We start from the raw sequence: 55,946 nt of genomic DNA on the forward strand, positions 1-55,946 counted from the left end.
CGGCGCCGAGGGCTACGAGCTGCGGTCGGGCGAGACCCTCGCGGTGACCGGCGCCACCGAGACCGGCGCCTTCCACGGCACCCGTACGGTCCTCCAACTCCTCGCGCAGGGCGACCGGTTGCCGGGCGGGCGGACCGTCGACACGCCCCGCTACCCGCAGCGCGGGGTCGGCGTCTGCGCCTGCTACATCCACGTCTCGATGCCCTGGCTGGAGAACCTCGTCCGGGAGATGAGCTACCACAAGCTCAACCAACTCCTCCTGGAACTCAAGGTGAAGAGCGACGCCCACCCCGAGGCCAACACCTGGGGCTACTACTCCAAGGACGAGATCCGCCGCCTGGTCGCCCTCGGTGAGCGCTACCACGTCGAGATCGTTCCGGAGATCAACTCCCCGGGCCACATGGACCCCTGGATCGAGAACCGCCCCGACCTCCAGCTCACCGACTCCGGCGGCGTCAAGCAGCCCAGCCGCCTCGACGTCACCCAGCAGGCGGCGTTCACCTACTACACGAGCCTGATCGACGAGTACGCCGAGGTCTTCCCCGCCCGCGCCTGGCACATGGGCGCCGACGAGTACATGCTCGGCTCCGACTTCGCCAAGTACCCGCAGATCCTCGCCTACGCCCGCCAGAAGTACGGCGCGAACGCCACGCCCCAGGACGCCTTCGTCGACTTCGTGAACCGCGTCCAGGCGTACGCGGCCACCAAGGGAAAGAAGCTCCGCATCTGGAACGACGGCCTCACCGGCGCGAACACCGTCCCCGTCGCCCCCGGCACGACGGTCGAGCACTGGCTGAACGTCGCCGTGAAACCGAGCCGACTCATCGCCCAGGGCTACCCGTTGCTGAACGCCGCCTACGCCCTCTACCTGATCCGGGGCGGCTTCCACTCCGACACCGCCGGTCTGTACGACCAGAGTTGGGACCCGCGCAGCTTCGAGGGCGAGAAGCTCACCTCCAGCACCGGCATCGTCGGCGCGAAGATCAGCCTGTGGCCCGACAACGGACGCGGCGAGACCGAGAACGAGGTCGCCACCGCCCTCTGGCCCGCCCTGCGCCACATCGCGCAGACCACCTGGGGCGACCCCCGCCCCGACACCACGTACGCCCGATTCACCGCACGCGGCACAACAGTTGGGCACGCGCCGGGGTGGCGTGACCTCACGCGCGTACCGGTCGCCAACGGCCGCTACACGCTGAGCGCGGCCGGACGCTCGTACGGGACGTACGATCTCGCGCGCACCGCCGACGGGTACGTCACCCTCCGCGCCTCCGACGGCTGCCTCGACATCCGGGGCGGCAGGCTCACCCTCAACACCCCGCTCCAGCCCGGCGTGGTGGCCACCCGCGCGGCCTGCGATCCCACAAGTACCGTGCAGCGCTGGGAAGTCCAGCCCGTGCCCGGCGGCTGGCTGCTGGTCAACGCGATCACCCGGATGGCGATGGGCGCGACGCCCGACGGGAGGCTCGCGCAGTATCCGCCGGACCAACGCCCGCCCACCGTATGGCAGTTGAGCTGAGGAGAGCCGATGCCTGTCTCACGCCGAGTGTTCGTCGCGTCGGCCGTCGCGGCCGTGGCGGCGGGGGTGCCGTCGGGGGCGAACGCACTGCCGGGAAGCGCACCCCCTGTCCGCGCCGACCTCTCCCGCATCCCCGTCCTCCCCACCGACACCGAGGCCGACCTCGTCCGCAAGGCGTCCCGACTCCGGCCCACCGCACGGCAGTTGGCCTGGCAGAGCCTGGAGCGGACCGCGTTCCTGCACTTCGGGGTGAACACGTTCACCGGCCTGGAGTGGGGGACGGGGGACGAGGACCCGGACGTCTTCCAGCCCACCCGCCTCGACACCGACCAGTGGGCGAGAGCCCTGCGGGACGGCGGCTTCAAGCTCGCCATCCTCACCGTCAAGCACCACGACGGCTTCGTGCTCTACCCCACCCGGTACACCAACCACTCGGTGGCGTCCAGCAGTTGGCAGAGCGGCCGGGGCGACGTCCTGCGCTCCTTCACCGACTCCATGCGGCGGTACGGCCTCAAGACCGGCGTCTACCTCTCGCCCGCCGACGAGAACCAGTACCTCCACGGCGTCTACGCCAACGGCAGCGCCCGCACCGCGCGCACGATCCCGACCCTCACGGCCGCAGACGACCGCACCCCCGCCCGTTTCTGGACGCTCGACGCCACCGACTACGGCGCCCACATGCTCAACACCCTCTACGAAGTGCTCACCGAGTACGGCCCCGTCGACGAGGTCTGGTTCGACGGCGCGCAGGGCCGCATCCCGCCCGACAAGGTGGAGAGCTACGACTGGGACAGCTGGTACGCCCTGGTCCGCGAGCTGGCCCCGGACGCGACGATCGCGGTCACCGGCCCCGACGTCCGCTGGGTCGGCAACGAGGCGGGGCTCGCCCGCGAGAACGAGTGGAACACGATCCCCGTCAAGGAGAACCAGTACGGCCGCACCGACTGGGCCCTGTCCTACGACACCGCCGACCAGGGCAGCAGGGGAGCGCTGGTGCGGGCCCGCCCGAACACCGACTTCCTCCAGTGGTGGCCCGCCGAGTGCGACGTGTCCATCCGCGACGGCTGGTTCTACCACGCGGACCAACAGCCCAAGTCCGTCGCCCAGTTGGCGGAGATCTGGTTCGGCTCGGTGGGCCGGGGCGCGGTCCTGCTCCTCAACGTCCCGCCGGACACGGAGGGGCTGCTCCACGCGTCCGACGTCACCCGGCTGCGGGAGTTCCGCGAGCGCGTCGACCGTGAACTCCCCTACGACCTGGCCCTGGACGGCCGTACGACGTCCGGGCCGAACCAGGTCACCGTGGAACTCCCCGCCGACACCGACGTCGACCGGGTCCGCCTCGCCGAGGACATCCGCGAGGGGCAGCAGGTCGAGGCGTTCGTCGTGGAGGCGCTGCGCGGGGGCGTGTGGACGCAGGTCGCGCGGGCCGGGACGATGGGGGCGAGCCGCGTCCTGCGGCTGTCCGCGCCCGTGCGGGCCCGGCAGTGGCGGGTCCGCGTGACGGGGGCGCGGGTCGCGGCGGTCCGCGTCGCGGAGTTCCGGCTGTACAGGTCGGCGGTCTGAGCTGGGAGGCTCTGTGGGTGAGGTGCGGGTGTCGGCGCGGGACTCCGTCGTACGGGTGCGGGCCGGTGACGTGGTCGTCGTCGAACTGCCCGAGAACCCGTCGACCGGCTACCGCTGGGAGATCACCGGCATCGACGGCCTCGACGTGACCGGCGACGACCACACCCCGGCCCCGACCGGGCCGGCCGGGGCCGAGCTGGTCGGGGCCGGGGGGACCCGCGTCCTCAGGCTGCGCGCCGAGCAGGCGGGGGAGGGCCGGCTGGAGCTGGTGTACCGGCGCTCGTGGGAGGCGGAGGGGGAGAACGAGGGGGAGTACGCGCTCCGGGTCACCGTGGAGTGAAGGGCACCGCGTACCGCACGGCCCCCGCCCTCACCGGCCGCCCCCTCGCCGCCCCCTCCCTCTCGCTCTGTGCCGCTACCAGAGGTAGATCTCGTGGACCATCCCGTCCGACTCCTCGCGGAACGAGATCGCGTGGTTGGTCTGGCGGGCCTGGGACGCCAGGGTCGTCAGGGCCGTGAACGCCCAGTCCGTGGCGTTGTAGATCTTCTTCCAGCCGCCGCCCTTGACGTGGAAGTAGGCGTTGCGGGTCTGGTTGATGGACCACAGGGCGTCCACCATGACGTTCTGCGTCCAGGTGCCCGTGATCGTCGTCGCCGCCTGGACCGCCGCGGCCGCCCTGAGGTCGCCATGGAGTTCGGGCGTGATCGTCGGCCGTGCCTCACCGGCTGCAGTCTGCTCGAACCGCTGGACCATGACGTCGGTGAGAGGCTTGGCGGACCCGGCGAACGCTCCGCCGGCCTGGCCGACGTCGACGCCGGGCGGGAACAGGGCGGGCCGGCCGGCCTCGTCCTGGGCGGCGGAGGAGCGGACCTCCTGGGTCACGGGCTGCTGCGGCGTCGCCTGCGTGTCCTGTCCTTGCGGGCTCATCGTCGTTCCCTCCGTTTCCTGTCGCGCCCGGCTCACCAGGCGTAGATCTGCTGGACGGTGCCGCTGTTCTCGTAGAGGCCGACCTTCGCGCCGTTCGCCTTGGACGCGGCGAGTTCCGCGAGCATCGACGCGTCGGTGGCGCCGACCGAGCCGTTCAGGCTGAGCCAGCCGCGCAGTTCGCCGTACGCCCACACGTTCGCGTCGGCCTCGTTGCTCCACAGCGCGAGAATGCGCTGGTCGGGCAGCCAGTTGCGGATGACGGTGCCGAGAACGCCCACGTTGTGCCAGGACTCGATGCCGCACTCGCCGTATCCGATGCGGAAGAAGCCCTGCTCGCCCCAGCCGGGACCCCAGCTGTTCTTGGCGATCCAGCACTGCTGGGCGTCGTCGTAGCCGACGAGCGTGACGCAGTGGCCGCCGGCCAGTCCGCCGGTCTTGTGGCGGTAGACGCCGCCCGCGTAGGAGAAGAAGTCCTGGTAGACGAAGAAGCAGGCGACGACGGAGCCGTAGGTGGAGATGTGCTCCTTCATCGCCGCCGGGTTGTTGTCCTGCTGCCAGGCGCGGATCTTCACGAGCCGGTTGGGCCAGTCCGCGTTGAGCTTCGAGCAGTCCTGGTCGCCCGCGGTGTACGGGAAGTACTCCTCGATGGTCAGCCCCGAGTCGCGCGCCTTGTCGGCGAGTGGTTCCGGCAGCCATCCGGTGTTGCAGGTGGCGCCGGCCGCGCGGCCGTAGCAGTAGAACGCCTGCGCCTCGGAGAGATTCACGGGGAGGTACGGGGTGCGGTTGGAGTACCGCGTGACGTGCTCGACGGTCGCGACGGTGCCGAAGGCGACGCACGAGCCGCACGAGCCCTGGTCCTTGACCGGCGTCGTGTAGTTGATGCCGCCGATGTTGCGCAGGTCGAACGCGGACGGGGCGCCGACCGAGTCGCCGGTCGCGGAGATGGCGGCGGCGCGGTCGCTCTGGCGGGCGCCCTCGATGGCGGCGATCTCGTGCTCCTCGACGGGGACGCCGAGGCGGATCACACGCTCATCCTCGGTGAGAGAGGTCATGCTGGTGACGGCCATGCGCCACGGGTTGCCCGCCTCGTCGAGCACCGACCGGAGGTGGCCGAGGTCGAGCGGGTCGTTGACAGGCATGGTGGAGCCTCCTTGCTGCTGCGGGTACCGGTCCCGCCCCGGGTCGGGCCGACGGCACACGCGGCGTCGGGGCCGGGGGCGGGCGAAGCGGCGTACGAGGCCGCATCGGTGACGGTTCGTCAGGATGTCGTGCCGGGGGGGGCAGGCGGGCACGTGCGCCTCAACAGCTACGCCAGGGGGCGGTGGGTCCGGTCCCAGGCGGTCCGCGGGTCGAGTCCGCGTCAGTGTCTGTCAGTTCTCGTGCTGGCTTGCACAGCCGAACCCCCGGATGTGATGACAACCCCCCGAATTCCGTACGGCGTCCCTCGGGCCGCCGACTGTCGAGATGCAGCTAAGCAGAGAACCGGGAGTGCGGGAATACGACGGATGGCGGAGGTCGAAAAAAGGGGTACACCGGGACGTGTGTAGCGGAACGCCCTCTCCCGGCCACCGTGACCGCTTTCGGAAACCGGCCTGCCAAATCCCGTTCCCCCGAGGTCGTTTCCTCAGGCGCTCAACTGGGCCCGCAGCCACTCCTCGACCTCGCCGACGTGCGCGGCGGCAGCCGCCCGCGCCGCCTCCGGGTCCCGCGCCGTGAGCGCCCGGTGGATCGCGGCGTGTTCGCGCCGGGTCCGGTCGAAGGCGCCCTCCTCCTCGTAGCCGCGCCACACGCGGGCGCGGAACGTGCGCGAGGACAGGCCCTCCAGGATCGCGGCCATCGTCTCGTTCCCGGCGGCGACCGCGATGGCCCGGTGGAAGGCGAGGTCGTGCGCGAGGATCACTTCCGGGTCGTCGGTCGCGTTCATCGCCGCCAAGTGCTCCGCGACCTCGGCGAGTTGGACGTCGGTGATGCGCGCCGCCGCCAGCGCCGTGGCCGTCGACTCCAGCACCCGCCGCACTTCGAGGAGTTCCACGAGCCGCGCCCCCCGCGAGAGGTCGGCGACGACACCGAACGTCTCCAGCAGGTCCCCGGCGTCCAGCGCGGTGACGTAGATCCCGGACCCGTGCCGCGCCTCCAGGACCCCGAGGACGGTGAGCGCCCGGATGGCCTCCCGCATCGAGCTGCGGGACATGCCGAGCTGGGCGGCGAGGTCCCGCTCGGTCGGCAGCCGCTGGCCCGGCTCCAGGAGCCCTTCCGCGATCATCGCCTTGATCCGCTCGATGGCGCGCTGCGTCACCGTGCCCTGTCGCGGGGCGGTCCCCGTGCTGTCGTCCACCGTCGTCCTCCTGAAGCCGTGCGGGGAGTCTAGCGACCGAAGTGGTCGGACCACTCTGTGAGAAAATCCGGACCGAACCGCTTCAAGGGGTGTTGGAGAGGGAAATTGGTCTGATAAATATGCAGGGCTGATCCGACCGAGAGGGGTCCCGTGAGCCTACGCATCACCGCCGTCGACACCCACGACATCCGCTTCCCCACCTCGCGGGAGCTGGACGGCTCCGACGCGATGAACCCGGACCCGGACTACTCCGCCGCCTACGTCGTCCTGCGCACGGACGCCGCCGACGGCCACGAGGGGCACGGCTTCACGTTCACCATCGGCCGGGGCAACGAGGTCCAGGTCGCCGCGATCGACGCCCTGCGCGCGCACGTCGTCGGCCGCGACGTCGCCGAGATCTGCGCGGACCCCGGAAGCGTCAGCCGCGCCCTGATCGGCGACAGCCAGCTGCGCTGGCTGGGACCCGAGAAGGGCGTGATGCACATGGCGATCGGCGCCGTCGTCAACGCCGTCTGGGACCTCGCCGCCAAACGCGCCGCCAAACCCCTGTGGCAGCTCCTCGCCGACGCCGACCCCGAGTGGCTCGTCACCCAGATCGACTTCCGCTACCTCACCGACGCCCTCACCCCCGCCGAGGCCCTCGACCTCCTGCGCCGGGGCAAGGAGGGCGCCGAGGAGCGGCGTACGACCCTCCTGGAGCGCGGCTATCCCGCGTACACGACGTCCGCCGGGTGGCTCGGGTACGGCGACGAGAAGCTCGCGCGGCTCGCCGCCGAGGCCGTCGCGGACGGGTTCACACAGATCAAGCTGAAGGTCGGCGCCGACCTCGACGACGACGTACGCCGCTGCCGGGTCGCCCGCGACGTGGTCGGCCCCGGCATCCGCATCGCCGTCGACGCCAACCAGCGCTGGGACGTCGAGGAGGCGATCCGCTGGACCAACGCGCTCGCCCCCTTCGACCCGTACTGGATCGAGGAGCCCACCAGCCCCGACGACATCCTCGGCCACGCTGCCGTACGGCGCGGTGTCGCGCCCGTGAAGGTCGCCACCGGCGAGCACGTCCAGAACCGGATCGTCTTCAAGCAGCTCCTCCAGGCCGGCTCCCTCGACATCCTCCAGCTCGACGCGGCCCGCGTCGGCGGGGTCAACGAGAACCTCGCCATCCTGCTGCTCGCCGCCAAGTTCGGCGTGCCCGTCTGCCCGCACGCGGGCGGCGTCGGCCTGTGCGAACTCGTCCAGCACCTCTCGATGTTCGACTTTGTGGCCCTCACGGGGACGACCGAGGACAGAGTCATCGAGTATGTGGATCATCTGCACGCCCACTTCCTTGATCCGGTGGTCATCAGGGAAGGTCACTACATGGCACCGACCACGCCGGGCTTCTCCGCCGCCATGCGGCCGGAGTCCCTCGCGCGCTACCGGTTCCCGGACGGTGCCTTCTGGCTCGCGGACCTGAAGGAGAACGAGGCGGCATGAACGACTTCGAGGGGCTCACGGCACTGGTCACGGGCGGCGCCTCCGGCATCGGCCGGGCCACCGCCGACCTGCTGGCGGAGCGCGGCGCACGCGTCGCCGTGCTCGACCTCGACCCGTCCGGCGTCGACAAACCGCTGCTCGGCCACCGCGCCGACGTCAGCGACGACGCCTCCGTACGCACCGCCGTCGAGGCCGCCGTCACCGGCCTCGGCGGCCTCGACATCCTGATCAACAACGCGGGCATCGGCGCCCAGGGCACCGTCGAGGACAACGACGACACCGAATGGCACCGCGTCTTCGACGTCAACGTCGTCGGCATGGTCCGCACCACCCGCGCCGCCCTCCCGCACCTGCGCGCCTCCGGCCACGCCGCGATCGTCAACACCTGCTCGATCGCCGCGACCGCCGGACTGCCCCAACGGGCCCTGTACGGCGCCACGAAGGGCGCGGTGCTCTCCCTGACCCTCGCGATGGCCGCCGACCACCTCCGCGAGGGCATCCGCGTCAACTGCGTCAACCCCGGTACGGCGGACACCCCGTGGGTCGGCCGCCTCCTCGACGCCGCCGACGACCCGGCCGCCGAACGCGCCGCCCTCGAAGCCCGCCAGCCGTCCGGGCGCCTGGTCAGCGCGGCCGAAGTCGCCGCCGCCATCGCCTACTTGGCGAGCCCGCTCGCGGGCGCGACGACCGGCACGTCCCTCGCGGTCGACGGCGGCATGCAGGGGCTGCGGCTGCGGCCGGTGAAGCAGTGAGCGGGGGAGTCCCCCGGCCGCCGGGCGCCGCCCGGCCCGGGACGAACCGCCTCGGCCGCACCGGCATCGAGGTCACCGCGCTCGGCTTCGGCGCCGCCGGCATCGGCAACCTCTTCACCCCGCTCACCGACGAGCAGGCCACCCAGGCGACAACCGCCGCCTGGGACAAGGGAATCCGCTACTTCGACACGGCCCCCCACTACGGACTCGGCCTCTCGGAGCGGCGGTTGGGCGCGGCTCTGCGGGACCGCCCGCGCGCCGAGTTCACGATCTCGACCAAGGTCGGCCGTCTCCTGGAGCCCTCCCCGGTGACGGGCGACGACCTCGCCGACGGCTTCGCGGTCCCCGACTCCCACCGCCGCGTCTGGGACTTCAGCGCCGACGGCGTACGCCGCAGCCTGGAGTCCAGCCTCGAACGCCTCGGCCTCGACCGCGTGGACGTCGTCTACCTCCACGACCCCGACGACCACGCCCGCCAGGCGTTCGACGAGGGCTACCCGGCGCTGGAGAAGCTCCGCTCCGAGGGGGTCGTGGGAGCCATCGGCGCCGGCATGAACCAGACGGCGATGCTCACCCGGTTCGTGCGGGAGACGGACGTCGACGTCGTGCTGTGCGCGGGGCGTTACACGCTCCTCGACCGCAGCGCCCTCACCGACCTGCTCCCGGCCGCCGAGGAGCGGGGCGTCTCGGTGGTGATCGGCGGCGCCTTCAACTCCGGCCTGCTGGCGGACCCGAAGCCCGGCGCCACCTACAACTACACCGCAGCGCCACAGGAGTTGCTGGACGAGGCGCTGCGCCTCAAGGCGGTCGCCGACCGGCACGGGATCACCCTGCGGGCCGCGGCGCTCGCGTTCTGCGCCGCGCATCCGGCTGTCGCGAGCGTGCTCGTCGGGGCGCGTTCGGCGGCCGAAGTCATCGACGGGGCCGAGCAGTTCACGGCCTCGGTGCCGGACGACTTCTGGAAGGAGGCCGGGCTGTGAGGGTCGCCCTGCACACCACGGTCCGGGCGGACCGGATCACGGAGTACGAGGCCGCGCACCGGGAGGTGCCCGCCGAACTCACGGACGCCATCCGTGCCGCCGGGGCGTCCTCCTGGACCATCTGGCGCAGCGGCACCGACCTCTTCCACGTCCTGGAGTGCGAGGACTACGGGCGCCTGCTCGCCGAGCTGGAGAAGCTGCCGGTCAACGTGGCGTGGCAGGCGCGGATGGCGGAGCTGCTGGACGTCGTCCACGACTACTCGGACGAGGGCGCGGACGCGGGGCTGCCGGTGGTCTGGGAGCTGCCGTGACGGTCGTCGACACCCACCACCACGTCTGGGACCTCTCGGTCAGGGATCAGGACTGGATCCCTGAACTGAGCCCCCTCAGACGGGACTTCGCCCTCGCCGACCTCGCCCCCGAGGCGCGGGCGGCGGGCGTCGACCGGACGGTCCTCGTCCAGACGGTCACCGTCGCGGAGGAGACCCCCGAGTTCCTCGCGCTGGCCGACGCGCACGACCTCGTCGCGGGCGTCGTCGGCTGGACCGACCTCACCCACCCTGGCATCGCCGAGGAACTCGCGCGGCTGCGTGAACTCCCGGGCGGCGCCCACCTGAAGGGCATCCGGCACCAGGTCCAGGGCGAGTCCGACCCGGGGTGGCTCCAGCGCCCCGACGTCAAGAGGGGCCTGCGTGCGGTCGCGGCGGCGGGACTCGTCTACGACCTGGTGGTGCTCCCGGACCAACTCCCCTCCTGTGTCAGGGCCGTCGGTGAGCACGACGACCTGGTCTTCGTCCTCGACCACCTCGGCAAACCCCCCGTCGCCTCCGGCCGCCTCGGCCCCTGGGAGGGCGACATCCGCGCCTTCGGCTACCACCCCAACACGGTCGGCAAGCTCTCCGGCCTGGTCACCGAGGCCGGTGCGGGGTGGAGTGCCGGTGATCTGCGGCCGTACGTCGAGATCGCGCTGGAGTCCTTCGGGGCCGACCGGCTGATGTTCGGGTCGGACTGGCCGGTGTGCACGGAGGTCGCGAGCTATGCCCAAGTCCTCGCGGTGGCCGAGGAGTTGACCGACCCCGGGGACCGGGAGGCGATCTTCGAGGAGAACGCCGTCAGGGTCTACGGCCTCTGATCCGTGCGGTCCGTGCGGTCCGTGCGGTCCAGACGGGTCGGCGGGAGGAACTCGCGGACGTAGGTGCGGTGCCAGCAGGCGCCGGTCCGCCGCAACTCCCGCCGGTCCGTATACCGGTAGCGGAAGAGGCGGGCGCGGATATGGCGGGGCGGCTCGTCGAAGGGCGCCCGGCGCAGGAGTCTCAGCGTCACCGGGTCGCCCTCCAGGAGGCGTTCGACGAGGGCCGTGAACCAGGTGCCCGCGTACGCGGGGGACAGGCCGACGAACCACAGCATCCAGTCCAGGCGCAGATGGTAGGGGGCGAACTGGCGTGGCCAGCGCGTCGGGTCGCCCGGCTTGCCCTTGAACTCGTATTCCCGCCAGCCGTGTTCGGCGTGCGGGACCTCGTCGAGCGTGCCCTCGATGACCACCTCGTACCGGGTGCGGCTGACGCTGCCGAAGGCGCCGTAGGAGTTGACCAGGTGCAGGGGGTCGAAGGAGCGGTTCATGACCTGGCGGCGGGAGAGCATGTTGCGGACGGGGTGGCGGCTCAGGAACAGGAGCAGGGCGGCGACGGCGAGCACCAGGACCTCGTACCAGAGGGGCGTCTCGGGGAACTCCCTGCGCTGGGAGGGGAGTTCGAGCACCGACAGGGCCAGGGTGATCGTCAGCCAGTTCAGCCAGGCGAAGTTGCCCGACAGGACCAGCCAGAGCTGGGTCAGGATCATCAGGGAGGCCGCCGCCGTCGCCACCGGCTGCGGGGTGAACAGGAGGAACGGGACCACGAGTTGGGTGACGTGGTTCGCCGCCGCCTCCACGCGGTGCACCGGGCGCGGGAGATGGTGGAAGAACCAGCTGAGCGGGCCCGGCATCGGCTGGGTCTCGTGGTGGAAGTCCAGGCACGTCAGCTTCCGCCAGCACGCGTCCCCGCGCAGCTTGATCAGGCCCGCCCCGAACTCGACGCGCAGCAGCAGCCAGCGCAGCAGGAGCAGCACCGGCAGGGGCGGGGCGACCTCGTCGTTGCCGAGGAACACCGCGAGGAACCCGGTCTCCAGGAGCAGGGACTCCCAGCCGAAGCCGTACCAGGTCTGGCCGACGTTCACGATCGACAGGTACAGGACCCAGGGGAGCAGCCACAACGACATCGCGGCCCACAGGGGCAGCAGCGCGTCCACACCGGCCAGCAGGGCCGCCGACAGCGCGCAGCCCGCCCAGGCGCAGGACCCGAAGAAGCGGTCCGAGTAGTGGAGCTGGAAGAGGCTCGGGGCGCCGCGGAACGGGACGCGGGCGGTGAAGCGGGGGATGGGGAGCAGGCCGCGTGTCCCCAGCAGGGCGCGGAACTGGAGGGCGGCGGTGAGGAACGCGCACAGGTAGACGGCGGCGAGGGCACGCTGGAAGAGGAGGCGGCTCAGCCAGGCGGTGTCGGAGGTGAACCAGTCCATGGTCGTGACTCTCGGTGAGCTGTTTCTCCGCTTGCGTCAGCATGATGGGGTGGAAGACCCCATCCCGGACCTCCCCTCTGGGTGGCCACCTCTCCGGTCGTGAAACCCCCCGAACCCTGTCACAGTGGGCGCATGCCGGACGACTGGCCCGCGCGCCCGGACCCGGTCCTGGCGCTCAACCGCATGGGCAGCTTCGAGTGGGACCTGGACTCCGGGCGGTTCCGCATGGACGCGCGGGCTCACGAGATCTTCGACCTGCGGCCCGACGAGTACGACGGGAACCCGGAGACCCTGAGCGTCCGCGTGCCGAGGGCGGAGGGCGAGCGGCTGGACGCGCTGGTCGCGCAGGCGATCAAGGACGGCAGCGAGAACTACGGCTGCTACTTCCGGCTCCAGCGCCGCGACGGCACCCTGTGCTGGACCCACACGCAGGGCCACATCAGCCGCGACGACACCGGCCGCCCCCGCCGCATCGTCGGCATCGTCCGCGACGCCACCCAGGAACTGGACGACCTCGCGCGCCGCTGGGAGGAGACCGCCCGCGACGACGCGCGCCGCGAGCAGACCAACGTCGTCCAGCTCACCACGGCCGCGCTCGCGCACGCGCGCACCGTGCAGGACGTCATCGACGTCCTCAAGGACACCCAGGGCCTCACCCATCTGGGCGCCACCAGCCTCGTCATGGGCCTCGTCGAGGCGGGCCGCATCCGGCTGGTCGCGGAGGGCCCCGAGGGCAGCTTCGTGCCCGGCACGCTCGTCACCCGGATCGACGAGCCGTACCCGATGAGCGAGGTCGTCCGCACGCTCACCCCGCGGTTCATCGAGTCGCCGCAGGAGTTCGCGGCCGGCTACCCCGTCCTGTGGCCGCACCTCTCCGACCTGCGGATCACCTCCGCCGCCTACCTCCCGCTGATCGTGCAGGCCCGCCCGATCGGCGCGATGGGCCTGCTCTACAGCGACCGGCGCGGCTTCACCCCCGAGGAGCGCAACATCCTCGTCGCGCTCGGCTCCAGCATCGCGCAGAGCCTCCAGCGCGCCATGTTCTACGAGCAGGAGAAGGACATCGCGCAGGGCCTCCAGCAGGCCATGCTGCCGCGCACCATCCCCAGCGTCCCCGGCGCCGAGATCGCCGTCCGCTACCGGGCCGCGACCATCGGCGGCTCCCTCGGCCGGGACATCGGCGGCGACTGGTACGACCTGATCCCGCTGCCCGGGGGCAAGGTCGGCGCGGTCATCGGTGACGTCCAGGGCCACGACACGCACGCGGCGGCGGTGATGGGCCAGCTCCGCATCGTCCTCAAGGCGTACGCCTCCGAAGGGCACCCGCCGGCCACCGTTATGGCCCGCGCCTCCCTCTTCCTCCACGACCTCGACACCGACCGCTTCGCGACCTGCCTGTACGCCGAGGCCGACCTCGCCACCGGCGTCGTCCAGGCCGTCCGCGCGGGCCACATCGACCCCCTGCTGCGCGCCGCCGACGGCACCTGCCGCCGCCTCACCGTCCCCGGCGGGCTCCCCCTCGGCCTCTCGGCGGAGTTCGGGGGCCTCGCGTACCCCGTCAGCACGCTGGAACTCGACCCCGGCGACCTGCTCCTGCTGTGCACCGACGGCCTCGTCGAACAGCCCGGCGCCGACCTCGACGACGGCATGCGCCTCCTCACGGCCCTGGTCGCCGACGGCCCCGACGACGTCCGCGCCCTCGCCGACCGCCTCATCGAGGTCGCGGAGGACCGGGGCGGCGACGACGACGTGGCGCTCCTGCTGCTGCGCCGCCGCTGCCTCGACACGCCGCGTGCGGGGGGCCGCCTGCAACAGCACGTCGCCCCCGGCGACCCCGACGCCCTCGTGCAGGCCCGCCACATGATCCGCGCCGCCGTCCACGCCTGGGGCGCCCGCACCCGCGCCGACGACGTGGAACTCACGGCCGACGAACTGATCACCAACGCCCTGATGCACACGGAAGGCGCGGCCGTCGTCACGCTGCGGGTCGTCCTGGCCGATCCGTCCCGCCGGCTGCGGGTCGAGGTGGAGGACACGTCCAGCGCGCTGCCGCGCCGCAGAGAAGCGGGGGAGGCGGGGGTCACGGGGCGGGGCCTGCTGCTGGTGGACCTGCTCGCGGACGCGTGGGGGGTGGAGGCGCGGGGCGGCGGCAAGTGCGTATGGTGCGAATTCGCCCTACCTGACCCACCCTGAGACCCTGGACCCATGCCCGAGCTGCCCGAGGTCGAAGCCCTCAAGGACTTCCTCGCCGAGCACCTGGTCGGTCACGAGATCGTCCGGGTGCTGCCCGTCGCGGTCAGCGTCCTGAAGACGTACGACCCGCCCGTGACCGCCGTCGAGGGACACGAGGCCGTCGCCGTGCGGCGGTACGGGAAGTTCCTGGACGTCGAGACAGCCGGCGGCCCGCACCTCGTCACCCACCTCGCCCGCGCCGGCTGGCTGCACTGGAAGGATCGCCTCCCCGACGGCATGCCCCGCCCCGGAAAGGGCCCGCTCGCCCTGCGGGTCGCCCTGGAGACGGGCGCCGGGTTCGACCTCACCGAGGCCGGTACGCAGAAGAAACTCGCGGTGTACGTCGTAGGGGACCCCCAGGACGTACCCGGCGTCGCGAGGCTCGGCCCTGACCCCCTCGCCGACGCCTTCGACGAGGCGCGTCTCGCGGAGCTGCTCGCGGGGGAGCGGCGGCAGCTGAAGGGCGCGCTGCGCGACCAGAGCCTCATCGCGGGCGTCGGGAACGCCTACAGCGACGAGATCCTGCACGCGGCCCGCATGTCCCCGTTCAAACGGGCGGCCTCGCTCACACCGCAGGAGACGCACGCGCTGTACGAGGCGCTGCGCACCACCCTGCGGGACGCCGTCGAGCGCTCCCACGGCGTGGCCGCGGGCCGGCTCAAGGCGGAGAAGAAGAGCGGCCTGCGCGTGCACGGCAGGACCGGCGAGCCGTGCCCGGTGTGCGGGGACACGATCCGCGAGGTCTCCTTCAGCGACTCCTCGCTCCAGTACTGCCCGACCTGCCAGACGGGCGGCAAGCCCCTCGCGGACCGCAGGATGTCCCGGCTCCTGAAGTAGCCGCCGCCGTTCACTTCCCTGCCGTTCACTTCCCTGCCGGGATCCGCAGCAGCGTCGTGTTGTCGGCACTGCGCACGTCGTAGAACGCGACGTCCCGCGTGTGCATCGCCGTCCCCCCGTGCATCGTGTTGGGCCGCGCGTCGTGGTCCGGCACCATCCACCCGGTCGCCGTCTCCTCGCTGCCGTCACGGCCGACGATGACGAGCCGGCAGTTGCGCGGCCCCGCCCCGTCCTTGACCTGGAGCTCGATGTCCGCGCCCCACGTCTTGTCGGCGGCCGTCACCTGCGCCCACACCCCGGACCTCTGGTCGGTCGCGGCGATCCGCACCTCGCTGCTCGCCACGGCCTCCTGACTGCCCTTGCCGCCGACGGTCATCATCAGCGCGGGCCCGGTCAGCGCGACGACGATGGACGCGGCCAGCCCGTACAGGAACCGGCGGCGCAGCGCCCGGCGCCGGGCGGCGACCTGGTCGAGGAGCTTGTCCAGGAGCCGGGGCCCGGGACCGGCGAAGGGGTGCACCGAGCGCGGGGTCGCGCGCCGGTACAGCATCAACTGCCGTGTCGCCGGGCCGAATTCCGTGACCTGAGCCGCGCACCGAGGACACTCCATGAGGTGGTCCTCGAAGCGGAAGGCTTCCGCTTCGTCCAGGACACCGAGCGCGTACGCGCCGACGTCCACATGCTGTTCCAGGGACCTCATCGCCGAATCCTCGTGCCGTTGGGTGCGGTTGGGGTTACTCCTTGCTCCCACCGGTACGCACCCGGCCCGGGAATCACTCAAGCCGTGTACAGAATCGTGACCCAGATGTTCGGAGCCGTCGCGCGGGCGGATTGGTCGGATCGGAAAATTTTTTCGCGAGGCCCCCACCAGCGCCCCCACCAGCGACGTCACGGCCCCAACAGGCGGCCACAGCAGACGGCTAGAACAGGTGGATCGCCAAGTGGCCCAGTGGCAGCCCGAGTTGCCAGGCCGGAGTCCACACCTTCGGCCCCTCGTCCTCCCCGGCCCCGGCCACCGCGCCGCCGCCCGGCACCGCGTTGAGGTCGGGCGCGAGGAGTTCCGTCTCCTCCAGCCACCGCCACGCGTCCTCGGCGAGCCGCAGGTCCGGCGAGTCCAGCCCCGACTGCGCGACACGCGCGGCGAGCCCGGCCATCCGCTCACCCACCCAGTCCTGCCAGGGCTGGTCGTACGCGGTCAGCGAGAGCCACGTCTCCAGCTGCGTCACGACCCGGATGCCGGGGAGTTCCCCGTCGGTGTCCGACAGGAAGATGGTGAGCGCCAGCGCGTCGCGCCCGGCGCGGAACTCGAACGACGTCGGCGGCATCAGGTCGCCGGTGCGCAGGAGTTCGTCGGCGATGTACTCGGCGTACAACCAGGCCATGGGGACGGTCAGTTCACCGTCGCCGGAGCCGTCGTCGGGCCCGTCCTGGCCCGGATGATCTCTGTGCAGCATCTCTCGCAGCCTTCCCTCCGGTGTGCCGTCGCCCGTCGCCGGGCCCCCAGTCCGGAACACGGATGGGAACAGCCGATTACTCAACCGGGGTCTGAGGCAAGGCGCTTTACGGAGGTTTGACTCTGCGATGGGTTTCAGCGCAGGTCGGCCGCGTAACCCGGAAGGACCCGGCGCAGGGCGCGCAGCGCGTAGTACGCGCGCGACTTCACCGTACCGGGCGGGATGCCGAGTATCTCGGCGGCCTCCGCCACACTCGCCCCCTGGAAATACACCAGCACCAGGACTTCCCGGTGCTCGGGAGTGAGAGTCTTCACAGCCTCGCGGACGTCGAGCGCCGCCGCCGCGCGCTCGGCGTGGTCGGCGCACACGGGTGCGTGTTCCAGCACCGCGTCCCCGACCTCCGCCGGACGCGCCTGCCGCGCGCGCCGCGCGTCGATCGCGAGCCGCCGCCCGACCGTCATCAGCCAGGGCCGCACCGATTCGAAGTCGTCCGCGCGCAGCGCCTCGGGGTGCTGCCACGCCCGCACCAGCGTCTCCTGGACGAGGTCCTCCGCGCGCTGCCGGTCGCCGTCGCTCAGCCGCAGCAGCAGCGCGAAGAGGGGCCGCCCGTGTTCCCGCTGGAGCGCGGCGAGTTCATGCTCAGCGGTCGTCTTCGGCTGCGTGAGTGTGGCGGTCATGGCGGTTATGGCACCCCAGGGCCGTCACTCAGCGACAGGGCGCGTACAAACATCTGCGACGGACGGTCGATCGCGTCGACGAACGGTTCGACGAACGGTCGGTGAACGGCGGTGCGGGGAGTTCCGGTTCGGAGGCGGGACACGGGTTCGATTCGGTCCCGCTACGCCGATCGCGGGCATCCCGCGGAGCGGCTCCGCCGGGCGGGCCGGGGCATGCGTTAGGAGTGTGCACGTGCGCTGTAAGTATGACAATCAGATCGGAACGGGGTGGTTGTGGTGATCGCACGCAGACGACCGTTGGCCCTCGCCGCGACCGTGCTCCTCGCCGTGGCCGCCTGCCAGGTCCAGGAAGCCCGCGAGGACAAGCGCCCCGCCCCCGGCAGACCCGCCCCCTCGGCCCCCGCCGCCGCCCCCGCCCCCGGCTTCACCCTCGTCGCCACCGGCGACGTCCTCCCCCACACCTCCATCATCGACCGCGCCCGCTTCGACGCCGCGGGCCGGGGCTACGACTTCCGCCCCATGCTCGACGCCGTCCGCCCCCTCGTCTCACGCGCCGACCTCGCCCTGTGCCACATGGAGACCGTGTACGGCGCGAACGGCGACTACACCGGCTACCCCGCGTTCAAGTCCCCGCCCGAGGTCGCCGAGGCCCTCGCGGCGACCGGCTACGACAGCTGCTCCACCGCCTCCAACCACAGCCTCGACGACGGCCCGGCCGGCATCGCCCGCACCCTCGACGCCCTCGACGGCGCCGGCGTACGCCACGCGGGCACCGCCCGTACCCCCCAGGAGGCCACCACCCCCACCCTCCTGCGCGCCGGCCGCGCCACGGTCGCCCACCTCGCCTACACCTACGGCACCAACGGCCACCCCCTCCCGCCCGGCCGGCCCTGGACGGTGAACGTCATCGACGAGGCGAAGATCCTCACCGACGCCCGCGCCGCACGCGGGGCCGGCGCCGACGTCGTGGTCGTCTCCCTGCACTGGGGCACGGAGTGGCAGGACGCCCCCGACGAGCAGCAGCTCACGCTGGCCCGCACCCTCACCGCGTCGACCGACGCCGGACGCCCCGACATCGACCTGATCCTCGGCACCCACGCCCACATCCCGCAGGCGTACGAGAAGGTCAACGGCACGTGGGTCGTCTACGGCATGGGCGACCAGATCGCCGGTGAGATGTTCAACCACCGGGGACAGCAGGACCCGCGCGGCAACCAGTCCACCATCGCCCGCTTCACCTTCACCCCGCCGGAGCACCCCGGCACCCGGTGGAACGTCACCAGGGCCGAGTTCGTCCCGCAGCTGTTCGACATCGACGCGGGACGCGTCCTCGACCTGGGCCAGGCCCTCTCCCAGGGAGCCGACGTACGCGGAGTCCGCGACCGCATCCGCGACGTCGTCCTCAGCCGGGGCGCGGCCGAGGACGGGCTGGTCATGGCGGACTGACCCCGGCGGGCCGGAACAAGACCTACGGCACGACCGTGACCGGCCACCGCCCCGCCTTCACCAGCCGCACCGCCACCGACCCCACGATCCGGTGCCCCGCCTGCTCCGACGCCCCGACGACCACCGCGTCCGCCTTCAGGTCGTCGGCGGCGGTCACGAGCCCGGCGTAAGGGTCACCGCGGAACGTGTGGAACTCCCAGCGGATGTCGAATATCCCCTTCAGCCGCTCGGTCTCGCTGCGGATCTGCGCGACCAGATCCTCGGCGATCCGGTCCGTGGTCTCCGCGACCGGCACCCCCATCGCGGCCCCCGCCGCCAGCACCGGCTGGATGTACACGATCGCCAGCAGCGCCCCCTGCCGCCGCGCGAGCCCCGCGGCGTACGCGGCGGCTCTCATGGACGAGTCGGAGCCGTCCACCCCGACCACGATGACCTTGGGACCGTCGGTCCCCCGCTCGAACCCCTGCGAGGGCCCCCGCTGATGCTGTTCCGTCACGCACCGAGGCTATCGGAATCCCCGCTTCCCCCTTCTCGACGGGCGCCAGGCCCGCCTCCTTCCTACAGTCGAAGCCATGAGCGCAGCAGGAACCGCGACCACCGACGCCGAGCGGGCAGAGAAAGAGCGGCCGGCGAAGAAGGACAGGTCACGCCACCTCGCCCGGGTCCCCGAGGCGTTCGGCGGGTTCTTCGGGGCCATCGGGGTGCTGTGCGTCGTCCTCGCCTTCGTGCCGCCGTTGCGCCGCCTGCTGCGCCCGGCCGTCGACCTGGTCGACCTGCTGATCATCCCGGTCAGCGCGAACCTCGCCTACGCCGTCTTCCTGTTCCTGCTGGCCGGCGCGACGGCCGCGCGCAAGAAGGTCGCCTGGTGGCTGGTCGTCGTCTACCTGGGCCTGCTGGTGCTCGGGGACGGCCTCGGGGTGGCGTTCGGCGACTACACCGAGTCGCTGCCGTCCCTGGTCATCTGCGCTCTCGCCCTCCTCGTCCTGCTCTTCGCGCGCCGCGAGTTCTACGCCGCGTCCCGGCACGGCGCCGTCCGCCGGGCCGTCCTCGTGCTGCTGGTCGGCCTCGGGCTCGCGATCCTCGCCGGCTGGGGGCTCGTCGAGCTGTTCCACGGCACCCTGCCGCGCGGCCAGCGCCTCGCCTGGGCCGCCGACCGCGTGCTCGGCGGGCTCGTCTCCGGCGGCTCCTTCGACGGCCGCCCGCCGCGCGCCCTCTTCTTCCTCCTCGGCCTCTTCGGCGCCCTCGCCCTCCTGAACGCCGCCGCCACCCTGTTCCGCAGCCAGCGCATGGAAGCCGCCCTGCACGGCGACGAGGAGGCCCGCATCCGCGCCCTCCTCAAGCGGTACGGCGCCCACGACTCCCTCGGCTACTTCGCCACCCGCCGCGACAAGGCCGTCGTCTTCTCGCCCAGCGGCAAGGCGGCCGTCACCTACCGCGTCGAGGCCGGCGTCTGCCTCGCCAGCGGCGACCCCGTCGGCGACCGCGAGGCATGGCCGCACGCCATCGCCGCCTGGCAGGACACCGCGCGCCGCCACGGCTGGACCCCCGCCGTCATGGGCGCCTCCGAGGACGGCGCCACCGCCTTCGCCCGCGCCGGCCTCGGCGCGCTCCAGCTCGGCGACGAGGCGATCCTCGACATCCCCTCCTTCGACCTCGGCGGACGCGACATGCGCGTCACCCGCCAGGCCGTCAACCGCGTCCGCCGCACCGGCGCGACCTGCCGGGTACGCCGCCACTCCACCCTCACCCCCGAGGAGATGGAAGAGGTCGTCGACCGCGCCGACGCCTGGCGCGACACCGAGACCGAACGCGGCTTCTCCATGGCCCTCGACCGGCTCGGCGACCCCGCCGACGGCGACTGCCTCCTCGTCGAGACCGTCGCCGACGACGGCCGTCTCCTCGCGCTGCTCTCCTTCGTCCCCTGGGGCCCCGACGGCATCTCCCTCGACCTGATGCGCCGCGACCGTGCCGCGCCCAACGGCGTCATGGAGTTCATGGTGGCCGAAGTCTGCGCCGCCGCCCCCAAGCTGGGCATCCGCCGCATCTCCCTCAACTTCGCCGTCTTCCGCTCGGTGTTCGAGGAGGGCGCCCGCATCGGCGCCGGACCGGTCCTGCGCCTGTGGCGCCGCCTGCTGCTGTTCTTCTCCAAGTGGTGGCAGCTGGAGGCCCTCTACCGCTCCAACGCCAAGTACCGGCCCCTGTGGTACCCCCGCTTCCTGTGCTACGGCGACACCGGCGCCCTCGCCCGCGTCGGCCTCGCCTCCGGGATCGCCGAGGGCTTCGTCGTCGTACCGTCCCTGCGCAGGCACCGCCTCAAGCACGCGATACGCCCCGCGTCCTCCACCGGCGACCTGCCGCCCCTGGAGGAGCTGGCGGAACCCCTGTCACCCCGCGAGAAGGGCCCCTCCGACCAGGTCCGCGTCCGTCAGGAACGGCTCCAGCGGCTGTACGACGACGGCACGGACCCCTACCCGGTGGGCGTCCCCGCCCCCACCCACGCCCTCGCGGACGTCCGCGAGGGCGACGAGGTCACCGTCGCCGGGCGCGTCCTGCGCGTCCGCGACTTCGGGGGCATCGTCTTCGTCACCCTGCGGGACTGGTCCGGCGACCACCAGCTCGCGCTGACCGACGCGGACCGCTTCCGGACCGACGTCGACCTCGGTGACCTCGTCAGCTGCACGGGCACCGCCGGGCGCAGCGACAAGGGCGAGCCGACCGTCTTCGTCCACGGCTGGCAGCTCACCGGCAAGTGCCTGCGCCCCCTCCCCGACAAGCGGCGCGGCCTCACCGACCCCGAGGCCAAGGTCCGCCTGCGCGCCCTCGACCTCGTCACCAGCCCCGCCGCCCGCGACACCATCCGCGCCCGCGCGGCCGTCGTCCAGGCGCTCCGCCAAGGGCTCCTCGAACGGGGGTATCTCGAAGTCGAGACGCCCATGCTCCAGCAGATCCACGGCGGCGCCAACGCCCGCCCGTTCACCACCCACATCAACGCCTACGACCTCGACCTCTATCTCCGCATCGCCCCCGAGCTGTATCTCAAACGGCTCTGCGTGGGCGGCCTGGAAAAGGTCTTCGAGATGGGCCGGACCTTCCGCAACGAAGGCGTCTCACCGAAACACAATCCCGAGTTCACGATGCTGGAGGCATATCAGGCCTACGCCGACTACGACGTCATGCTCGACCTGACCCGCGAACTGATCCAGGGCGCCGCCCGAGCCGCATTCGGGACTCCGCAGATCCGCAAAGGCGGCGAGGAGTACGACATTTCGGGGGAATGGCCCGTCAAGACCGTCTACGGGGCCATTTCCGAGGCGCTCGGAGAAGAGATCGGGGCGGACACGGAGCTGACGACTTTGCGCCGGCACTGCGACCGCGCCGGGGTGCCGTACGGCGACGGGGACGGGCGCGGGGACGTCGTGCTGGAGATGTACGAACGGCTCGTCGAGGAACGCACGCTGCTGCCGACGTTCTACAAGGACTTCCCCACGGACGTCTCCCCGCTCACCCGGCAGCACCGCACCGATCCCCGGCTCGCCGAACGCTGGGACCTCGTCGCGTTCGGGACGGAACTGGGCACGGCCTATTCCGAATTGACGGACCCGGTGGAACAGCGCAGACGCCTGACGGAACAGTCCCTGAAAGCGGCGGGCGGCGATCCGGAGGCGATGGAACTGGACGAGGAATTCCTGGAGGCGCTGGCTTATGCGATGCCGCCCACCGGGGGACTGGGAATCGGCGTGGACCGACTCGTCATGTTCGTCACGGGCCTGACGATCCGGGAGACTCTGCCGTTCCCGCTGGTCCGCAGAAGGTGACATCGGCTGGCTGAGTGGAAAAGCAGCGCCATACCGGTGTCGCGGGGGTCGGCCTGTCGTCGCGCGGGTGACGTATGAGCCATGAAGAAAGATCAGGTGTTCACACGGCGTCGGGTGTTGTGGGGTGCGGGCGTCGCGGCTGCCGGGGCTGCCGGAGCCGTGACCCTGGGGCTGAGCGGGGGAGAGGAGACCGTCCCCGCTCCCGCCGCCGGGGCTCCCGCCCGGCGCGTTCCCCTCAAGGCGTCCGCCTACCGCCTTCAGCCCGTCACCGGGTTCGGGCCGCCCGCCTCGGGCCCGGCGCGGCCGGCCGTACGGCGCAAGCCCATCCTCGAGGTCTCCGGGCGCGGGAACACCATGGTGCTCACCTTCGACGACGGGCCCGACCCCCGCTACACGCCCGCCATCCTCGACACCCTCGGCGAGTACGGCGTGCACGCGATGTTCTTCGTGTGCGGGGAAATGGCCGTCGACAACCAGGAGTTGCTGGCCCGGATGGCCGACGAGGGGCATGTGGTCGGGAACCACACCTGGTCGCATCCCCTCCTGACCAAGCTGCGGCGCAGCCGCATCCGGTCCGAGATGCAGCGGACCTGCGAGGTGATCGAGGACGCCTACGGGGAGCGGCCCCGCTGGTTCCGGGCACCGTACGGCGCCTGGAACCGGGCGGCGTTCCAGATCGGCGCCGACCTCGGCATGGAGCCCCTCGCGTGGACCGTGGACACCCTGGACTGGACGACACCGGGGACCGGGACCATCGTGAGCCGGGTCGCCGGGGGCGCCGCACCGGGCGTGGTCGTGCTGTCGCACGACGCCGGGGGTGACCGCACGCAGAGTGTGCGGGCCCTGCGGCGGTACCTGCCCCGGCTGCTGGACTCCGGCTACCACGTCACCGTGCCGCGCAGGCACCCCGCCTGAGGGAGCGGGCGCCCGCCCGGCCGGGACCGCTCAGCGGACCCCGGTCAGGCGGGCGAAGACGACGACGTTCCCGGCGTACCCGTGGGCCTTGGAGAAACCGCCGCCGCAGGTGATGACCCGCAGTTCGGGAGCGCCCTTGGACGCGTACACCCGGTCGCCGGGGAAGTTCTTCTTCTCGAAGACCTCGATGCCGTAGATCTCGAACACGGCGGTCTTCCCGTCCTTGCGGGACACCTCGACCTTGTTGCCCTTCTTGAGGGCGCCGAGCCCGTAGAAGACGGCGGGACCGAGCTTGTTGTCGACGTGCCCGACGACGACGGCCGTGCCCTTCTCGCCGGGCGAGACCCCGCCGGTGAACCACCCCGCGAGGTTCGGGTCCTCCGGCGGCGGCGCGTCGACCCACCCCGCCGCGTCGAGGCCGACCGGCATCACCGGGGCGGCGACCCGGATCGCCGGGATGGCGACCCGCTCCGGCACCGAGTACGGCAGCGGACCCGGCGCCCTGTCGAAGACGCTCCCCGTCAGACCGCCCGTGCGGCCGTCGGCGGCGGCAGCGGCGGCCGGCTGCGGCGGACCGGCGTCGAACTCGCCCGAACCGTTGCGGATGAGCGCCAGGCCGGTCAGCAGGACCAGCGCTATCACGCCCCACGGCGCGCGCTTGCGCGACCGCGCCTCTTCCTCTTCCTCCGCCTCGGACAGCTCGTAACCCGACATTCGCCAGCCCCTTCCGACACGGCCGTCGCCGCGTCCCTTAGCGCCTGCCGGAAACGCTAGGACGGTCCCCGCCGACCGGCGACAAGAGCGCGGCGAACGGGTGGCCGCCGGACGGGGCGGTGCGCCATCCGAGTCGACGGCCACAGGAAATTTCTGACGGTCCGTGACCTGCGGCGATGGACGATTGTGCGGAGGCCGCACGGCGTGTCGCTCACCAGGACGGACCATTCCCGAAATGCGGGCGCCCGCACGGCATCTGAGGGTCGGTCCGGGAGGCGTTCTCTCGCCGACAGACCGGGGACGTGCCCCGGGGCGCCTTCCGCGGAGGAACCATGCGTACCACTCGTGCCCTGGCGGCCTCGGCCGCCGCGTGCGCCGTCCTGGGCCTCGCCGCCCCGACGGCCTCGGCCTGGACCGACCCGACGTCGGTCACCTCGGCGCCCAGCGTCATCGCCCGCGGGGGCCAGCTCGTGCTGACCGTCAACGGCGGCGGGAACAACGCCTGCACCACGCCGGGCTCCACGGTCAGCTCCAACGCCTTCCCGACCACCACCCTGACCTCGATGGGCGGCAACACGGCCACCGCCACCGTCCGCGTCAACTCCTTCGCCAACGCCGGTTCGTACCCCGTGACGACCACCTGCGAGGGCCGCACCCGTACCTTCCCCGGCGTCTTCACCGTCCTCGGCGGCGTCCGCGGCGGGATCGGCGGCAGCTCAACCACCGGGGCCACGCCGACCGACATGGCGATCGGCGGCGGGCTCGTCGCGGCGGCGCTCGTCGGCGGCGGGGTGTTCTGGATGCGGCGGCGCGCGGAGCGCCGTATCTGACCTCCCCTCACGGGGAAACGCGTTTCGGCCCGGCCCTCGCGAGGAGGGACCGGGCCGAAACGCGTGGCGCAGGGGGAGCCTCAGGTGCCGTCCTCGCCCGTGCGGCGGCGGGAGAAGTGGTACGCCGCGCCGACCGACCCGACGATGAGCAGGGTGCCGAGACCCAGCTCCTTCAGGTCGAAGCCGCCGACCGTGCCGCCCTCACCGGCGTGCACACCCCGGTTCGGGGGGTAGAGCGGGTACGGCTGCTGCGTGGGCCCCCGGCCGCCCGCGATCGTGAGCTGGGCGGTGCCGCTGTCGCCGCCGTTGCAGGTGAACGTCACCCGGTACGCGGCGCCGGGACGGGCGTCCCAGTCGACGGTCGCCGTGGACTGCGAGCGGTCGGGTGGGATGCGCACGGTGTCGAAGACGCCGGACGACACGATCACCGTCCCGCCGCAGTTGCCGTTGCCCCGGTCCACCGAGAGCGTGACCTGGCCGCCCGCCGCGATCGTCGACGGCATCACGCTGAAGCCGAACGCGTTGGAGTCACCCGCCGCCGCTGTCGGTGCGGTGAAGGCCAGGGCACCCGCGCCCAGCAGTGCGGCCGAGGCGACGCGTATCGCGCGCATGGTCAATCCTCCGGTCCCCGAGGAGCAGCTCGCGGACCTGTTCCGCTCGCGCCTGGAATGCACCTCGATGACCGAAACGCTAGGAACAGGTGTGCGTACGCGCGATCGGTGTCGTGCGAATGGGGCATCCGTGTGGGCCGGTCAGGGGACCCCGGCGGCGTGGCGGATGGATCGCGGATGAGGCACCGTCAGCCCTTCGCGTCCGGGAAGAAGTGCAGGAAGGGTTCCACCGACGCCGTGATGCCCCGGCTGTAGGGCGCGTCGAAGTCCCAGATCAGGAACAGGAGGAAGGCGATCAGCGCGGAGAACAGGCCCGCGAGGATCAGCTCCCTCGGGGTGCGGCGGATCTGGAGCGCGAAGACCATGCCGATCGTCACGATCCCGCCGCCCAGCAGACCGCCCCACACCACGCCTGGCATCGTCGGGTCGATGGAGTCGGCGCGGGCCGTGCGCGCCTGGTCGGCCGCCGCGATCTGGTCCAGCAGCGGCTGGTACTGCTGCGCCTGGAAGTCCGTCGTCGCCTGGTAGTCCGTCACGTCCGCGCGCAGCTTGCCGAGGAGTTCGTCGCCCTTGCCGCCGATCTCGCCCTCGTCCTTCATCGTCTTCCACTCGACGTCGACGATGTGTCCGACGTACGCGTTCACGTCCGCGCGGATCTTGTCGCGGACGTCCGGCGGGTACACCCGCACCCGCTCCGAGATCTCGTGCAGCGCCTGCGCCTCCGCCTGGACGTGGTCCTGGGCCGCGCTCCTCGCCTCCCACACGCCCGCGATGGCCAGCCCCAGCACGATCGCGTACACGACGCCGATCCACATCGTCATGTACTCGATGACGTCCGGCGTCTCCGAGGGGTCCTCGTCCTCCGCTGCGGTGCGCTGGCGCAGGAACGCGACGACGATGACCACCGCGACGGCGGCGACCATCGACAGGGTGAGAACAAGCCATTCGGGCAAGGGGGCCTCCTTGGTGGCGTGAAGGTGAGGCGGGCGGGGTGGTGGAACGGGGCGTGCGGGGTGGTTCTCGCGCCGCGCGTGGTCCGGGTGGGGCGCGGGTGCGTCGGGGCGGATCGCGCGCTGGACGGTCCGGGTGTGCGCGCCGGTTCGCGCGGGGTGGCGCGTACGGCGTGCGGCAGCCGTCAGCGCGGTCGCAGCGCCGCGACGGCGATCACCGCGGGGGCCGTGATCAGGAGGACGTACGTGACCGGGGACGTGGTGCCGTGGGCGGGGCGCTTGCGCGGCGTCGCCTGGTGGTACGCCGGGTACGTCACGGGGGACGCGCTGGGCGTGGGGCTCGGGGTGGGCGTTGGGGCCGGGGTGGGGCTCGGGGCCGGGGTGGGCGTCGGGGGCGGTGGCGCGGGCCTCGGGGCCGGGGCGGCCTGCGGTGGGGCGGGGCGGGGAGCGGGCGCCGGTTTCGGGGGTGGCTCGGAGGAAGGTTTCGGCGTCGGCTTCGGCGTGGGCTTGGGCGTCGGCTTGGGGGTGGGTGTCGGTTTCGGCGTCGGGGTGGGTGTCGGCGTCGGTTCCGGCGTCGGAGTGGGGGTTGGCGTCGGGGTGGGGGTCGGCTCCGGGCAGGGCGGCGGAGGCGGGGGCTTCGGGCGGCAGGGCGGCGGCGGCCAGCCGGGCCACGGCGAGTGGTGCCCCGCCACGGCCACGATCTCCAGGCCACCCGGCCCCACGGACGCGTACGCGCAGGCGTCGGCGGACGCGACCCCGGCCGGCGCGCCCACCAGAATCCACGCAGCGGTCACCACGCCCAACACCCGTACGGTGAGGGCGGATCGGGTCGGTTCGGGTCCATGCACGACGCAGATCATGAGCCCTTACGCCCCGGCGTACGCCCCTGATCGGCGCGGATTGCCCCGAACGGGCGAACTTCACCCCCGATGGGTTTAACGCCGATTCGGCCGGATGTCTGGACGTACGCACACAGATACGGAGAACCGGCCGCCCCTCCTGCCCCGCTCCCCACCCCCTCGAAACCCCCTCGAACACGGCCGGGCAAAAGATTTTTCTGACGGCGTTGAACACAACAGCCGCCCCCATGCGTAACCAATCCCGAGCGGCGGCGCAGCAGGGCGCTGCGAACACGCTTGTGATGATCGGGGAGTTGACAATGAACACCTCCTGGCGGAGCGCCTCTCTCGTGGCGAGCGCTGTGGCCGTGCTGGCGCTGACGACGGCGTGCGGTCAGGAAAGCGGCGGCTCGACGGGCAGCCAGAACGTCGGCGCCACGGCCCCCGCGGGGACCGGCGGCCTCGGAAGCGTCGGCAGCGGCGGCTACGGCGGTGTCGGCACCGGCGTCGGCGCCAGCCCCAGCACGGGCACCGGCGGCACGGGCACCGGCACGCAGACGGGCGGCGCCGGTCAGCTGGAGGTCGCCACCAACGCCGAGCTCGGCAAGATCGTGACCGACAGCGCCGGCCGTACCCTCTACCGCTTCGACTCGGACACCGCCGAGCCCCCGAAGTCGAACTGCAACGACGCCTGCGCGACGGCGTGGCCCCCGGTCGCCCCGGACGACGTCTCGGCCGGCGACGGCATCGACAAGTCGCTGCTCGGTGAGGTCACCCGCGCGGACGGCAAGAAGCAGCTCACCATCGACGGCTGGCCAGCGTACTACTACCAGAAGGACGCCAACCCGGGCGACACCAACGGCCAGAACGTCGGCAACAAGTGGTTCGCGCTGGCCCCCGACGGCAAGAAGGCCAAGGCGGGCGGCGGTGGCGGCGGTACGGCCCAGGTCTCCGACGAGCCGGGCCTGTCGACCCGCAACGACCCGAACCTCGGCGAGATCGTCGTCGACAAGAACGGCATGACGGTCTACCGCTTCGTCAAGGACAAGGCGTGGCCGAAGCCGGTCTCGAACTGCAAGGGCGAGTGCCTGGAGAAGTGGCCGATCGTCGCACCGGTCGACTTCGAGGACACGAAGGACATCCCCGAGAAGGGGTACATGAAGTTCACGCGCCCCGACAACAACGAGGAGCAGCAGACCCTCAACTGCTCCCCGATCTACACGTTCATCAACGACAAGAAGCCCGGTGACATCAACGGCCAGGGCGTCGGCGGCACCTGGTTCGCGGTGCGCCCCGACGGCAAGCTGGTCGGCGCTCCCAACAAGTAGCCGAGCCGTCCCCGGTCCGCCCCCTCCACGCCGTACGGAGGGGGCGGACCTCTTGCCGTACCGGGCGCCCGGGGGCGTTCCGGGAGCCGACAGAACCTACCGGAAATCCACACTTCCTGACCGGGAACGGACGGTCAATTTCCGTTTCCGCTCGTTCTTTTGGCGGGCGATCAGTAGCCTCAGCTCGAACACCGGAACCCCGGAACACCGGAAGCCTTGGAGTACTGATGCAGCGTCCCGCCTGGGCCCCGAGGAGCATCGACATCTCGATGCCCAGCGTGGCGCGCATCAACGACTGGTTCCTGGGCGGCTCGCACAACTTCGCGGCGGACCGGGAGGCGGGCCGCAGGGCCATGGAGTCCGTGCCGGGGCTGCCGAAGATCATGCAGGCCACCCGGGCGTTCATGCGCCGCGCCGTGCACCACGCGGCGGCCGAGGGGATCACCCAGTTCCTCGACATCGGCTCCGGCCTGCCGACCTCCGGCAACGTCCACGACGTGGCCCGCAGGGCGCTGCCGGACGCCAGCGTCGTGCACGTCGACCACGACGCCGTGGCCGTCGAGCACACCCGGGCCGCACTCGCGCGGGACCCACGCGCCGACGCCGTCGCTGCCGACCTGCGCGACCCGCGGACCATCCTGACCAGCCCTCAGGTACGGCGGCTGCTGGACTTCGGGCGGCCGGTGGCCGTCCTGCTGATTGCGATACTGCACTTCGTGGACGACGAGGACGACCCGTACAAGGCGGTGGCCGAGCTGCGCGACGCGCTCGCGCCCGGCAGCATGCTCGTCCTCACCCATGCCTCGTTCGAGGGAATCCCGCTGCCGCCCGAACGGGCCGGCGGCGCGGTCGACGTGTACAAGGACATCCGCAACCCGCTGATCATGCGCTCACGAAGCGAGATCGCGCGGTTCTTCGAGGGGTACGACATGGTGGAACCTGGACTGGTGCCGATGCCGCTGTGGCGGCCGGAGACGGCCCCGGAGGACGAGGATCCCCATGCGTTCCGCGGGTTCGCCGGCGTGGGGACCACGGCGTGACGGCCGTGCAGGACGGACCGGAGGACCGACTGCGCCGGTTCGCGACGATCTGGAGCAGAGCCGTCTACCCGGCCACCTCCACGCCCCTGACCCGCACCGAGTTCGAGGAACTCCTCCTCCCGCTGGCCAGACGCCTGCGTACGGCGCTGCTCGCGCGCTCCTTCGACGCCGCCGAACCCAAGGCGGTCGGCGCCGCCCTGGTCGCCGCGCACTGCACCGACCCGGAGGCCCTCGCGCAGGCCCTGGAGTGCGTGGACGCCTACCTGGTGCTGTACTGCGGCGACGACTCGCCCCCGGAGAAGCTCCGCACCCGCTCCTCCCGCCTCCAGCACGCCATGGCCGCCGGGTACGCGCACGCCCTGCGCGAGCGCACCCTCGCCGAGCAGGAGGCCATCGCGCAGGCCGCGCTCCAGGCCCAGGGTGTCGTCGCGCAGGCCCTGCACGCCAGCGAGGCCCGCTTCCGGGCCGTCTTCGAGGGCGCCGCCATAGGCATCTGGATCGCCGACCTCGACGGCCACGTCCTGGAGGTCAACGACGCCCTCACCCGCATGTTCGGCGGCTCCGAACAGGCCGTGCGCAGCCGCAACGTCAAGGAGTGGACGCACGCCGAGGACGCGCCGCAGGTGTGGAAGCTGCACGAGGAGCTGGTGCGCGGCGACCGGGAGCACTACCACACCGAGAAGGCGTTCTACCGGCCCGACGGAACGGTCCTGTGGACCAACCTCACCGTCTCCCTGCTGCGCGACGCCGACGGCGCCCCCCGCTACCAGCTCGCCCTGATGGAGGACACCACCGAGCGGCGCCTCCTCAACCTGCGGCTGCGCTACGAGGCCACCCACGACGCGCTCACCGGCCTGCCCAACCGGACGCTGTTCTTCGAGCGCCTGGAGAAGATCGTCGCCGCCGGGGACGGGCGCCGCTACGGCCTGTGCTACCTCGACCTCGACGGCTTCAAGACCATCAACGACAGCCTCGGGCACGCCGCAGGGGACCGGCTCCTCGTCGAGATCGCCGACCGCCTCCAGTCCTGCGCGACCGCGCCAGGCGAGATGGTCGCGCGGCTCGGCGGCGACGAGTTCGTGGCGCTCACCACCGGGCCCGACGCGCCCCACGAGGTCGACGAACTCGCCTCCCGCATCATGAACGCGCTCGTCGCGCCCGTCCGCATCGACGGCCGTGAACTCACCGTGCGCGGGTCCATCGGCATCGTCGAGGGCCAGGCCGGGGAGCGCAGCGCCGCGGAAGTCCTGCGCAGCGCCGACATCACGATGTACCGCGCCAAGTCGGCGGGCGGCAACCGCTTCGAACTCGCCGACGCCGAGGCCGACGCCCGCGCCATCACCCGCCACGGCCTCACCACCGCGCTGCCCGCCGCCCTGGAACGCGACGAGTTCTTCATGGAGTACCAGCCGATCGTCCGCCTGGAGGACGGCAGCGTACGCGGCGCCGAAGCCCTCGTCCGCTGGCTCCACCCCCAGCACGGCGTCCTGGGCCCGGACCGCTTCATCCCCCTCGCCGAACACACCGGCCTGATCGTCCCGTTGGGCCGCTGGGTCCTCGAACAGTCCGTACGCCAGGTACGGGCCTGGCGGGAGCGCTGCGCCGAGACCTGGTCCCTGCGCATCAACGTCAACCTCTCCCCGGTCCAGCTCAGCCACCCCGGCCTGGTCCAGGACACGGTGGAGATCCTGGAACGCGAGGGAGTCGGACCCGAGGCGCTCTGCCTTGAGGTGACGGAGTCGGCGTTGATCGGAGCGGACGACGACCTCCTGAAGCCGCTGCGCCAACTGGCGGAGATGGGCGTGGACATCGCCCTCGACGACTTCGGCACCGGCTACTCCAACCTCGCCAACCTCCGCCGCCTCCCGGTCAACATCCTCAAACTGGACCGCTCGTTCACCCAGGGGATGCAGCAGTTCCCGGCCGACCCCGTCGACCTGAAGCTCGTCGAGGGGATCGTCACGATGGCCCACAGCCTGGACCTCGCGGTGACGGTCGAGGGCGTGGAGACGGGCGCGCAGGCCGAACAGCTGCGGATCCTGGGCTGCGACACGGCCCAGGGCTGGTACTACGCGCGGCCGGGACCGCCGGAGAGGCTGAACGAACTGGTGCTGGCGGACGCCGCGGGCTGAGCCTCAGGTGATGGCGGGCTTACGGGATTCCTGTGCGGCCTCCTCCGCCGCTCGCACCAGCGCCGCCACCGCCGTGGACCGGGACCGCTCGGGCCAGGCCACCGCCAGCGCCGATGCGGGTGCGTCGGTGACCGGCCTGTACACCACCCCCGGGCGGGGATAGCGGGTCGCCACCGAGGCCGGGAACAGGGTGAACAGGTCACCGAGGGCGATCAGGGCGAGGAGCTGGGCCAGATCGCGGCCGGGGGCGCGGACCCGGTCCAGGAAGCCGTTCAGGTCGCCGGCGGTCAGGTCCAGGTCCGCGAGGGTCACGTGGGCGCGCGCCGCCAAGGGGTGGCTCGCGGCGAGGGCGGCCACGCGGGGTTCCGTGAGGAGGGTCTCCGCGTCCAGGCCGGTGCGGTCGTACGGTTCGTGGATCAGGGCCACGTCCGCCTCGCCCCGGCGCAGCAGGCGGGGCTGTTCGTGCCAGGCGCAGAGGCGGACGGTGACCGGGAGGGCCGCCGGGGTGGTGGCGTAACGGGCCAGCAGGGGTTCCAGGAGGCCCGCGTCGCCGTCCGCCTTCACCGCCAGGACCAGCTTCGGGGCGGAGTCCCCCGCGCGGCGGGTGCGCTGGATCGCCGCGTCCAGCGCGTCCAGGGCGAAGCGGGCCTCGTCCAGGAGGACCGTGCCCGCCGGGGTGAGGGTCACGTGGTGGGTGGTGCGTTCGAGGAGGGTGACCCCCATCTCGCGTTCCAGTTTCGCGATCGTCCGGGACAACGGGGGCGGGGAGATGCCCAGACGGGCCGCGGCCCGGGTGAAGTTGAGTTCCTCGGCTACGGCGACGAAACAGCGCAGGGCACGGGAATCCATGCGGCCCCCCTCGTGGTGTTGCCCTGAGGGTAACAACCCTGTCCCGGGCGGAACTTCAGTCGGCGGGGCGGCCGGGAGAGGCTCGGGGCAGTCCAGTCGAGACCTCTCCCGGGAGCCTTCCGTGATCGTCCTCACCACCCCGACCGGCCAGATCGGCCGCCTCCTCCTCGCCGCCCTGACGACAGCCGGCGCCGACCTCAGAGTGATCGCCCGCGACCCCGCCCGCCTCACCCCGGCCGTCCGTGGCGCCGTGGACGTCGTCCCCGGCTCGCACGCCGACCCCGACGTCCTCGACAAGGCGTTCAGCGGAGCCGACCAGGTGTTCTGGCTGGTCCCCCCGGCCCCGTCCGCCCCCACGTACCGCGCGCACTTCGACGCCTTCACCACCCCGCTGACGAAGGCGCTCACCGCCCACGCCGTACGCCGGGTCGTCACCGTCTCCACCCTGGGCCGGGGCATCGCCCGCGACGCCGGTCTCATCTCCGCCACCCTCGACCTGGACGACGCGATCCGCGCGACCGGCGTCGCGCACCGCGCCGTATGCCCCCCGTTCCTCATGGAGAACCTCCTGCGCCAGGCGGACGCGATCCGTGACACCGGCGTCCTGCGGCTGCCCTCGTTGCGGGACCGGGTCCTGCGGACCTGCGCGGTGGCCGACGTCGCCGGCACGTCCGCACGCCTCCTGCTCGACGGGACCTGGTCGGGACAGCGGGACGTCCCGGTCGTGGGCCCCGACACCCTGACCCCGGAGGGGATGGCCACCACCCTGGGGGAGGTGCTCGGCCGTCACATCACCTTCGAACAGGCGACGTTGCCCGACCAGGCGGAGTCCCTGCGCCGAACCGGCGCACCCGAAGGCTGGATCCAGGGCATGACGGACATGACCCGGGCCCTGAACGAGCAGGACTTCTACGGCAGTTCCGCGCCGAGCACCCCGGCGAACGCCCCCACCGGCCTGCGCGCGTGGGCGAAGGCTCACCTCTCCAGCAGCATCCGCTGAAGCTCCCGCGCGGCCCTCGGCGGAGCCACATCACTCCGATGGGCGAGCGCGATCGTCCGGTGCAACCCCGGCCGGGCCAGCGGCGTCACCCGCAGCCCGTGCCCGGACCGCGCCGCGACCATGCGCGGGACGACGGCGACGCCGAGCCCGGCGCGCACGAACCCGAGCACCGCGTCCATCTCCCCGCCCTCGACGGCGAACTCCGGCTCGAACCCGGCTGACCGGCACGCGGCGACGGTGAGTTCCCGCAGGTCGTACCCGTGCCGGAACATCACGAGCCGCTCCCCGGCGAGGTCGGCGACCCGGACGGCGCGCCGCCCGCCGCCGGGGCGGGGCGCGTCGAGGGACGACACGACGACCAGGTCCTCGCGCAGCAGCTCGACGGTCGTGAGCGCGGGCGCCGGCGCGGGCAGGGGCAGGACGACGAGCGCGAGGTCCAGCGCGCCCCGGGCGAGTTCGCGGATGAGATCGTGCGAACCGCCCTCCTCGACGAGGAGCTGCACGCCGGGATAGCGGTCGTGGAAGGCCCGCAGCACGTCGGGCAGCAAGCCCGTGCACAGACTCGGCGTCGCCCCAAGACGCACCCGCCCGCCCCTCAACTGGACCAGCTCCCGCACCTCGTACCGCGCGGTCTCGGCGTCCGCGAGGATGCGGCGGGCCAGCGGGAGGAGCGCCTCGCCGGCGTCCGTGAGCGTGATGTTGCCCCGGGCCCGCAGGAAGAGATCCGCGCCGAGCTCCCGCTCCAGCGCCTTGATCTGTTGCGACAGCGAAGGCTGCGCGACGTGCACGGCCTCGGCGGCCCGCGTGAAGTGGCGGGCCTCCGCGACGGCGACGAAGTACTGAAGCTGCTGGAACTGCATGACCCCACCATAGGCTCCGGCTATCGAATCAAGCCGGACCATGTCTTGGACCGATGGGCCGGAACGCGTCTAGCGTTCTGAGCCATGGCTCTGGCAACGCGGACGGACCGACGGCCGTCGATGGCGCGCACCGTGTGGGACTCCTCCGTCGGCAAGAAGACCGTGATGGCCGTCAGCGGCCTGATCATGCTCGGCTACCTCGTCGTCCACATGCTCGGCAACCTGAAGATCTTCTTCGGGGCCGGCGAGTTCAACCACTACGCCCACTGGCTGCGCACGATCGGCGAGCCGTTCATGCACTACGAGTGGACCCTGTGGGTGATCCGCGTGGTGCTGGTGATCGCCGTGGTCGCCCACGCGGTCTCCGCCTACCAGCTCAGCCGCCGCGACCTCAAGGCACGGCCCAGCAAGTACGTGCACGCCAAACGGCGTGCCAGCTACGCGACCCGCACCATGCGCTGGGGCGGGGTCATCCTCGGCCTGTTCATCGTCTGGCACCTCCTCGACCTGACGACCGGCACCGTCCACAGCGGCGGCTTCCAGGAGGGCAGGCCGTACCAGAACGTCGTGGACACCTTCTCCACCTGGTACGGCAACGCCATCTACCTCACGGCGATGCTCGCCCTCGGCCTGCACGTGCGGCACGGGTTCTGGGCCGCCGCGCAGACCCTCGGCGCCGGGAGCCGGACCCGCGACCGTGCCCTCAAGACCACGGCAAACGTTCTCGCGCTGCTGCTCACGGCCGGTTTTATCGCCGTACCCGTGGGCGTCATGACCGGAGTGGTGAGCTGACCATGACCCCTTACGTCGAGTACGCGACCGGTGCGCCGGTCGCCGACACCAAGGCGCCCTCGGGCGCGATCGCCGAGCGCTGGGACACCCGCCGCTTCGAGGCGAAGCTCGTCAACCCGGCCAACCGGCGGGGGCACACGGTGATCGTCGTCGGCACCGGGCTCGCCGGCGGCTCGGCGGGCGCGACCCTCGCCGAACAGGGCTACCACGTCGTCCAGTTCTGCTACCAGGACTCCCCGCGCCGTGCCCACTCCATCGCCGCGCAGGGCGGCATCAACGCCGCGAAGAACTACCGCAACGACGGCGACTCCATCCACCGCCTGTTCTACGACACCGTCAAGGGCGGCGACTTCAGGGCCCGCGAGTCCAACGTCCACCGCCTCGCCCAGATCTCGGTCGAGATCATCGACCAGTGCGTGGCGCAGGGCGTGCCGTTCGCCCGGGAGTACGGCGGGCTCCTCGACACGCGGTCCTTCGGCGGCGTCCAGGTCTCCCGCACCTTCTACGCGCGCGGGCAGACGGGCCAGCAACTCCTGCTGGGCGCCTACCAGGCGCTGTCCCGGCAGATCGCCGCCGGGAACGTCGAGATGCACCCGCGCACCGAGATGCTCGACCTGATCGTCGTCGACGGGAAGGCGCGCGGGATCGTCGCGCGGGATCTGATCACCGGGCGCGTCGAGACGTACTTCGCGGACGCCGTCGTCCTCGCCAGCGGCGGGTACGGCAACGTCTTCTACCTGTCGACGAACGCGATGAACTCCAACGCGACGGCCGTGTGGCGGGCGCACCGGCGCGGCGCCTACTTCGCCAACCCCTGCTTCACGCAGATCCACCCCACGTGCATCCCGCGTACCGGCGAGCATCAGTCGAAGCTGACGCTGATGAGCGAGTCGCTGCGCAACGACGGCCGGATCTGGGTGCCGAAGGCGAAGGGCGACACGCGGCCCGCGAACCAGATCCCCGAGGACGAACGCGACTACTACCTGGAGCGGATCTACCCCTCCTTCGGCAACCTCGTCCCCCGCGACATCGCCTCCCGCGCCGCGAAGAACGTGTGCGACGAGGGGCGCGGCGTCGGGCCCGGCGGGCAGGGGGTCTACCTCGACTTCGCCGACGCCGTCAAGCGCATGGGCCGCAAGGCCGTCGAGGCGAAGTACGGGAACCTCTTCGACATGTACCAGCGGATCACCGACGAGGATCCGTACGAGGTGCCGATGCGGATCTACCCGGCCGTGCACTACACGATGGGCGGGCTGTGGGTCGACTACGACCTCCAGACCACCGTCCCCGGCCTGTTCGCGATCGGCGAGGCCAACTTCTCCGACCACGGGGCGAACCGGCTCGGCGCGTCCGCGCTGATGCAGGGGCTCGCGGACGGGTACTTCGTGCTGCCGGCCACCATCAACGACTACCTCGCGCGCAACCCGCGGCAGAGCGAGGTGACGGTTGAACACCCCGTCGTCCAGGAGGTGTTGGCGGAGACCGAGGACCGGCTGAACCTGCTGCTGTCCGTCGACGGGGACCGCACGCCCGACTCCTTCCACCGTGAACTCGGTGAACTCATGTGGGAGTTCTGCGGGATGGCCCGCACCGATGCCGGGCTGCGCAAGGCCCTGGAGCGCATCCCCCAGATCCGCGAGGAGTTCTGGCGGCGCATCAAGGTCCCCGGTACCGGCGAGGAGTTCAACCAGTCGCTGGAGAAGGCCAACCGGATCGTCGACTACTTCGAACTCGCCGAGCTGATGTGCCTCGACGCGCTGCACCGCGCCGAGTCCTGCGGCGGGCACTTCCGCGAGGAGTCCCAGACGCCGGACGGCGAAGCCGCCCGCCACGACGAGGAGTTCGCCTACGCGGCGGCCTGGGAGTTCACCGGGACCGGCGAGGCGCCCACGCTCCACAGGGAAGACCTCGTCTTCGAGTACGTCCACCCCACCCAGCGGAGCTACGCATGAGGCTCACCCTGCGCGTCTGGCGCCAGCGCAACACCGAGGCCGACGGGGCCATGTCGACGTACGAGGTCGACGGGATCTCGCCCGACATGTCGTTCCTGGAGATGCTCGACACGCTCAACGAGGACCTGATCCTGCGCGGCGAGGAACCCGTCGCCTTCGACCACGACTGCCGGGAAGGCATCTGCGGCGCCTGCTCCCTGGTCATCAACGGCGACGCGCACGGACCGGAACGCACCACGACCTGCCAGCTCCACATGCGGTCCTTCTCCGACGGCGACACGATCGACGTCGAACCCTGGCGGGCCTCCGCGTTCCCCGTCATCAAGGACCTCGTCGTCGACCGCTCTGCCTTCGACCGCATCATCCAGGCCGGCGGCTACATCACCGCCCCCACGGGCGCGGCCCCCGAAGCCCACGCGACCCCGGTCCCGAAACCCGACGCCGACTTCGCCTTCGAACACGCGGAGTGCATCGGCTGCGGAGCCTGCGTCGCCGCGTGCCCCAACGGGGCGGCGATGCTGTTCACCTCGGCCAAGGTCAACCACCTGAACGTCCTGCCGCAGGGAGCGCCGGAGCGCGAGACCCGGGTGCTGGACATGGTCGCGCAGATGGACGAGGAGGGCTTCGGCGGCTGCACGCTCACGGGCGAGTGCGCGACGGCCTGCCCCAAGGGCATCCCCCTGGTGTCCATCACCGCGATGAACCGGGAGTGGCTGCGGGCGACACGGAAGTCCGCCAAGAGGTAAGGAGACGTTCGCCGGGAAGAGGCGGACGGGCGGGACCGGGAGTGGTGCTCATCCCCGGTCCCGTCTGGCTCTCCACCGACCGGCGCCCGGCGTTAAGCAACCTCACATCCCCCCTCCCGGAATTGGTCACGTACACGCCAACCGGCGTCGGGAGAACAGGGACGGCGGCACCGCTCGCCGTCGTTCGCCTGTTACTCGGGAGTGAGTTATGACCGGCGTTTCCACGCTCGACCGTCCCCAGCGGAATGTGGCGCCGATGCGCTACGCCGTGAGTCTGGCGCGCGGTGAGGAGGATGTACGGGCCGCGCAGCGGCTGCGGTACGAGGTGTTCGCGGGCGAGATGGGGGCCCTGCTCGGCGGGGTGGAGCCGGGCCTTGACGCCGACTCCTTCGACGCCTACTGCGATCACCTGCTCGTGCGCGACACCGGGACCGGCCAGGTGGTCGGGACGTACCGGCTGCTCCCGCCGGAGCGCGCGGCCGTCGCCGGACGCCTGTACTCCGAGGGCGAGTTCGACCTCGCGCCCCTGGCCGCGATCCGCCCGAACCTCGTCGAGGTCGGCCGCTCCTGCGTGCACCCCGAGCACCGGGACGGCGCCGTCATCTCGCTGATCTGGGCCGGCATCGCCCGCTACATGGTCGACGGCGGCCACGAGTGGCTGGCGGGCTGCTGCTCCGTACCGCTCGCCGACGGCGGGAAGCTCGCCGCCGCCACCTGGGACCGGGTCCGGGCGAAGAACCTCGCGCCGGAGGGGCTGCGGGTGCGCCCGCTGCTGCCGTGGGTGCCGAAGGAGCCCGCCCCGGCGGAGCGCACCGAACTGCCCGCGCTGCTGCGCGGCTACCTGCGGCTGGGCGCCTGGGTGTGCGGGGAGCCCGCGCACGACCCGGACTTCGGGGTCGCCGACCTGTACGTGCTGCTGTCGATGCGCAAGGTCAACGCCCGCTACCTGCGCCACTTCCTCTCCCTCGTCCCGGCCTGATGAGCGGCTGGCTGCCCAGCGCGCCCTGCACCCCGAAGGCGTGCATCCAGCAGGGGCGCTGCACGCGCGGGTGGGGTGCGCCGAGGCTGCTGGCCGTGGTGGCGCTGATCCTCGCCGGGATCGCGGGCTCCTTCGCCGTGCGGTGGCTGCCGGGCGCGCTGGTGCGGGCCTGGGCACGCGGCGTCGTCCGCGCCTCCGGCGTACGCGTGCGGATCACCGGGGCCGCGCCCCCGGACGGCGGGCTGCTGGTCGTCGCGAACCACATCTCGTGGCTGGACGTGCCGCTGCTCGCGGCCGTGCGGCCCGCGAGGATGCTGGCCAAGCGGGAGATCCGGCAGTGGCCGGTCGCGGGCCCGATCGCCGCGCGCGCCGCGCTGTTCATCGACCGGGACCGGCTGCGCGCCCTGCCGGGCACGGTCGCGCACATCGCGCGGGCGCTGCGCGGGGGACAGGCGGTCGCCGTGTTCCCCGAGGGCTCCACCTGGTGCGGGCGCGAGCACGGCCGGTTCCGGCGCGCGGTGTTCCAGGCCGCGCTGGACGCCGGAACACCCGTGCAGCCGGTCCGCATCCGCTACCGCACCGCCGACGGACGCGAGTCCACCGCGCCCGCGTTCATCGGCGACGACACCCTCCTCGCGTCCGTGTGGCGGGTCGTCACCGCGCGGCACCTCGTCGCCGAGGTCGAGGTCCTGCCGCTCGTCGACCCCGCGAAACACCCCGACCGCAGGTCTCTCGCCCGCGCGGCCGAAGTGGGATCATGACCGGGTGGATACGGTCCTTGTCACGGGCGGCAGCGGCTTCGTCGCCGCCCATCTGGTACGGGAGTTGCTGGAGCGGGGCTACCGGGTGCACGCCACCGTCCGCAGCCTCACGGCCACCGCGAAGGTCGCCCCGCTCACCGCGCTCGGCGAGCAACACCCGGGCGCGCTACGCCTGTTCGAGGCCGACCTGATGCGGGACGGCTCCTTCGACGAGGCGGCACGGGACTGCTCCGTCGTCTTCCACGTCGCCTCGCCCTTCCTCATGCCGGAGAAGATCAAGGACGGCCAGAGAGACGTCGTCGACCCCGCGCTCACCGGAACACGCAACGTCCTCGGGGCGGTCGAGCGTACGGAGAGTGTGCGCAGGCTCGTGTTCACCTCCACGGTCGGCGCGATCTTCGGCGACTACTCCGACGTACTCACCGACATGGGCGGTGAGTTGACCGAGAAGTACGTCAACTCCAGCAGCACGGTGGCCAACAACCCGTACCACTACGCCAAGACCGTCGCCGAACAGGCCGCTTGGGAGGCGCACGGCGCTCAGGACCGGTGGTCCATGGTCGCCGTCAACCCCGGGCTGATCCTCGGGCCCTCCCTCACCCCGGCCTCCGACTCCGGCAGCCTCTTCCTCCTCGACGAGCTGTTCAAGGGCTACTTCTGTTACGGCGCACCGGACTTCAGCTTCACCACGGTCGACGTCCGCGACGTCGCCCTCGCGCACATCGCCGCCGCCGAGAACCCCGACGCGCACGGCCGGTACATCCTCGCCGAGCGGGAGATGACGTCGTTCCACCAGATGGCGACGCTGATCCGGCGGCACCACAAGAGCTGGCGGCTGCCCCGAACCGCCTTGCCGCACTGGCCCGTTCGCATCCTCGGGCCCGCGTTCGGGCTCACGCAGGACTACATCCGCAAGCATCTCGGCATCCGCTTCACCGTCGACAACCGGCGCAGCACCGAGGAGTTGGGCATCCGCTACCGGCCGGTCGAGGAGACGCTCGTGGACCACTACCGGTCGTGGATGACGTCCGCGAGCCGACGGTAGGAGTCGAGCAGGGCCGCGCGGTCGTACGTACTCGTCGTCACCAGCACCTCCCGCGCCCCCGTCTCCTTGACCAGCCGCTCCAGGGCCTCGGCGACCTGTTCCTCGGTGCCGGCAAGGTGGCCGGACAGGGCGTCGGTGTAGAAACCCCGCTGCTTGGCGGTCATCTCGCGGCGCTCGGCGTCCTCGGCGGGCGGGAGGGGCGGGAAGGCGCCGTGCGTGCGGGAGTACGCCGACGACCAGGCCTCCGGGATCAGGATGCGGTGGGCGTCCTCGGGGGTGGCGGCGACCGCGATCGTGCCCGAGATCACGACGTACGGCTCGGCCGCCCAGGAGGAGGGGCTGAACGCCGCGCGGTAGCGGTCGATGCCGGACAGCATTCTGTCGCGGTCGCGCAGGTCACCGATGACCATCGGGAGGCCGAGGCGCGCGGCGATGTCGGCGCCCTCGCCCATGGCCAGCACGAACGGCGGCACGCTCAGGCCCTCGGCGGGGCGGGCGTGGACGCCGGTCGGGGAGGTGCCCGCGAACCAGCCGAGCAGCTCCTCGATCTGCGCGGCGAAGTCCTCGGCGGCGTCCTTGCCGTGGCCCAGCGCCTTGCGGACGCCGTCCGTGAAGCCGACCGAGCGGCCGAGGCCCATGTCGACGCGGCCCGGGTACAGCGACTCCAGGACCCCGAACTGCTCGGCGACGACCAGCGGGCGGTGGTTCGGCAGCATCACGCCGCCCGTGCCGACGCGGATCGTGCTCGTCGCCCCGGCGACGGCCGCCGCGAGCACGGTCGGCGCGGAACCGGCCACGCCGGGGACGCCGTGGTGCTCCGACACCCAGAACCGGTGGTAGCCCAGCGCCTCGACGTCCCGGGCCAGCGCGACCGTGTCCCGCAGCGCCTCGGCGGGGGAGTGGCCCTCGCGGGTGCGGGAGCGGTCGAGGACGGAGAAACGCGTTTCGGCGAGCAGTGAGGTCACACAGGGTTCAACGCTGTGCGGCGCGGGAGATTCCTGGTGGTGCCACCGACCGGCGTACGACCAGCTGGGTCCCGAGGACGACATGGTCGTCCCGCCCCCGCTCCTGAGCCGGACGCAGCGCCAACCGCACCGCCGTACGCCCGAGTTCCTCGTACGGGACCCGTACGGTCGTCAGGCCCGGCGTGAGGTCGGCGGCGAACGGGACGTCGTCGAAACCGATCACCGAGACGTCCTCCGGCACCTTCAGCCCCGCCTCCTTCAGCGCCGCCAGCGCGCCGACGGCGACCATGTCCGTGCCCGCGAAGACGGCCGTGAAGCGCACGCCCGCGCGCAGCGCGTCCCGGGTGCGGAGGTAGCCGGAGGAACGGGAGAAGGGGCCCGGTACGTCGAGCTCGGCGTCCGGCGCGACACCGTGCCCGCGCAACGCCTCCTCGAAACCCGCCCGGCGCTGCTCGGCCGTGCTGAAACGCCGCTCCCCGCCGAGGAACAGGATGCGGCGGTGCCCGGCGATCAGCAGGTGCGACGCCGCCTGGAAGGCGCCCGCGCGGTTGTCGTACTCGACGACCGACGCCGGGATCCCGGACGCCAGCGGCGGCCTGCCGACCAGCACCAGCCGTGACCCGGCCGCGTCCAGCGCCCGCGCGTACCCGGCCGTACGGCGCCGGTACGCGTCGTCCAGGAACGCGCCCCCGACCAGCAGGACCGCCGCCGCGTGCTGCTGGCGGGCGAGCTGGACCAGCGCGTCCTCGCGCGCCGGGTCGTCGCGCGTCGCGCACACCAGGCTGAGCCGGCCCCGGTCCGCCGCCTCCTGCTCGACCCCGGCGGCGACATGCGCCAGCGACGGGCCGGTGATGTCCTTCACGACCAGCGCGATCGGGCCCGCGACCTGGCCGGACAGGGCCTTGGCGTGCACGTTCACGACGTAGTGCAGCGCCTCGACGGCGGCCAGCACGCGCCTGCGGGTGCCCTCCGACACCGGGTAGTCGCCCGCGAGGGTCCGGGAGACGGTGGCCACCGACACACCCGCGCGCGCGGCGACGTCCCGGATCGTGCTGGGGCGTTGCTTTTCCCTGGTCACGGGGGCTGACGTTACTAGACGGCCGCGCCGGTCGTGCCGGTCACTCCGGCAGCGGGCGGTCGTCCACCACGTGCTTCATCACCAGCGTCGAGTTCAGGCGCTGGACGCCCGGCAGCGTCGCGAGGCGTTCGTCGTAGAGGCGCTGGTAGGCGGCCAGGTCGGCGGTGACCACCCGCAGCAGGTAGTCCGGGTCGCCGAACAGGCGCTGCGCCTGGACCACGTGCGGTACGGCCGCGAGGGCCGCCTCGAACTCCGCGACCGTGTCCCGGTCCTCCAGGCGCATCGTGACGAAGATCAGCGCCTCGAAGGCGAGGCCGACCGCCGCCGGTTCGACCACCGCGCGGTACCCCTTGATCGCACCCGAGCGCTCCAGGTCGCGCAGGCGGCGGTGACAGGGGGAGACGCTGAGCCGCACGCGGGCGGCGAGGTCGGTGATCGTCAGACGGCCGTCGAGCTGGAGCTCGGTAAGAATTTTCCGGTCTATGGCATCCACGGGGAGATTCTCCCCCTGAACGGCCGGTCACGCGGAAAAGACAGGAACATGTTCGGGGTGTTCCTCCCTAATCTTCCCCGCATGGACATATCGACCGTCGTCGCCTTCCTCGCCGTCGACCTGCTGCTCGTGTGCACGCCGGGGGCGGACTGGGCGTACGCGATCTCCGCCGGGCTGCGGGAGCGGGCCGTGCTGCCCGCCGTCGCCGGGCTCGTCACGGGGTACGTCGGGTACACGGTGCTCGCCGTCGCCGGGCTGGTCGTGGTCGTCGCGAGTTCGACGGCCCTGCTGACCGCGCTGACCGTCGCCGGGGCCGGATACCTGATGTGGCTGGGGTGGGGGGTGCTGACCCGGCCCGCCGCCGTGGGGGCGTCCGAGGCGGTCGCCGAATCGCCCGGGCGGATTCTGCTCAAGGGGGCCGGGATCAGCGGGCTGAATCCCAAGGCGCTGCTGTTGTACTTCTCGCTCTTCCCGCAGTTCGTCGACGCGGGGTCCGGGTGGCCGGTGGCCGCTCAGACGGGACTGCTCGGGGTGCTGCACACGGCAGCCTGCGCCGTCGTCTACCTCGGGGTGGGGTTCTTCGCCGGGGCCGTGCTGCGGACACGGCCCGGGGCGGCGCGGGTGGTGACCCGGGTGTCGGGGGTGCTGATGGTGGTGATCGGCGGGGTGCTGCTGGCCGAGCAGGTCTACTGAGGCCGTTGCCTGCCGGGCCTTGTCGTCAGGCCGCTCTACCTTCTTGATCGGGTTGATCGAGCCATTCGTAGGGTTGGGTCACCCAGGGGTGCCGGGTGTGGCTGTCAGGTCGCTGCCGTCTCGTGGCTGAGCACGCTTCGCCGCCCGGCACCCCACGACGACTCGGCCGCCGATTAGGAAATGCGAACATGTCGCTGAGTAGAGCAGTGCCGGCGAGGCCGTCCGTGGTACGAACGGAACGAACGAGCACGCCAGGAGCATGATGAGCCGGATATGGGCGGGGATCGACAGCGGCAAGGGCCACCATCACGGCCTCGTGCTGGACGCAGACGGCAAGACACTGCTGTCGCGGCGGGTCGCCAACGATGAGCCAGAGTTGCTGAAGCTGATCGGCGATGTGCTGGACCTGGCCGACGGCCGTGAGGTCACCTGGGCCGTCGACATGACCGGCGGCGAGCCTGCGCTGCTGCTGGCCCTGCTGGTCAATCACGGCCAGGAGGTCCTCTACATTCCCGGCCGCCTGGTCAACCGGGCCTCGGACGGCTACCGCGGCGAGGGCAAGACCGACGCCCGCGACGCATACGTGATCGCAGACCAGGCCCGGATGCGCCGCGACCTGCGGCCCATCCGCCCCGGCGACGAAGCGGCCATCGAGCTGAAGCTGCTGACCGGACGCCGGTCCGACCTGGTCGAGGACCGCACCCGCTCGGTCAACCGGCTGCGTTCCACTCTGATGAGCATGTTCCCGGCCCTGGAACGGGCCCTGGAGGTCACCAACACCGGCCCACTCCGACTGCTGACGGGTTACCAGACCCCGGCCGCGATCCGCCGCGCCGGCGTCGCACGGCTGACGAAGTGGCTGGCCGACCGCAAGGTCCGCAACGCCGGCGCCCTGGCCGGGGCTGCGGTCGAGGCCGCCGAGCGGCAGTACACCGCCGTCCCCGGGGAGAAGACCACCGCCCGGCTGGTCCACACCCTGGCCGGGGAGGTGATGGCCCTCAACGAGCAGATCGCCGAGACGGACAAGCTCATCGAGGGCCGGTTTCGCGAGCACGAACTCGCCGACATCGTCCTGAGCGTCCCGGGCATCGGCGCGACGCTCGGAGCCGAGTTCCTCGCCGCCGTCGGCGGCAGCCTGGACGAGTTCGACTCCCCTGATGCTCTGGCGGCTTTCGCCGGCGTCGCCCCCGCACCGCGCGACTCGGGCAAGGTCAGCGGCAATCTCCACCGGCCGGTCACCTACCACCGAAGGCTCCAGCGCGTCTTCTACACCTCGGCGCTGGTCAGCGTCCGCTACGACCCGAACTCGCGGAAGTTCTACGACCGCAAACGCACTGAGGGGAAGAAGCACGTCCAGGCCGTGCTCGCCCTCGCCCGTCGACGCGTCAACGTCATCTGGGCCCTGATCCGTGACCGACGGCGCTACGAAGTAACACCTCCAGTGATCACAACCGCTTGACAACAGCATTAGGAAGCGTGTTCGTGCTCGCAGGTGTCGTCGATCCCGTGGGTCTCCCACTCGGGGAAGGGGTCCTCGCCGACCTGCTCGCCCGGTGCCAGGAGGCAGTCCGACAGGGCGAGGTGGAGTTCGTCCGCCTTCAACTGTGTGCCGATGAACACCAGTTCCTGCGCGTACGGGGCCTCTTCGTCGCGGGCCGCCGAGGGTTCGAAGCGGGCGACCGTACCCGCCTGCGACCACAGGCCGGTGACGTGCGGGCGGGTCGAGAGGGTGAAGAAGCCCTTCGAGCGCAGGATCTTGCCGTACCTCCCGTCGTCCAGGCGCTCGGTGACGAACGTCCACAACCTGCCCGGGTGGAAGGGGAGTTCGGAGCGGAACACGGTCGACGAGATGCCGTACTCCTCCGTCTCCGGGACGTGGTCGCCGTTCAGCTCCTTGACCCAGCCCGGTGCCTGCTGGGCCCGCTCCAGGTCGAAGCGGTTCGTGTCCAGGACCTCGCGGAGGGGGACGCGGCTCCTGGTCGCCGTGACGATCCTGGCCGTCGGGTTGAGGCGGGTGAGCGTCGCGTGGAGGTGGTCGGCGGTGGGGGTGTCGACCAGGTCCAGCTTGTTCAGGACGATGACGTCCGCGAACTCGACCTGGTCGATCAGGAGGTCGCTCACCGTGCGCTCGTCGTCCTCGAAGGGGGCGAGGCCGCGCTCGGCGAGTTCGTCCCCGGTGTCCAGTTCCGTGAGGAAGTTCGCCGCGTCCACGACCGTCACCATCGTGTCCAGGCGGGCCACGTCACCCAGGGTGGCGCCGTCGTCCCGCGCGAACGCGAAGGTCGCGGCGACCGGGAGCGGTTCCGAAATCCCGCTGGACTCGATCAGGAGGTGATCGAAACGGCCCTCCCGCGCGAGGCGGTCCACTTCTTCCAGGAGGTCGTCCCTGAGCGTGCAGCAGATGCAGCCGTTCGTCATCTCGACGAGGCGTTCCTCCGTGCGCGAGAGCGCCGCCTCGCCGCCCCGCACCAGGGCCGCGTCGATGTTCACCTCGCTCATGTCGTTCACGATCACCGCGACCTTGAGGCCCTCGCGGTTGTTCAGGACGTGGTTGAGGAGCGTCGTCTTGCCCGCGCCGAGGAAGCCGGACAGGACGGTCACCGGGAGACGGTCGTGCTGGGTCACGGTCAGCCTTCGGGGTGGAGGAGGCCGCGCTCGTACGCCTTGACCAGGTTCTGGGGGACGAGGTGCTGGACGCCGTCGATGGTCACGGGGACCAGGGCGGGGACGGTCGCCTTCCACTGGGCGCGGCGGTGGCGGGTGTTGCTGCGGGACATCTTGCGTTTGGGGACGGCCATGGGGGCTCCTCGGGGTGGAGTGGGGCTCTGTGCCGAGGAGGTTAGCTGAAAATGGTTCCCATTAACAATTGGGGGTGGGGTGGGCGGGTGCCGAGGGCGTTGTCAGTGGTGGCGCCTACCGTTGATCCCGTGACCGACAGCCGCCCCCTCGCCGTCTTCGACCTCGACAACACCCTCGCCGACACGGCCCACCGCCAGCGCTTCCTCCAGGGCGCCCGGCGCGACTGGGCCGCCTTCTTCGCCGCCGCCCCCGACGACCCGCCGCTCCCCGAGGGCGTCGCCCTCGCCCGCTCGGCCGCCGAGGAGTGCGAGATCGTCTACCTCACCGGCCGCCCCGAACGCTGCCGCCGCGACACCCTCGCCTGGCTCGACCGCCACGGCCTGCCCGAGGGCGACGTCCACATGCGCCGCGACGACGACCGCCGCCCCGCCCGCCGGACCAAGCTGGAGCTCCTGCGGAAGCTTGCGCGCGGCAGAGAGGTCCGGGTCCTGGTGGACGACGACGAACTCGTCTGCGCGGACGCGCGGCAGGCCGGGTTCACGGTGGTCCTGGCGAGGTGGACGGCCCCGTCGGAGACGCTGCGGGAGGCACAGGAGGGGGAGGGGCGCACGTGACAGGAGGGCACCTCGCGGTGGCCCCGGGTCTGCCCTCGGCGCCCTTCCCGCGCGTCCCTCCGTGGGGCACAGTGGCCGGGCCACAGCTCTCGGCAGAAACGGATTCCCCATGCGGCGCACCACCGAGTCCCGACGGAACAGCGATGCCTCCCGCGAACAGGCCGAGGTGCGCGGTCCCGGTCGTGTTTCCGCGGTGGGCTCGCCGGGGGCCCTCCAGGGGGTGATCGGGAACGCCGCCGTCTCCCGCATGATCGAGCGCGGTCGGACCGAGGGCGGGCCCGACGCCGTACGCGAGGCCGCGCGGACCGCCTCGCGCGGAGGCCGGCCGCTGCCGAGGGAGATGCGGGCGTCCATGGAGAGCGCGTTCGGCACCGGGCTCGGGCATGTCCGGGTGTCCGTGGACGCGCGGGCCGCCGAGAGCATCGACGCGAAGGCGTACACCGTCGGCAACAACATCGTCGTCCAGAACGCGAGCGTCCTGCGGGACACGGAGACGATGGCCCACGAGATCCACCACACGACGCAGCGCGGCGCGCCGAGCGGGCTCAGCGATCCGGACGGGAAGTGGGAGCGGGAGGCGTCCGACGTGGGGGCGAGGGTGGCCCGGGGGCAGAGCGTCCAGCGGTGCGAGGCGGACGCCGGGGAGCACGAGGAGCACGGGGAAGCGGTACAGCGGCGGGTCGGGTTCGAGTTCGAGTCGCAGTGGCGGATGCGGGACCACAACAACCTGACGCAGGAGGACCACCAGGCGCATCAGAACGAGATCACCGAGCGGGACGCGATCTGCGGCGCGCAACTGCTGCTGACGATGTCCGACCGGCGGCAGACCGGCGTCCTGCTGGACGCGTCCGAACAGGGCATGTCCAGCGAGGAGCTGCGGGCGGCCTGGCTCACCCCGCTCCCGGGCGACCCCCTGGGCTACCGCCCCACGCCGGCCGGCCGGGCACGCCTCGACAAGGCGCGGCAGGACCATCCCGCCGTGTACGGCGCGCAGCTGAACGCCGTCGAACTGTCGCTGCTCCAGCGCAACTGGATCCGCGAGACCCCGATTCCGGGCCGCGAGGTCCCCAAGATGGGTTCCGTCGGCACGGGCACGGGGTACGCGCTCACCTCGGACGTCAGCCCCACCGGAGGCTCCGCCCTGGAGTGGGTGACCGAACCGCTCAGCACGAGGGACGAAGTCCTGCGGGTCATGGGCGAGATCACCGCCGTCTCCCAGGCGCTCGACGCCCGGCAGGGCCAGCCGTCCTTCCCGCTGGATCAAGTCGACCTCGGCGGCTTCACGGCCAACCCCGGCATCGTCGTGTTCCCCCTCAACGGCCCCCTCGTCTACGCCCCGCAGATGACCGGCGGCTTCAAGCTGGACGAGCTGCCGAGGCTCGTGGAGTACCTCCAAGTCCCGGACAAACGGCCCACGTTCACCCTGCCCGGCGCGCACGAGCAGCGGAAGACGGCCAAGCAGGACCTGCACCAGAGCAGCATCCGCACGGCCGACGGCATCCGCCAGGCCGCCGAGGCCCAGGCGAAGACACTCCCCGCGTCGGTCACCGGCGGCGAGTCCACGGACGGCCTCGTCGGCCTCGTCACGCTGATCGGCAGCTACCTCGCGTACGGCGCGGAACTGGGCGAGAAGGCGAACTCGAAGTCCATTGCGGGCGGCGTCATGTCCCGGACGTCCTTCGCCCACAACTTCACGCTGCTGCCCCTGCCGATGCGCGTCCACTACCGCGCGAACCCGGCGGAGTTCGCCGCGTTCGCCCTCACGGCGGCCGGGCTCGACCCCGCCGACGAGCAGGCGACGGTCTACTCCCGGCCCGTCGAGCACGGCGAGGCCGGGCAGCGCCAGGAGCGGCAGATCCCGCTCACCCGCCACCAGTGGCTGAAGGGCATGCCCGCCGGCAAGGACCTGCTGCGCAACTACCGCCACCTCAACCAGGCGGAGCGCGCCGACGTCAACGAGCAGGACTGGAACCACATCCACGGCTCGCTCGGCGCGCTCGGCACGGTCGACGACCGGGTCGGCAGGCCGGGGAAGCAGGAGGTCGCCCTGGTCGCGGAGTTGCGGCGGATGAAGGACGGGCTCAGCACGGCGGACCTGCTGCCGCTCACCGTCGCCGCGTTCGACCTGGTCCAGCGGCTCAACGAGGGGCGGTCGCTGGAGTACAGGAAGAGGTGACGGCCCCCGGCACGCCTCAGCTCTCCTCGTCCAGCCTGAACCCCACCTTCAGCCCCACCTGCCAGTGCGCCACCTCCCCGTTCTCGATCTGCCCCCTGACCTGCGTCACCTCGAACCAGTCGAGGTTGCGCAGGGTCCGGGACGCGCGGGCGATGCCGTTGCGGACGGCCTGGTCCACGCTCTCGGGGGAGGTGCCGACGATCTCGGTGACCCGGTATGTGTGGTTCGACATACGTCCACCGTGCCTCACGCCAGGGGATGGCGCGAGGCGTGGGCGGTCAGCGGGCGGTGGACAGGGACAGCGCGAAGCGGCCCGCCGCGTCGGTCCACCAGTGGGTGAGGTCGAGCCCGGCGGCTGCCAGCTCCGTCCTGATGCCGGCCTCCCGGAACTTCGCGGAGACCTCCGTACGCAGCTCCTCGCCCGCCGCGAAATCCACGGCCAGGTCGAGCGCGGGCACCTTGACCGTCTGCGCGGCCCTGGACCGCAGCCGCATCTCGATCCACTCGTGGTCCGCGTCCCACAGGGCGACGTGGTCGAAGGCGTCCGGGTGGAAGTCGGCGCCGAGCTCGCGGTCGACGACACTGAGGACGTTCTTGTTGAACGCGGCGGTCACCCCGGCGGAGTCGTCGTACGCCCGCACCAGCGTCGCCTCGTCCTTGACCAGGTCCGTCCCCAGGAGAAACGTATCGCCGGGGGAGAGGAGCGTACGGACGGCGGCGAGGAACGCGGTGCGTTCGGCGGGTACGAGGTTGCCGATCGTGCCGCCGAGGAAGGCGAGGAGTCTCGGGCCCGGCGTCTCGGGCAGACGCAGGCCGTTCGTGAAGTCCGCGATCAGGGCGTGGATGGTCAGGCCGGGATGCTCCACGAGGAGCGCCTCCCCGGCCTGGGTGAGCGCGCTCTCGCTCACGTCCACCGGGACGTACGTGTCCAACTCCCGCAGTTCCGCCAGGAGATGACGCGTCTTGTCGGAGGAGCCCGAGCCCAGCTCGACGAGGGTGCGGGCGCCGGACGCCCCGGCGATCTCGGGGGCGCGGGTCAGGAGGATCTCCCGTTCGGCCCGGGTCGGGTAGTACTCGGGCAACTCGGTGATCCGGTCGAAGAGTTCGCTGCCGCGCGCGTCGTAGAACCACTTCGGCGGGAGCCACTTCGGGTTCGCGGTCAGTCCACGCAGGACGTCGGCGCGCAGGGCCGCGTCGGTGGCGCCCTCGGGCAGGGTGCGGGTGAGACGGAACGGGCTCACGGACGGGGCTCCTTCGGTGGTGCGGCGAGATCCTTGAGGGGGGTGAGCAGGACCTCCGTGCGGGTCGCGGTGAGCAGAGTGGCGTCGGGGACCTCCCGCCAGGCGGCGTCGCCGTCGTACGGCTCGGACGCGACGACCACACCGCGCCCGGGATCGAGGAGGTACCAGAGACTGTCGCCCCAGGCGGTCGCCGCGATCGACGTACCGTCGGTGACAAGCAGATTGAGCCGCGAGCCGGGAGCGGCTTCGACGACCTCGGCGACGGTGAGGGCCAGCGCGTCACTTGGTGACATCTTTTCGAGCCGCGCCAGCACCAGCGCCCACACGAACGCCGAATCCGTGCGGGCCTCCAGCGACAGCAGGTCCGTCGCCGGGAGTGTCGCGGCCAGGGGGGTCATGGAGGTCGGCCAGTTTTTTACCGCCCCGTTGTGGCTGAACAGCCAGCGGCCCGAGGCGAAGGGGGCCGCCGCCGCTTCGCCGTCCGCGCCCGGGAGGGTCGCGTCGCGTACGGCGGCCAGGAGGGCCCTTGTGCGGATGACCCGGGCGAGGTCGGTGAACGTGAGGTCGGCCCAGATCGGGCCGGTGCGGCGGTAGCGGGCCGGGACCGGGTCGGTGTCGGCGTACCAACCCACCCCGAAACCATCGGCGTTGACGGTTCCCGAGCGCTGGTGCAGGGGGTGCCAGGACTGGTGGACCAGGCTGTGCGCGGGCTCGGACAGGAGGTGGCCCAGCGGCAACGGGTCGCCCACGTAGGCGAGGTGACGGCACATCAGACGGCCTCCGAGCGGGCCGTGCGGAACCCGGAGAAGATCTGGCGGCGGATCGGGTAGTCCCAGTTGCGGAACGTACCCCGGCAGGCGACCTCGTCCACGGCGAACGAACCGCCGCGCAGGACCTTGTACTCGGGCCCGTAGAACACCTCGGAGTACTCCTTGTACGGGAACGCCCGGAACCCGGGGTAGGGCAGGAAGTCGCTCGCCGTCCACTCCCAGACGTCGCCGATCAACTGCCGTACCCCGTGCGGGGATTCGCCCGCCGGGTAGCTTCCGGCGGGGGCCGGGCGCAGGTGGCGCTGGCCGAGGTTGGCGTGCTCGGCGGAGGGGGTCGCGTCGCCCCACGGGTAGCGGCGGGACGCCCCCGTCGCCGGGTCGTGGCGGGCGGCCTTCTCCCACTCCGCCTCCGTGGGCAGCCGGCGTCCGGCCCAGCGGGCGTACGCGTCGGCCTCGTACCAGCAGACGTGCACGACCGGCTCGTCCGGCGGGACCACCTCCGTGACCCCGAACCGGCGGCGCAGCCACTGGCCGCCGTCGCTGTGCCAGAACTGGGGTGCGTGGATGCCGTGTCGGCGGATGTGCGTCCAGCCGGCCGGGTGCCACCAGCGGGGCTCGTCGTAGCCGCCGTCCTCGATGAAGCGGAGGTACGCGCCGTTCGTGACGGGCGTCGTGTCGAGGTGGAAGGGGGCCAACTCGACGCGGTGCGCGGGGCGTTCGTTGTCCAGCGCCCACGGCTCGGAGTCCGTGCCCATCGTGAACTCCCCGCCGGGGACGAGGACTTCGGCCGGTCCGGTGAACGGGGCGGCCGGGCCGGGGTCCGGGGCGGTGAGGACCTGGGGGCCCTTGCGGAGCTGATGGGTGATCAGCATCGTCTCGTCGTGCTGCTGTTCGTGCTGCGCGATCATCCCGAACGCGAACCCGGCCTCGGTGAGCCGCGTGCCGTGGAAGTCCGTCTTCTCCAGCAGGTCGAGGACTCTGCCCCGGACTTCGGCCGCGTACGCCCGCGCCTCGGCGGGCGGCAGCAGCGGCAGCGTCGGCCGCTCCGAGCGGGGATGCTCGAACGCGTCGTAGAGGCTGTCGATCTCCGGCCGCATCGGGTCGCCGCCCCCGACCGCGCGCAGGAGCCACAGCTCCTCCTGGTTGCCGATGTGCGCGAGGTCCCACACGAGCGGCGACATCAGCGGGGAGTGCTGGGCGGTGAGGTCGGGGTCCTCGACGCAGGACGTGAGGAGGGTGGTGCGGGCGCGGGCCGTGGTGAGGGTGTCCAGCGCCCGCCGCCGCAGGGACTCGGGGTCGGCGGCGGACTCGGTGGGTGCGGTCATCGGTGGATCTCCTCGCCGTACAGGCTGTCGAGCAGGTCGTCCGCCGGGCAGCGGCCCGGGACGACGTAACGGTCGTGGTGGTCGGTCACCGCGGCGAGCACCGCCGGGGACGCGCCCAGGCGGGGCAGGGCCTCCAGGGCCGCCGCGAAGCACGCCTGCGCGATCTCGTGCAGTTCCGGGTCGGTGAGGGCCTCGCGGGCCGCCGTCAGCCACAGGGGGTTGTGGGGGGCCGGCCGGGACCGCGCGCGTTCCGCCAGCGGTTTCACCGCGCGGTAGGCGCGCTCGGCGGCCTCCGGGTCGTCGAACAGGGCCGTCGTCACCGCCAGCGGGACGATCCAGCCGTCCTCGCCGGGCTGCGCGTCGATCATCCGCAGCTCCAGGTGACCGCGCGGGCGGACCGGCGGGAACAGGGTCGAGATGTGGTAGTCGAGGTCCGCGCGGGTCGGGGTGCCGGTGCGGATCCACTCGCGGAAGGTGAGGTCCTCCGGCACGTCCCACGGCCCGCTGTCGCGCCGTACGCACATCACCGGCGCGTCCAGGACCAGCCGCGACCACGCGTCGCGCGGGGCGTGCGCGAGGTCGGGGCCGCCCGCGCGGCCCGTGCCGATCTCCATCCACAGCAGCTGGCGCGTCGAACGCCAGCCGGTGGGCTCCGCGCCGAGGAGGGGGGAGTTCGCGAACGCCGCGACGAGGACGGCGCCCAGGTGGTGCGCGAGCCACCAGCGCCGGCCGTGCCCCAGCGGGCCCGGTTCCTCGAACCCGGCGTCCAGGCACACCTGCACCGACGCCGAGGTGCACATCATCGCCCGGCCCGCAGGTCCCGTCCGGTCGAGGTACGCCTCCATCGCGTCGTACCGGGGCTCGCGCAGGTAGCGGCGGGGGCGGTGCCAGGGGTCGGTGCCGATGCCGGCGAGCGCCAGGCCCAGCGGGGCCAGCGCGGCGCGTACGGCGGTGAGGTCCGCCGAGACCGTGTCCACGCACTCCGTCAAGGAGGCGGCGGGGCGGGAGCTGAGCTCCAGTTGTCCGCCGGGTTCCACGGTGAGCGCGGAGTCCAGCGGGATGTCCTTCAGGGCCTCGTAGGCCGTTTCCAGTCGGGTGCGGGTCACCGGGCGGCGGGGTTCGGCCAGCTCGTGCACGAGCCACTCGACCTCCACGCCGACGGTCCTGGGCGGGCCGGTCTTGAAGCAGATGCCCCTGACCAGGGCCTCCACCTCGGCCTCCGTCACGGCTGTACGGACGTCCGTACAGTCGCCGCCGTCACTCACAGAGTCGGACATTCGGGATCCTCCTGAGGTTCCACCATGCCATCGGTTCGGCCCGGACGGGTGTCCGGCCGGGATCACTCGTCCCACCCAAAACCCTGGAAGCTGATCCCACAAGGGGGCGAAACGGGGTGTAACGGCTTTCGCTCCCGGGTTCCTCCGCACGTCCCGCCGTCGTTCACCGGGTGTTTGCGGGGCGTGAAATTCCGTTGCAGGGGGTGTCCCGGGTCGCGGACGATGGCTGCATGAGCACGACAGGGGAGGGCGTCGCGTTCATGGCGTCCACGGGGGTGTCGCCATGAGCGCGCGGCTCAGGGGCATCGCGAAGGAGACGGTCGAGATCGTCTCCGCCGGGGGCTATCGGGGGGTGTCCTTCGGGACGGCCGTCGAGGCGGCGCGTGCGGGTACGCGGATGCTGGGGCCGCAGGCCGTTGCCTGTACGCCGGTCCCGGTGGGCGACACCGTCATCGAAGTCACCGGCGAGAGCAGCCTCGAAGCGGCCCGGCGGCTCGCGGACCAGCCTGTCGCCGTCCTCAATTTCGCCTCGGCGCGGAATCCCGGCGGGGGTTTCCTCAACGGGGCCCAGGCACAGGAAGAGGCTTTGTGCCGGGCATCCGCGCTTTATGCGTGCCTGCTGGAGGCGCCCGAATTCTACGCCTTTCACCGGGCCCACCGAGATCCCTTCTACACCGACAGGGTTATTCACTCGCCGGCTGTCCCGGTATTCCGGGACGACCGGGGGCGGCTGCTCGACGACCCTTATCACGCCGGGTTCCTGACCGCCGCCGCGCCCAACGCCGGGGTCGTACGACGGACCTTGCCCGAGCGGGTCGGTGAGGTGCCGGGGGCTCTGGCGGTGCGTGCCGAGCGGGTGCTGGAGGCGGCCGTGGCGTTCGGGTACCGGCGCGTGGTGCTCGGTGCCTGGGGGTGCGGGGTGTTCCAGAACGATCCGGTCCAGGTGGCCGGGGCGTTCCGGAAATTGCTGGACGGGAGGTTTTCCGGGGTGTTCGAGAGGGTGGTTTTCGGGGTGCTGGACCGGACGCCGGGTGCGGTGGTCCGGGGGGCTTTCTCCGAGGCGTTCGCATAATCGCGCAAGGCCGCTTTCCGCCGGGCGAGGGCCGCTTTCACGACCCTTGCCCAGCGGCTATGTCCCAGGGCGATGCCCAGGGGCTAGGTCCAGCGGCTAGGTCCAGCCGTACCGCTCGTGCAGCCGCTGCCGTACGAGGTTGAAGCGGCCCCGGTCCAGCGCGCACGCCTCGCGGCGCATGCCGTCCTCGTGCAGGCGCAGCACCCTGTCGACGTCCACCCACGAGTCGCGGCCCGACTTGTCCCACGGGCCGTTGCCGATCGGGACCCACTCGCGGTCCGCGTCATGGCGTTTGCTGGAGAGCTGGACCGCGAGGAGAGTGCCCCGGGGCTCACGGGCCACGACCAGGACCGGGCGGTCCTTGCCCCGTCCGTCGTTCTCCTCGAAGGGGACCCAGGTCCAGACGATCTCGCCGGGGTCGGGGTCGCCGTCGTGCTCGGGCGCGTACTCGGTGCGGACGCGGCCGACCTCGCGGGCGTCGGCCTCGGTCGTCGCGGTGGGGCCGAAGCGGCCCGGGACGTCGTCATCGGTGA

53 protein-coding genes (2 of these 53 running past the window's edge) are annotated in these 55,946 nt (G+C 71.9%); 29 read left to right on the plus strand and 24 right to left on the minus strand.

Translation table 11 applies throughout. The annotated features are described in order from the left end of the window. The 3 genes in view from PV682_RS03470 to PV682_RS03480 are tightly spaced (at most 13 nt apart) and all read left to right on the plus strand, a layout consistent with a single transcriptional unit that may run on beyond the window. A protein-coding gene (locus PV682_RS03470; RefSeq protein ID WP_319723833.1) for a beta-N-acetylhexosaminidase crosses the window boundary here: on the plus strand, positions 1 to 1,519 show its 3' portion. The gene continues 317 nt to the left of window position 1, outside the view; 1,519 of the gene's 1,836 nt are visible here — the last part of the coding sequence; its start codon lies off the left edge, out of view; its stop codon occupies positions 1,517 to 1,519. Positions 1,520 to 1,528: 9 nt separating this feature from the next. Then, positions 1,529 to 3,082 carry an alpha-L-fucosidase gene (locus PV682_RS03475; protein WP_319723835.1) on the plus strand — a complete coding sequence of 518 codons (1,554 nt, stop codon included), beginning with the start codon at positions 1,529 to 1,531 and terminating at the stop codon, positions 3,080 to 3,082. Positions 3,083 to 3,095: 13 nt separating this feature from the next. Beyond that, on the plus strand, positions 3,096 to 3,422 hold the full coding sequence (locus PV682_RS03480; RefSeq protein ID WP_319723837.1) for a protease inhibitor I42 family protein: 327 nt from the start codon (positions 3,096 to 3,098) through the stop codon (positions 3,420 to 3,422). A 75-nt stretch (positions 3,423 to 3,497) separates the two neighbouring features. Here PV682_RS03480 and PV682_RS03485 read toward each other — a convergent pair whose 3' ends face one another. From PV682_RS03485 to PV682_RS03495, 3 genes are all read right to left on the minus strand, one after another. After that, a complete protein-coding gene (locus PV682_RS03485) occupies positions 3,498 to 4,010 on the minus strand; it encodes a hypothetical protein (RefSeq protein WP_319723839.1) in 513 nt (170 codons plus the stop codon). A 32-nt stretch (positions 4,011 to 4,042) separates the two neighbouring features. Beyond that, complete coding sequence (locus PV682_RS03490; RefSeq protein ID WP_319723840.1) at positions 4,043 to 5,149, minus strand: C1 family peptidase; 1,107 nt, start codon at positions 5,147 to 5,149, stop codon at positions 4,043 to 4,045. Positions 5,150 to 5,634: 485 nt separating this feature from the next. Then, positions 5,635 to 6,345: a FadR/GntR family transcriptional regulator gene (locus PV682_RS03495; protein ID WP_055722088.1), complete on the minus strand. Its 711-nt coding sequence runs from the start codon at positions 6,343 to 6,345 to the stop codon at positions 5,635 to 5,637. Between the two features lie 150 nt (positions 6,346 to 6,495). Between PV682_RS03495 and PV682_RS03500 the strand changes: the two genes are divergently transcribed. The 5 genes from PV682_RS03500 to PV682_RS03520 are packed head-to-tail and all read left to right on the plus strand — an operon-like array spanning position 6,496 to position 10,685. Further along, entirely contained in the window at positions 6,496 to 7,821 is a 1,326-nt protein-coding gene (locus PV682_RS03500; protein WP_319723843.1) for an L-fuconate dehydratase, read from the plus strand. Then, complete coding sequence (locus PV682_RS03505; RefSeq protein ID WP_319723845.1) at positions 7,818 to 8,573, plus strand: SDR family NAD(P)-dependent oxidoreductase; 756 nt, start codon at positions 7,818 to 7,820, stop codon at positions 8,571 to 8,573. Before PV682_RS03500 ends, PV682_RS03505 begins: the two co-directional genes overlap by 4 nt. Next, positions 8,570 to 9,553: an aldo/keto reductase gene (locus PV682_RS03510; protein WP_319723846.1), complete on the plus strand. Its 984-nt coding sequence runs from the start codon at positions 8,570 to 8,572 to the stop codon at positions 9,551 to 9,553. Before PV682_RS03505 ends, PV682_RS03510 begins: the two co-directional genes overlap by 4 nt. Continuing rightward, positions 9,550 to 9,864 carry an L-rhamnose mutarotase gene (locus PV682_RS03515; RefSeq protein ID WP_319723848.1) on the plus strand — a complete coding sequence of 105 codons (315 nt, stop codon included), beginning with the start codon at positions 9,550 to 9,552 and terminating at the stop codon, positions 9,862 to 9,864. The genes PV682_RS03510 and PV682_RS03515 overlap by 4 nt, the downstream gene beginning before the upstream one ends. Continuing rightward, complete coding sequence (locus PV682_RS03520; RefSeq protein ID WP_319723850.1) at positions 9,861 to 10,685, plus strand: amidohydrolase family protein; 825 nt, start codon at positions 9,861 to 9,863, stop codon at positions 10,683 to 10,685. Before PV682_RS03515 ends, PV682_RS03520 begins: the two co-directional genes overlap by 4 nt. Here the strand turns inward: PV682_RS03520 and PV682_RS03525 are convergent. Beyond that, positions 10,673 to 12,106 carry a lipase maturation factor family protein gene (locus PV682_RS03525; protein WP_319723852.1) on the minus strand — a complete coding sequence of 478 codons (1,434 nt, stop codon included), beginning with the start codon at positions 12,104 to 12,106 and terminating at the stop codon, positions 10,673 to 10,675. The two genes, PV682_RS03520 and PV682_RS03525, sit on opposite strands and share 13 nt — an antisense overlap. Positions 12,107 to 12,238: 132 nt before the next feature. Here PV682_RS03525 and PV682_RS03530 point away from each other — a divergent pair, with 132 nt between their 5' ends. Next, on the plus strand, positions 12,239 to 14,299 hold the full coding sequence (locus PV682_RS03530; protein WP_319723854.1) for a SpoIIE family protein phosphatase: 2,061 nt from the start codon (positions 12,239 to 12,241) through the stop codon (positions 14,297 to 14,299). Between the two features lie 12 nt (positions 14,300 to 14,311). Further along, positions 14,312 to 15,175, plus strand: a complete 864-nt coding sequence (locus tag PV682_RS03535) for an Fpg/Nei family DNA glycosylase (protein WP_319723856.1) — start codon at positions 14,312 to 14,314, stop codon at positions 15,173 to 15,175. 25 nt (positions 15,176 to 15,200) lie between these two features. Here the strand turns inward: PV682_RS03535 and PV682_RS03540 are convergent, their stop codons facing one another. The 3 genes from PV682_RS03540 to PV682_RS03550 all read right to left on the minus strand — a co-directional run bounded on the left by PV682_RS03540 (position 15,201) and on the right by PV682_RS03550 (position 17,306). Further along, entirely contained in the window at positions 15,201 to 15,875 is a 675-nt protein-coding gene (locus PV682_RS03540; protein ID WP_319723858.1) for a zf-HC2 domain-containing protein, read from the minus strand. A gap of 220 nt (positions 15,876 to 16,095) precedes the next feature. Next, positions 16,096 to 16,629 carry a hypothetical protein gene (locus tag PV682_RS03545; protein WP_319723860.1) on the minus strand — a complete coding sequence of 178 codons (534 nt, stop codon included), beginning with the start codon at positions 16,627 to 16,629 and terminating at the stop codon, positions 16,096 to 16,098. 134 nt (positions 16,630 to 16,763) lie between these two features. Then, a complete protein-coding gene (locus PV682_RS03550) occupies positions 16,764 to 17,306 on the minus strand; it encodes a sigma-70 family RNA polymerase sigma factor (RefSeq protein ID WP_319723862.1) in 543 nt (180 codons plus the stop codon). 276 nt (positions 17,307 to 17,582) lie between these two features. Here PV682_RS03550 and PV682_RS03555 point away from each other — a divergent pair, with 276 nt between their 5' ends. Beyond that, positions 17,583 to 18,752: a CapA family protein gene (locus PV682_RS03555; protein ID WP_319723864.1), complete on the plus strand. Its 1,170-nt coding sequence runs from the start codon at positions 17,583 to 17,585 to the stop codon at positions 18,750 to 18,752. A gap of 22 nt (positions 18,753 to 18,774) precedes the next feature. Here PV682_RS03555 and PV682_RS03560 read toward each other — a convergent pair whose 3' ends face one another. After that, entirely contained in the window at positions 18,775 to 19,248 is a 474-nt protein-coding gene (locus PV682_RS03560; RefSeq protein ID WP_319723866.1) for a universal stress protein, read from the minus strand. 76 nt (positions 19,249 to 19,324) lie between these two features. Here PV682_RS03560 and lysX point away from each other — a divergent pair, with 76 nt between their 5' ends. Beyond that, on the plus strand, positions 19,325 to 22,567 hold the full coding sequence (lysX, locus tag PV682_RS03565; RefSeq protein ID WP_319723868.1) for a bifunctional lysylphosphatidylglycerol synthetase/lysine--tRNA ligase LysX: 3,243 nt from the start codon (positions 19,325 to 19,327) through the stop codon (positions 22,565 to 22,567). Between the two features lie 81 nt (positions 22,568 to 22,648). Then, positions 22,649 to 23,482 (plus strand): polysaccharide deacetylase family protein, encoded by an 834-nt coding sequence (locus tag PV682_RS03570; protein ID WP_319723870.1) that lies wholly within the window; start codon positions 22,649 to 22,651, stop codon positions 23,480 to 23,482. A gap of 30 nt (positions 23,483 to 23,512) precedes the next feature. Here the strand turns inward: PV682_RS03570 and PV682_RS03575 are convergent, their stop codons facing one another. Beyond that, complete coding sequence (locus tag PV682_RS03575; protein WP_319723872.1) at positions 23,513 to 24,196, minus strand: class F sortase; 684 nt, start codon at positions 24,194 to 24,196, stop codon at positions 23,513 to 23,515. Between the two features lie 332 nt (positions 24,197 to 24,528). Between PV682_RS03575 and PV682_RS03580 the strand changes: the two genes are divergently transcribed. Further along, positions 24,529 to 25,026, plus strand: coding sequence for a hypothetical protein (locus PV682_RS03580; RefSeq protein ID WP_319723874.1), 498 nt, complete (start codon positions 24,529 to 24,531; stop codon positions 25,024 to 25,026). An 80-nt stretch (positions 25,027 to 25,106) separates the two neighbouring features. On the opposite strand, the gene PV682_RS03585 is transcribed toward PV682_RS03580, so the two are convergent. Together PV682_RS03585 and PV682_RS03590 are read right to left on the minus strand one after the other, a co-directional pair. After that, a complete protein-coding gene (locus PV682_RS03585) occupies positions 25,107 to 25,637 on the minus strand; it encodes a hypothetical protein (protein WP_319723876.1) in 531 nt (176 codons plus the stop codon). Between the two features lie 188 nt (positions 25,638 to 25,825). Next, positions 25,826 to 26,590, minus strand: coding sequence for a bestrophin-like domain (locus PV682_RS03590; protein WP_319724193.1), 765 nt, complete (start codon positions 26,588 to 26,590; stop codon positions 25,826 to 25,828). A gap of 1,156 nt (positions 26,591 to 27,746) precedes the next feature. On the opposite strand from PV682_RS03590, the gene PV682_RS03595 reads away from it, so the two are divergent. The 3 genes from PV682_RS03595 to PV682_RS03605 all read left to right on the plus strand — a co-directional run bounded on the left by PV682_RS03595 (position 27,747) and on the right by PV682_RS03605 (position 31,926). Next, complete coding sequence (locus PV682_RS03595; protein ID WP_319723878.1) at positions 27,747 to 28,754, plus strand: SCO0930 family lipoprotein; 1,008 nt, start codon at positions 27,747 to 27,749, stop codon at positions 28,752 to 28,754. A 227-nt stretch (positions 28,755 to 28,981) separates the two neighbouring features. After that, a complete protein-coding gene (locus PV682_RS03600; RefSeq protein ID WP_319723880.1) occupies positions 28,982 to 29,794 on the plus strand; it encodes an SAM-dependent methyltransferase in 813 nt (270 codons plus the stop codon). Then, positions 29,791 to 31,926 (plus strand): putative bifunctional diguanylate cyclase/phosphodiesterase, encoded by a 2,136-nt coding sequence (locus PV682_RS03605; RefSeq protein ID WP_319723883.1) that lies wholly within the window; start codon positions 29,791 to 29,793, stop codon positions 31,924 to 31,926. Before PV682_RS03600 ends, PV682_RS03605 begins: the two co-directional genes overlap by 4 nt. A 3-nt stretch (positions 31,927 to 31,929) precedes the next feature. On the opposite strand, the gene PV682_RS03610 is transcribed toward PV682_RS03605, so the two are convergent. Further along, on the minus strand, positions 31,930 to 32,775 hold the full coding sequence (locus PV682_RS03610; protein ID WP_319723885.1) for a LysR family transcriptional regulator: 846 nt from the start codon (positions 32,773 to 32,775) through the stop codon (positions 31,930 to 31,932). A gap of 121 nt (positions 32,776 to 32,896) precedes the next feature. On the opposite strand from PV682_RS03610, the gene PV682_RS03615 reads away from it, so the two are divergent. After that, positions 32,897 to 33,775 carry an NAD(P)H-binding protein gene (locus PV682_RS03615; protein ID WP_319723887.1) on the plus strand — a complete coding sequence of 293 codons (879 nt, stop codon included), beginning with the start codon at positions 32,897 to 32,899 and terminating at the stop codon, positions 33,773 to 33,775. Here PV682_RS03615 and PV682_RS03620 read toward each other — a convergent pair. Next, positions 33,751 to 34,635, minus strand: a complete 885-nt coding sequence (locus PV682_RS03620) for a LysR family transcriptional regulator (RefSeq protein WP_319723889.1) — start codon at positions 34,633 to 34,635, stop codon at positions 33,751 to 33,753. The genes PV682_RS03615 and PV682_RS03620 overlap by 25 nt on opposite strands. Positions 34,636 to 34,755: 120 nt before the next feature. Between PV682_RS03620 and PV682_RS03625 the strand changes: the two genes are divergently transcribed. From PV682_RS03625 to PV682_RS03650, 6 genes are all read left to right on the plus strand, one after another. Then, positions 34,756 to 35,427, plus strand: a complete 672-nt coding sequence (locus PV682_RS03625) for a succinate dehydrogenase (RefSeq protein ID WP_319724195.1) — start codon at positions 34,756 to 34,758, stop codon at positions 35,425 to 35,427. Positions 35,428 to 35,429: 2 nt separating this feature from the next. Continuing rightward, complete coding sequence (locus PV682_RS03630) at positions 35,430 to 37,379, plus strand: fumarate reductase/succinate dehydrogenase flavoprotein subunit (protein ID WP_319723891.1); 1,950 nt, start codon at positions 35,430 to 35,432, stop codon at positions 37,377 to 37,379. Further along, entirely contained in the window at positions 37,376 to 38,125 is a 750-nt protein-coding gene (locus tag PV682_RS03635) for a succinate dehydrogenase/fumarate reductase iron-sulfur subunit (RefSeq protein ID WP_112476083.1), read from the plus strand. Before PV682_RS03630 ends, PV682_RS03635 begins: the two co-directional genes overlap by 4 nt. Positions 38,126 to 38,333: 208 nt before the next feature. Continuing rightward, the gene (locus tag PV682_RS03640; protein ID WP_319723894.1) at positions 38,334 to 39,104 is read left to right on the plus strand and encodes a GNAT family N-acetyltransferase; all 771 of its coding nucleotides are present in this window, start codon (positions 38,334 to 38,336) and stop codon (positions 39,102 to 39,104) included. After that, positions 39,104 to 39,865 (plus strand): lysophospholipid acyltransferase family protein, encoded by a 762-nt coding sequence (locus tag PV682_RS03645; protein ID WP_319723896.1) that lies wholly within the window; start codon positions 39,104 to 39,106, stop codon positions 39,863 to 39,865. The genes PV682_RS03640 and PV682_RS03645 overlap by 1 nt, the downstream gene beginning before the upstream one ends. 4 nt (positions 39,866 to 39,869) lie before the next feature. Next, positions 39,870 to 40,910 carry an NAD-dependent epimerase/dehydratase family protein gene (locus PV682_RS03650; protein WP_319723898.1) on the plus strand — a complete coding sequence of 347 codons (1,041 nt, stop codon included), beginning with the start codon at positions 39,870 to 39,872 and terminating at the stop codon, positions 40,908 to 40,910. Here the strand turns inward: PV682_RS03650 and PV682_RS03655 are convergent. Genes PV682_RS03655 through PV682_RS03665 form a run of 3 tightly spaced genes read right to left on the minus strand, consistent with a single transcriptional unit; the run spans position 40,874 to position 43,446 of the window. Beyond that, positions 40,874 to 41,875, minus strand: coding sequence for an LLM class flavin-dependent oxidoreductase (locus PV682_RS03655; RefSeq protein ID WP_319723899.1), 1,002 nt, complete (start codon positions 41,873 to 41,875; stop codon positions 40,874 to 40,876). The two genes, PV682_RS03650 and PV682_RS03655, sit on opposite strands and share 37 nt — an antisense overlap. Before the next feature lie 7 nt (positions 41,876 to 41,882). Beyond that, positions 41,883 to 42,953 carry a LacI family DNA-binding transcriptional regulator gene (locus tag PV682_RS03660; protein ID WP_319723901.1) on the minus strand — a complete coding sequence of 357 codons (1,071 nt, stop codon included), beginning with the start codon at positions 42,951 to 42,953 and terminating at the stop codon, positions 41,883 to 41,885. Between the two features lie 40 nt (positions 42,954 to 42,993). Continuing rightward, positions 42,994 to 43,446 (minus strand): Lrp/AsnC family transcriptional regulator, encoded by a 453-nt coding sequence (locus PV682_RS03665; protein ID WP_055722609.1) that lies wholly within the window; start codon positions 43,444 to 43,446, stop codon positions 42,994 to 42,996. Positions 43,447 to 43,527: 81 nt separating this feature from the next. On the opposite strand from PV682_RS03665, the gene PV682_RS03670 reads away from it, so the two are divergent. Both PV682_RS03670 and PV682_RS03675 read left to right on the plus strand, forming a co-directional pair. After that, positions 43,528 to 44,139, plus strand: coding sequence for a LysE family translocator (locus tag PV682_RS03670; protein ID WP_319723903.1), 612 nt, complete (start codon positions 43,528 to 43,530; stop codon positions 44,137 to 44,139). A gap of 262 nt (positions 44,140 to 44,401) precedes the next feature. After that, positions 44,402 to 45,598, plus strand: a complete 1,197-nt coding sequence (locus tag PV682_RS03675) for an IS110 family RNA-guided transposase (protein ID WP_407705587.1) — start codon at positions 44,402 to 44,404, stop codon at positions 45,596 to 45,598. 8 nt (positions 45,599 to 45,606) lie between these two features. Here PV682_RS03675 and PV682_RS03680 read toward each other — a convergent pair whose 3' ends face one another. Next, positions 45,607 to 46,764: a GTP-binding protein gene (locus PV682_RS03680; RefSeq protein ID WP_407705588.1), complete on the minus strand. Its 1,158-nt coding sequence runs from the start codon at positions 46,762 to 46,764 to the stop codon at positions 45,607 to 45,609. Between the two features lie 2 nt (positions 46,765 to 46,766). Continuing rightward, positions 46,767 to 46,937 carry a 50S ribosomal protein L32 gene (gene rpmF, locus PV682_RS03685; protein WP_010359363.1) on the minus strand — a complete coding sequence of 57 codons (171 nt, stop codon included), beginning with the start codon at positions 46,935 to 46,937 and terminating at the stop codon, positions 46,767 to 46,769. A gap of 129 nt (positions 46,938 to 47,066) precedes the next feature. Between rpmF and PV682_RS03690 the strand changes: the two genes are divergently transcribed. Together PV682_RS03690 and PV682_RS03695 are read left to right on the plus strand one after the other, a co-directional pair. Further along, positions 47,067 to 47,552 carry a phosphatase domain-containing protein gene (locus tag PV682_RS03690; protein WP_319723912.1) on the plus strand — a complete coding sequence of 162 codons (486 nt, stop codon included), beginning with the start codon at positions 47,067 to 47,069 and terminating at the stop codon, positions 47,550 to 47,552. A gap of 109 nt (positions 47,553 to 47,661) precedes the next feature. Further along, a complete protein-coding gene (locus PV682_RS03695; protein WP_319723914.1) occupies positions 47,662 to 49,728 on the plus strand; it encodes an eCIS core domain-containing protein in 2,067 nt (688 codons plus the stop codon). Between the two features lie 16 nt (positions 49,729 to 49,744). Here the strand turns inward: PV682_RS03695 and PV682_RS03700 are convergent, their stop codons facing one another. The 5 genes from PV682_RS03700 to egtA are packed head-to-tail and all read right to left on the minus strand — an operon-like array spanning position 49,745 to position 54,341. Beyond that, entirely contained in the window at positions 49,745 to 49,960 is a 216-nt protein-coding gene (locus tag PV682_RS03700) for a dodecin (RefSeq protein ID WP_319723917.1), read from the minus strand. 46 nt (positions 49,961 to 50,006) lie between these two features. Further along, positions 50,007 to 50,969, minus strand: a complete 963-nt coding sequence (gene egtD, locus PV682_RS03705; RefSeq protein WP_319723919.1) for an L-histidine N(alpha)-methyltransferase — start codon at positions 50,967 to 50,969, stop codon at positions 50,007 to 50,009. Then, on the minus strand, positions 50,966 to 51,739 hold the full coding sequence (egtC, locus tag PV682_RS03710) for an ergothioneine biosynthesis protein EgtC (protein ID WP_319723921.1): 774 nt from the start codon (positions 51,737 to 51,739) through the stop codon (positions 50,966 to 50,968). Before egtC ends, egtD begins: the two co-directional genes overlap by 4 nt. Beyond that, positions 51,739 to 53,064 carry an ergothioneine biosynthesis protein EgtB gene (egtB, locus tag PV682_RS03715; RefSeq protein ID WP_319723924.1) on the minus strand — a complete coding sequence of 442 codons (1,326 nt, stop codon included), beginning with the start codon at positions 53,062 to 53,064 and terminating at the stop codon, positions 51,739 to 51,741. Before egtB ends, egtC begins: the two co-directional genes overlap by 1 nt. Beyond that, complete coding sequence (gene egtA / locus PV682_RS03720) at positions 53,061 to 54,341, minus strand: ergothioneine biosynthesis glutamate--cysteine ligase EgtA (protein ID WP_319723926.1); 1,281 nt, start codon at positions 54,339 to 54,341, stop codon at positions 53,061 to 53,063. The genes egtB and egtA overlap by 4 nt, the downstream gene beginning before the upstream one ends. Before the next feature lie 283 nt (positions 54,342 to 54,624). Here egtA and PV682_RS03725 point away from each other — a divergent pair, with 283 nt between their 5' ends. After that, positions 54,625 to 55,413, plus strand: a complete 789-nt coding sequence (locus PV682_RS03725; protein WP_319723928.1) for a TIGR02452 family protein — start codon at positions 54,625 to 54,627, stop codon at positions 55,411 to 55,413. A 96-nt stretch (positions 55,414 to 55,509) separates the two neighbouring features. Here the strand turns inward: PV682_RS03725 and PV682_RS03730 are convergent, their stop codons facing one another. Then, on the minus strand, positions 55,510 to 55,946 hold the 3' portion of the coding sequence (locus PV682_RS03730) for a type II toxin-antitoxin system PemK/MazF family toxin (RefSeq protein WP_109364288.1). Its footprint extends 10 nt past the window's final position; 437 of the gene's 447 nt are visible here — the last part of the coding sequence; its start codon lies off the right edge, out of view; it ends in the stop codon at positions 55,510 to 55,512.

Source organism: Streptomyces niveiscabiei (assembly GCF_033794345.1).
Lineage (GTDB): Bacteria > Actinomycetota > Actinomycetes > Streptomycetales > Streptomycetaceae > Streptomyces > Streptomyces niveiscabiei.

What these genes read in the sequence shown, in the direction of transcription:
- PV682_RS03610 (WP_319723885.1), bottom strand. Translation starts at nt 32,775, where the DNA reads ATGGATTCCCGTGCCCTGCGCTGTTTCGTCGCCGTAGCCGAGGAACTC.
- PV682_RS03640 (WP_319723894.1), top strand. Translation starts at nt 38,334, where the DNA reads ATGACCGGCGTTTCCACGCTCGACCGTCCCCAGCGGAATGTGGCGCCG.
- PV682_RS03675 (WP_407705587.1), top strand. Translation starts at nt 44,402, where the DNA reads ATGAGCCGGATATGGGCGGGGATCGACAGCGGCAAGGGCCACCATCAC.
- PV682_RS03505 (WP_319723845.1), top strand. Translation starts at nt 7,818, where the DNA reads ATGAACGACTTCGAGGGGCTCACGGCACTGGTCACGGGCGGCGCCTCC.
- PV682_RS03525 (WP_319723852.1), bottom strand. Translation starts at nt 12,106, where the DNA reads ATGGACTGGTTCACCTCCGACACCGCCTGGCTGAGCCGCCTCCTCTTC.
- PV682_RS03635 (WP_112476083.1), top strand. Translation starts at nt 37,376, where the DNA reads ATGAGGCTCACCCTGCGCGTCTGGCGCCAGCGCAACACCGAGGCCGAC.
- egtA (WP_319723926.1), bottom strand. Translation starts at nt 54,341, where the DNA reads ATGTCCGACTCTGTGAGTGACGGCGGCGACTGTACGGACGTCCGTACA.
- PV682_RS03490 (WP_319723840.1), bottom strand. Translation starts at nt 5,149, where the DNA reads ATGCCTGTCAACGACCCGCTCGACCTCGGCCACCTCCGGTCGGTGCTC.
- PV682_RS03625 (WP_319724195.1), top strand. Translation starts at nt 34,756, where the DNA reads ATGGCGCGCACCGTGTGGGACTCCTCCGTCGGCAAGAAGACCGTGATG.
- egtB (WP_319723924.1), bottom strand. Translation starts at nt 53,064, where the DNA reads ATGACCGCACCCACCGAGTCCGCCGCCGACCCCGAGTCCCTGCGGCGG.
- PV682_RS03570 (WP_319723870.1), top strand. Translation starts at nt 22,649, where the DNA reads ATGAAGAAAGATCAGGTGTTCACACGGCGTCGGGTGTTGTGGGGTGCG.
- PV682_RS03670 (WP_319723903.1), top strand. Translation starts at nt 43,528, where the DNA reads ATGGACATATCGACCGTCGTCGCCTTCCTCGCCGTCGACCTGCTGCTC.
- rpmF (WP_010359363.1), bottom strand. Translation starts at nt 46,937, where the DNA reads ATGGCCGTCCCCAAACGCAAGATGTCCCGCAGCAACACCCGCCACCGC.
- PV682_RS03575 (WP_319723872.1), bottom strand. Translation starts at nt 24,196, where the DNA reads ATGTCGGGTTACGAGCTGTCCGAGGCGGAGGAAGAGGAAGAGGCGCGG.
- PV682_RS03580 (WP_319723874.1), top strand. Translation starts at nt 24,529, where the DNA reads ATGCGTACCACTCGTGCCCTGGCGGCCTCGGCCGCCGCGTGCGCCGTC.
- PV682_RS03695 (WP_319723914.1), top strand. Translation starts at nt 47,662, where the DNA reads ATGCGGCGCACCACCGAGTCCCGACGGAACAGCGATGCCTCCCGCGAA.
- PV682_RS03550 (WP_319723862.1), bottom strand. Translation starts at nt 17,306, where the DNA reads ATGACCGCCACACTCACGCAGCCGAAGACGACCGCTGAGCATGAACTC.
- PV682_RS03645 (WP_319723896.1), top strand. Translation starts at nt 39,104, where the DNA reads ATGAGCGGCTGGCTGCCCAGCGCGCCCTGCACCCCGAAGGCGTGCATC.
- PV682_RS03700 (WP_319723917.1), bottom strand. Translation starts at nt 49,960, where the DNA reads ATGTCGAACCACACATACCGGGTCACCGAGATCGTCGGCACCTCCCCC.
- PV682_RS03630 (WP_319723891.1), top strand. Translation starts at nt 35,430, where the DNA reads ATGACCCCTTACGTCGAGTACGCGACCGGTGCGCCGGTCGCCGACACC.
- PV682_RS03545 (WP_319723860.1), bottom strand. Translation starts at nt 16,629, where the DNA reads ATGCTGCACAGAGATCATCCGGGCCAGGACGGGCCCGACGACGGCTCC.
- PV682_RS03620 (WP_319723889.1), bottom strand. Translation starts at nt 34,635, where the DNA reads ATGCAGTTCCAGCAGCTTCAGTACTTCGTCGCCGTCGCGGAGGCCCGC.
- PV682_RS03725 (WP_319723928.1), top strand. Translation starts at nt 54,625, where the DNA reads ATGAGCGCGCGGCTCAGGGGCATCGCGAAGGAGACGGTCGAGATCGTC.
- PV682_RS03485 (WP_319723839.1), bottom strand. Translation starts at nt 4,010, where the DNA reads ATGAGCCCGCAAGGACAGGACACGCAGGCGACGCCGCAGCAGCCCGTG.
- PV682_RS03475 (WP_319723835.1), top strand. Translation starts at nt 1,529, where the DNA reads ATGCCTGTCTCACGCCGAGTGTTCGTCGCGTCGGCCGTCGCGGCCGTG.
- PV682_RS03535 (WP_319723856.1), top strand. Translation starts at nt 14,312, where the DNA reads ATGCCCGAGCTGCCCGAGGTCGAAGCCCTCAAGGACTTCCTCGCCGAG.
- PV682_RS03600 (WP_319723880.1), top strand. Translation starts at nt 28,982, where the DNA reads ATGCAGCGTCCCGCCTGGGCCCCGAGGAGCATCGACATCTCGATGCCC.
- PV682_RS03540 (WP_319723858.1), bottom strand. Translation starts at nt 15,875, where the DNA reads ATGAGGTCCCTGGAACAGCATGTGGACGTCGGCGCGTACGCGCTCGGT.
- egtC (WP_319723921.1), bottom strand. Translation starts at nt 51,739, where the DNA reads ATGTGCCGTCACCTCGCCTACGTGGGCGACCCGTTGCCGCTGGGCCAC.
- lysX (WP_319723868.1), top strand. Translation starts at nt 19,325, where the DNA reads ATGAGCGCAGCAGGAACCGCGACCACCGACGCCGAGCGGGCAGAGAAA.
- PV682_RS03530 (WP_319723854.1), top strand. Translation starts at nt 12,239, where the DNA reads ATGCCGGACGACTGGCCCGCGCGCCCGGACCCGGTCCTGGCGCTCAAC.
- PV682_RS03595 (WP_319723878.1), top strand. Translation starts at nt 27,747, where the DNA reads ATGAACACCTCCTGGCGGAGCGCCTCTCTCGTGGCGAGCGCTGTGGCC.
- PV682_RS03585 (WP_319723876.1), bottom strand. Translation starts at nt 25,637, where the DNA reads ATGCGCGCGATACGCGTCGCCTCGGCCGCACTGCTGGGCGCGGGTGCC.